This is a genomic window from Mesorhizobium sp. B2-4-7, from assembly GCF_006442685.1.
Classification (GTDB): domain Bacteria; phylum Pseudomonadota; class Alphaproteobacteria; order Rhizobiales; family Rhizobiaceae; genus Mesorhizobium.
The window spans coordinates 147,501-202,391 of sequence record NZ_VFVH01000003.1 but is presented as its reverse complement, the minus strand read 5'-3'; the positions used below and the strand labels follow the sequence as shown (position 1 = coordinate 202,391).

At 63.3% G+C, this 54,891-nt stretch carries 56 protein-coding genes, 1 tRNA gene, 2 rRNA genes and 1 pseudogene (2 of these 60 running past the window's edge); 32 read left to right on the top strand and 28 right to left on the bottom strand.

All coding sequences use genetic code 11. The annotated features are described in order from the left end of the window. The 6 genes and pseudogenes from phnL to phnE (FJ946_RS11060) all read left to right on the top strand — a co-directional run. On the top strand, positions 1-398 hold the 3' portion of the coding sequence (gene phnL / locus FJ946_RS11085) for a phosphonate C-P lyase system protein PhnL (protein WP_140566017.1). Its footprint begins 310 nt before the window's first position; the window shows 398 of its 708 coding nt (coding positions 311-708); the start codon falls outside the window, past its left edge; its stop codon occupies positions 396-398. Then, entirely contained in the window at positions 395-1,012 is a 618-nt protein-coding gene (locus FJ946_RS11080) for a DapH/DapD/GlmU-related protein (RefSeq protein WP_140500366.1), read from the top strand. Before phnL ends, FJ946_RS11080 begins: the two co-directional genes overlap by 4 nt. Positions 1,013-1,261: 249 nt before the next feature. Beyond that, positions 1,262-2,110, top strand: coding sequence for a phosphonate ABC transporter ATP-binding protein (phnC, locus tag FJ946_RS11075; RefSeq protein WP_140500368.1), 849 nt, complete (start codon positions 1,262-1,264; stop codon positions 2,108-2,110). Positions 2,111-2,201: 91 nt separating this feature from the next. Then, positions 2,202-3,110, top strand: a complete 909-nt coding sequence (gene phnD / locus FJ946_RS11070; RefSeq protein WP_140566014.1) for a phosphonate ABC transporter substrate-binding protein — start codon at positions 2,202-2,204, stop codon at positions 3,108-3,110. A 58-nt stretch (positions 3,111-3,168) separates the two neighbouring features. Then, positions 3,169-4,124: pseudogene (phnE, locus tag FJ946_RS11065) on the top strand (phosphonate ABC transporter, permease protein PhnE). A gap of 2 nt (positions 4,125-4,126) precedes the next feature. Continuing rightward, the gene (gene phnE, locus FJ946_RS11060; RefSeq protein WP_140513797.1) at positions 4,127-5,485 is read left to right on the top strand and encodes a phosphonate ABC transporter, permease protein PhnE; all 1,359 of its coding nucleotides are present in this window, start codon (positions 4,127-4,129) and stop codon (positions 5,483-5,485) included. 220 nt (positions 5,486-5,705) lie between these two features. On the opposite strand, the gene FJ946_RS11055 is transcribed toward phnE (FJ946_RS11060), so the two are convergent. Genes FJ946_RS11055 through FJ946_RS11045 form a run of 3 tightly spaced genes read right to left on the bottom strand, consistent with a single transcriptional unit; the run spans position 5,706 to position 8,897 of the window. Beyond that, positions 5,706-6,557 (bottom strand): sugar phosphate isomerase/epimerase, encoded by an 852-nt coding sequence (locus FJ946_RS11055; RefSeq protein WP_140566009.1) that lies wholly within the window; start codon positions 6,555-6,557, stop codon positions 5,706-5,708. Between the two features lie 41 nt (positions 6,558-6,598). Further along, complete coding sequence (locus FJ946_RS11050) at positions 6,599-7,786, bottom strand: Gfo/Idh/MocA family oxidoreductase (protein WP_140500376.1); 1,188 nt, start codon at positions 7,784-7,786, stop codon at positions 6,599-6,601. 55 nt (positions 7,787-7,841) lie between these two features. Further along, on the bottom strand, positions 7,842-8,897 hold the full coding sequence (locus FJ946_RS11045) for a sugar phosphate isomerase/epimerase (RefSeq protein WP_140513799.1): 1,056 nt from the start codon (positions 8,895-8,897) through the stop codon (positions 7,842-7,844). A gap of 399 nt (positions 8,898-9,296) precedes the next feature. On the opposite strand from FJ946_RS11045, the gene FJ946_RS11040 reads away from it, so the two are divergent. From FJ946_RS11040 to FJ946_RS11020, 5 genes are read left to right on the top strand one after another with little or no spacing between them, the layout of a single operon-like run. Continuing rightward, positions 9,297-10,184, top strand: coding sequence for a sugar phosphate isomerase/epimerase (locus FJ946_RS11040; RefSeq protein ID WP_140566006.1), 888 nt, complete (start codon positions 9,297-9,299; stop codon positions 10,182-10,184). A gap of 56 nt (positions 10,185-10,240) precedes the next feature. Then, on the top strand, positions 10,241-11,410 hold the full coding sequence (locus tag FJ946_RS11035) for a mandelate racemase/muconate lactonizing enzyme family protein (protein ID WP_140500381.1): 1,170 nt from the start codon (positions 10,241-10,243) through the stop codon (positions 11,408-11,410). A 2-nt stretch (positions 11,411-11,412) separates the two neighbouring features. After that, a complete protein-coding gene (locus tag FJ946_RS11030; protein ID WP_140513801.1) occupies positions 11,413-12,129 on the top strand; it encodes a FadR/GntR family transcriptional regulator in 717 nt (238 codons plus the stop codon). Between the two features lie 5 nt (positions 12,130-12,134). Beyond that, positions 12,135-13,115 (top strand): hydroxyacid dehydrogenase, encoded by a 981-nt coding sequence (locus FJ946_RS11025; RefSeq protein WP_140566004.1) that lies wholly within the window; start codon positions 12,135-12,137, stop codon positions 13,113-13,115. 41 nt (positions 13,116-13,156) lie between these two features. Continuing rightward, on the top strand, positions 13,157-13,546 hold the full coding sequence (locus FJ946_RS11020) for a hypothetical protein (protein ID WP_140500387.1): 390 nt from the start codon (positions 13,157-13,159) through the stop codon (positions 13,544-13,546). Between the two features lie 18 nt (positions 13,547-13,564). On the opposite strand, the gene FJ946_RS11015 is transcribed toward FJ946_RS11020, so the two are convergent. Further along, positions 13,565-14,860: an amidase gene (locus tag FJ946_RS11015; RefSeq protein ID WP_140558341.1), complete on the bottom strand. Its 1,296-nt coding sequence runs from the start codon at positions 14,858-14,860 to the stop codon at positions 13,565-13,567. 120 nt (positions 14,861-14,980) lie between these two features. Here FJ946_RS11015 and FJ946_RS11010 point away from each other — a divergent pair, with 120 nt between their 5' ends. Beyond that, entirely contained in the window at positions 14,981-15,328 is a 348-nt protein-coding gene (locus FJ946_RS11010) for a GFA family protein (RefSeq protein ID WP_140513804.1), read from the top strand. Positions 15,329-15,448: 120 nt separating this feature from the next. On the opposite strand, the gene FJ946_RS11005 is transcribed toward FJ946_RS11010, so the two are convergent. Continuing rightward, complete coding sequence (locus FJ946_RS11005; protein WP_140560222.1) at positions 15,449-16,663, bottom strand: MFS transporter; 1,215 nt, start codon at positions 16,661-16,663, stop codon at positions 15,449-15,451. Positions 16,664-16,754: 91 nt separating this feature from the next. Here FJ946_RS11005 and FJ946_RS11000 point away from each other — a divergent pair, with 91 nt between their 5' ends. The 3 genes from FJ946_RS11000 to FJ946_RS10990 all read left to right on the top strand — a co-directional run bounded on the left by FJ946_RS11000 (position 16,755) and on the right by FJ946_RS10990 (position 19,397). Then, the gene (locus tag FJ946_RS11000; RefSeq protein ID WP_140500395.1) at positions 16,755-17,741 is read left to right on the top strand and encodes an AraC family transcriptional regulator; all 987 of its coding nucleotides are present in this window, start codon (positions 16,755-16,757) and stop codon (positions 17,739-17,741) included. A 106-nt stretch (positions 17,742-17,847) separates the two neighbouring features. Then, the gene (locus tag FJ946_RS10995) at positions 17,848-18,819 is read left to right on the top strand and encodes an AraC family transcriptional regulator (protein WP_140566001.1); all 972 of its coding nucleotides are present in this window, start codon (positions 17,848-17,850) and stop codon (positions 18,817-18,819) included. Between the two features lie 146 nt (positions 18,820-18,965). Then, positions 18,966-19,397: a DUF4437 domain-containing protein gene (locus tag FJ946_RS10990; RefSeq protein ID WP_140500399.1), complete on the top strand. Its 432-nt coding sequence runs from the start codon at positions 18,966-18,968 to the stop codon at positions 19,395-19,397. A gap of 328 nt (positions 19,398-19,725) precedes the next feature. Here the strand turns inward: FJ946_RS10990 and FJ946_RS10985 are convergent, their stop codons facing one another. The 7 genes from FJ946_RS10985 to FJ946_RS10955 form a co-directional block, all read right to left on the bottom strand. Next, on the bottom strand, positions 19,726-20,811 hold the full coding sequence (locus FJ946_RS10985; protein WP_140513807.1) for an ABC transporter ATP-binding protein: 1,086 nt from the start codon (positions 20,809-20,811) through the stop codon (positions 19,726-19,728). Continuing rightward, positions 20,811-21,914, bottom strand: a complete 1,104-nt coding sequence (locus FJ946_RS10980; RefSeq protein WP_140500402.1) for an ABC transporter ATP-binding protein — start codon at positions 21,912-21,914, stop codon at positions 20,811-20,813. Before FJ946_RS10980 ends, FJ946_RS10985 begins: the two co-directional genes overlap by 1 nt. Further along, the gene (locus tag FJ946_RS10975) at positions 21,911-22,144 is read right to left on the bottom strand and encodes a hypothetical protein (RefSeq protein ID WP_140513808.1); all 234 of its coding nucleotides are present in this window, start codon (positions 22,142-22,144) and stop codon (positions 21,911-21,913) included. Before FJ946_RS10975 ends, FJ946_RS10980 begins: the two co-directional genes overlap by 4 nt. Beyond that, positions 22,141-23,100, bottom strand: coding sequence for a carbohydrate ABC transporter permease (locus FJ946_RS10970; RefSeq protein ID WP_140500406.1), 960 nt, complete (start codon positions 23,098-23,100; stop codon positions 22,141-22,143). Before FJ946_RS10970 ends, FJ946_RS10975 begins: the two co-directional genes overlap by 4 nt. Position 23,101: 1 nt before the next feature. Then, on the bottom strand, positions 23,102-24,007 hold the full coding sequence (locus tag FJ946_RS10965) for a sugar ABC transporter permease (RefSeq protein ID WP_140500408.1): 906 nt from the start codon (positions 24,005-24,007) through the stop codon (positions 23,102-23,104). A gap of 69 nt (positions 24,008-24,076) precedes the next feature. Next, positions 24,077-25,393, bottom strand: coding sequence for an ABC transporter substrate-binding protein (locus FJ946_RS10960; RefSeq protein ID WP_140500410.1), 1,317 nt, complete (start codon positions 25,391-25,393; stop codon positions 24,077-24,079). 357 nt (positions 25,394-25,750) lie between these two features. Continuing rightward, positions 25,751-26,434 carry a TetR/AcrR family transcriptional regulator gene (locus FJ946_RS10955; RefSeq protein ID WP_140565998.1) on the bottom strand — a complete coding sequence of 228 codons (684 nt, stop codon included), beginning with the start codon at positions 26,432-26,434 and terminating at the stop codon, positions 25,751-25,753. Between the two features lie 121 nt (positions 26,435-26,555). On the opposite strand from FJ946_RS10955, the gene FJ946_RS10950 reads away from it, so the two are divergent. Genes FJ946_RS10950 through FJ946_RS10935 form a run of 4 tightly spaced genes read left to right on the top strand, consistent with a single transcriptional unit; the run spans position 26,556 to position 29,594 of the window. Then, positions 26,556-27,752: a Tm-1-like ATP-binding domain-containing protein gene (locus FJ946_RS10950; protein ID WP_140565995.1), complete on the top strand. Its 1,197-nt coding sequence runs from the start codon at positions 26,556-26,558 to the stop codon at positions 27,750-27,752. A 10-nt stretch (positions 27,753-27,762) separates the two neighbouring features. Continuing rightward, the gene (locus FJ946_RS10945) at positions 27,763-28,632 is read left to right on the top strand and encodes a phosphoenolpyruvate hydrolase family protein (protein WP_140565992.1); all 870 of its coding nucleotides are present in this window, start codon (positions 27,763-27,765) and stop codon (positions 28,630-28,632) included. Positions 28,633-28,634: 2 nt separating this feature from the next. Next, positions 28,635-29,069 (top strand): cupin domain-containing protein, encoded by a 435-nt coding sequence (locus FJ946_RS10940; RefSeq protein WP_140513811.1) that lies wholly within the window; start codon positions 28,635-28,637, stop codon positions 29,067-29,069. Positions 29,070-29,120: 51 nt separating this feature from the next. Beyond that, a complete protein-coding gene (locus FJ946_RS10935) occupies positions 29,121-29,594 on the top strand; it encodes a hypothetical protein (RefSeq protein ID WP_140565990.1) in 474 nt (157 codons plus the stop codon). A 123-nt stretch (positions 29,595-29,717) separates the two neighbouring features. Here FJ946_RS10935 and FJ946_RS10930 read toward each other — a convergent pair whose 3' ends face one another. Continuing rightward, positions 29,718-30,905 carry a Xaa-Pro peptidase family protein gene (locus tag FJ946_RS10930; protein ID WP_140565988.1) on the bottom strand — a complete coding sequence of 396 codons (1,188 nt, stop codon included), beginning with the start codon at positions 30,903-30,905 and terminating at the stop codon, positions 29,718-29,720. A 378-nt stretch (positions 30,906-31,283) separates the two neighbouring features. Between FJ946_RS10930 and FJ946_RS10925 the strand changes: the two genes are divergently transcribed. From FJ946_RS10925 to FJ946_RS10895, 6 genes are all read left to right on the top strand, one after another. Next, positions 31,284-32,894, top strand: coding sequence for an ABC transporter substrate-binding protein (locus tag FJ946_RS10925; protein ID WP_140565985.1), 1,611 nt, complete (start codon positions 31,284-31,286; stop codon positions 32,892-32,894). Positions 32,895-33,152: 258 nt separating this feature from the next. Beyond that, positions 33,153-34,139 carry an ABC transporter permease gene (locus FJ946_RS10915; RefSeq protein WP_140565980.1) on the top strand — a complete coding sequence of 329 codons (987 nt, stop codon included), beginning with the start codon at positions 33,153-33,155 and terminating at the stop codon, positions 34,137-34,139. Next, positions 34,136-34,966 (top strand): ABC transporter permease, encoded by an 831-nt coding sequence (locus FJ946_RS10910; protein WP_140565977.1) that lies wholly within the window; start codon positions 34,136-34,138, stop codon positions 34,964-34,966. Before FJ946_RS10915 ends, FJ946_RS10910 begins: the two co-directional genes overlap by 4 nt. Then, positions 34,963-35,802, top strand: coding sequence for an ABC transporter ATP-binding protein (locus tag FJ946_RS10905; protein WP_181167737.1), 840 nt, complete (start codon positions 34,963-34,965; stop codon positions 35,800-35,802). Before FJ946_RS10910 ends, FJ946_RS10905 begins: the two co-directional genes overlap by 4 nt. Next, a complete protein-coding gene (locus tag FJ946_RS10900; RefSeq protein WP_140558316.1) occupies positions 35,799-36,590 on the top strand; it encodes an ATP-binding cassette domain-containing protein in 792 nt (263 codons plus the stop codon). Before FJ946_RS10905 ends, FJ946_RS10900 begins: the two co-directional genes overlap by 4 nt. Next, the gene (locus tag FJ946_RS10895) at positions 36,587-37,093 is read left to right on the top strand and encodes an L-2-amino-thiazoline-4-carboxylic acid hydrolase (RefSeq protein ID WP_140565974.1); all 507 of its coding nucleotides are present in this window, start codon (positions 36,587-36,589) and stop codon (positions 37,091-37,093) included. The genes FJ946_RS10900 and FJ946_RS10895 overlap by 4 nt, the downstream gene beginning before the upstream one ends. Before the next feature lie 12 nt (positions 37,094-37,105). Here FJ946_RS10895 and FJ946_RS10890 read toward each other — a convergent pair whose 3' ends face one another. From FJ946_RS10890 to FJ946_RS10875, 4 genes are all read right to left on the bottom strand, one after another. After that, on the bottom strand, positions 37,106-37,852 hold the full coding sequence (locus FJ946_RS10890) for an ATP-binding cassette domain-containing protein (protein ID WP_140500435.1): 747 nt from the start codon (positions 37,850-37,852) through the stop codon (positions 37,106-37,108). After that, the gene (locus tag FJ946_RS10885; protein WP_140565972.1) at positions 37,845-38,906 is read right to left on the bottom strand and encodes a ribose ABC transporter; all 1,062 of its coding nucleotides are present in this window, start codon (positions 38,904-38,906) and stop codon (positions 37,845-37,847) included. The genes FJ946_RS10890 and FJ946_RS10885 overlap by 8 nt, the downstream gene beginning before the upstream one ends. Positions 38,907-39,005: 99 nt before the next feature. After that, positions 39,006-39,983, bottom strand: a complete 978-nt coding sequence (locus FJ946_RS10880) for an ABC transporter substrate-binding protein (RefSeq protein WP_140500438.1) — start codon at positions 39,981-39,983, stop codon at positions 39,006-39,008. Positions 39,984-40,410: 427 nt separating this feature from the next. Then, a complete protein-coding gene (locus FJ946_RS10875) occupies positions 40,411-41,316 on the bottom strand; it encodes a sugar-binding domain-containing protein (protein WP_140500440.1) in 906 nt (301 codons plus the stop codon). Between the two features lie 285 nt (positions 41,317-41,601). On the opposite strand from FJ946_RS10875, the gene FJ946_RS10870 reads away from it, so the two are divergent. Together FJ946_RS10870 and FJ946_RS10865 are read left to right on the top strand one after the other, a co-directional pair. After that, positions 41,602-42,510, top strand: coding sequence for a tagatose-bisphosphate aldolase (locus tag FJ946_RS10870; RefSeq protein WP_140558312.1), 909 nt, complete (start codon positions 41,602-41,604; stop codon positions 42,508-42,510). Positions 42,511-42,545: 35 nt separating this feature from the next. Then, the gene (locus FJ946_RS10865; protein ID WP_140565969.1) at positions 42,546-44,000 is read left to right on the top strand and encodes an ROK family protein; all 1,455 of its coding nucleotides are present in this window, start codon (positions 42,546-42,548) and stop codon (positions 43,998-44,000) included. A gap of 40 nt (positions 44,001-44,040) precedes the next feature. On the opposite strand, the gene FJ946_RS10860 is transcribed toward FJ946_RS10865, so the two are convergent. After that, positions 44,041-44,652 carry an NAD(P)-dependent oxidoreductase gene (locus tag FJ946_RS10860; protein WP_140558309.1) on the bottom strand — a complete coding sequence of 204 codons (612 nt, stop codon included), beginning with the start codon at positions 44,650-44,652 and terminating at the stop codon, positions 44,041-44,043. A 36-nt stretch (positions 44,653-44,688) separates the two neighbouring features. After that, positions 44,689-45,327 (bottom strand): DsbA family protein, encoded by a 639-nt coding sequence (locus FJ946_RS10855; protein WP_140565966.1) that lies wholly within the window; start codon positions 45,325-45,327, stop codon positions 44,689-44,691. A gap of 134 nt (positions 45,328-45,461) precedes the next feature. Here FJ946_RS10855 and FJ946_RS10850 point away from each other — a divergent pair, with 134 nt between their 5' ends. Continuing rightward, on the top strand, positions 45,462-46,379 hold the full coding sequence (locus FJ946_RS10850) for a LysR family transcriptional regulator (protein WP_140565963.1): 918 nt from the start codon (positions 45,462-45,464) through the stop codon (positions 46,377-46,379). Between the two features lie 87 nt (positions 46,380-46,466). Here the strand turns inward: FJ946_RS10850 and FJ946_RS10845 are convergent, their stop codons facing one another. The 4 genes from FJ946_RS10845 to FJ946_RS10830 all read right to left on the bottom strand — a co-directional run bounded on the left by FJ946_RS10845 (position 46,467) and on the right by FJ946_RS10830 (position 49,489). Continuing rightward, positions 46,467-46,763 (bottom strand): DUF982 domain-containing protein, encoded by a 297-nt coding sequence (locus FJ946_RS10845; protein WP_140565961.1) that lies wholly within the window; start codon positions 46,761-46,763, stop codon positions 46,467-46,469. Positions 46,764-47,101: 338 nt separating this feature from the next. After that, positions 47,102-47,413, bottom strand: a complete 312-nt coding sequence (locus tag FJ946_RS10840; protein WP_224518917.1) for a hypothetical protein — start codon at positions 47,411-47,413, stop codon at positions 47,102-47,104. A 72-nt stretch (positions 47,414-47,485) separates the two neighbouring features. Next, complete coding sequence (groL, locus tag FJ946_RS10835) at positions 47,486-49,117, bottom strand: chaperonin GroEL (protein WP_140513825.1); 1,632 nt, start codon at positions 49,115-49,117, stop codon at positions 47,486-47,488. A 57-nt stretch (positions 49,118-49,174) separates the two neighbouring features. Next, positions 49,175-49,489 carry a co-chaperone GroES gene (locus FJ946_RS10830; protein WP_140500451.1) on the bottom strand — a complete coding sequence of 105 codons (315 nt, stop codon included), beginning with the start codon at positions 49,487-49,489 and terminating at the stop codon, positions 49,175-49,177. 336 nt (positions 49,490-49,825) lie between these two features. Here FJ946_RS10830 and FJ946_RS10825 point away from each other — a divergent pair, with 336 nt between their 5' ends. After that, positions 49,826-50,167, top strand: a complete 342-nt coding sequence (locus FJ946_RS10825) for a hypothetical protein (protein ID WP_246671042.1) — start codon at positions 49,826-49,828, stop codon at positions 50,165-50,167. Positions 50,168-50,191: 24 nt separating this feature from the next. Next, a complete protein-coding gene (locus tag FJ946_RS10820) occupies positions 50,192-50,470 on the top strand; it encodes an usg protein (RefSeq protein WP_140549407.1) in 279 nt (92 codons plus the stop codon). A gap of 123 nt (positions 50,471-50,593) precedes the next feature. On the opposite strand, the gene FJ946_RS10815 is transcribed toward FJ946_RS10820, so the two are convergent. Both FJ946_RS10815 and FJ946_RS30745 read right to left on the bottom strand, forming a co-directional pair. After that, a complete protein-coding gene (locus FJ946_RS10815) occupies positions 50,594-50,965 on the bottom strand; it encodes a DUF982 domain-containing protein (protein ID WP_224671551.1) in 372 nt (123 codons plus the stop codon). Between the two features lie 37 nt (positions 50,966-51,002). Then, positions 51,003-51,152: a hypothetical protein gene (locus FJ946_RS30745; protein ID WP_181165362.1), complete on the bottom strand. Its 150-nt coding sequence runs from the start codon at positions 51,150-51,152 to the stop codon at positions 51,003-51,005. 26 nt (positions 51,153-51,178) lie between these two features. Between FJ946_RS30745 and FJ946_RS10810 the strand changes: the two genes are divergently transcribed. Together FJ946_RS10810 and FJ946_RS10805 are read left to right on the top strand one after the other, a co-directional pair. Continuing rightward, entirely contained in the window at positions 51,179-51,661 is a 483-nt protein-coding gene (locus FJ946_RS10810) for an Hsp20 family protein (RefSeq protein ID WP_140522628.1), read from the top strand. Positions 51,662-51,739: 78 nt separating this feature from the next. Then, on the top strand, positions 51,740-52,246 hold the full coding sequence (locus tag FJ946_RS10805) for an Hsp20/alpha crystallin family protein (RefSeq protein WP_140565959.1): 507 nt from the start codon (positions 51,740-51,742) through the stop codon (positions 52,244-52,246). A 328-nt stretch (positions 52,247-52,574) separates the two neighbouring features. On the opposite strand, the gene FJ946_RS10800 is transcribed toward FJ946_RS10805, so the two are convergent. From FJ946_RS10800 to FJ946_RS10790, 3 genes are all read right to left on the bottom strand, one after another. Next, a tRNA-Met gene (locus tag FJ946_RS10800) sits at positions 52,575-52,651 on the bottom strand. Between the two features lie 233 nt (positions 52,652-52,884). Then, positions 52,885-52,999, bottom strand: a 5S ribosomal RNA gene (gene rrf, locus FJ946_RS10795). Between the two features lie 272 nt (positions 53,000-53,271). Continuing rightward, a 23S ribosomal RNA gene (locus tag FJ946_RS10790) occupies positions 53,272-54,891 on the bottom strand (it continues 1,191 nt past the right edge of the window).

The window sequence follows — 54,891 nt, the reverse complement described above, 5'->3', positions numbered from 1 at the left end:
CCGTGCCCCGCGTATCGGCGCTCGACGTCGTCGCTGAGCCGCTCGTAGAGCGCGGCGAGGATCGCGAAGCAGCAAGAAGCAAGGCGCGCGCCCTGCTGGCGCAGCTTAATCTGCCGGAAAAACTCTGGGCATTGCCGCCGGCGACCTTCTCCGGCGGCGAGCAGCAGCGCGTCAACATCGCGCGCGGCTTCATCACCGGGCACCCGATCCTGCTGCTCGACGAGCCGACAGCTTCGCTCGATGCCAGGAACCGCGAGGTGGTGATCGAACTCATCGCCGCCAAGAAGGCGGCAGGCGTCGCCCTGCTCGGCATCTTCCACGACCATGATGTGCGCGAAGCGGTGGCCGACCGCATCATCGACGTCACCGCCTTCGCCCCGGGAAAGCTCGCCGCATGAGCAGGAAATTGTCGGAGACGCCGCTGGTCCACCCGACGGCGGACGTGGAGAATTCGACGCTTGGCCGGTGGACCGAAATCGCCGACCGCTGTCGGGTTTCGGAAAGCGAACTCGGCGACTATTCCTACATGATGCAGGACTGCGCCGTCTGGTGTGCGACGATCGGCAAATTCTCCAACATCGCGGCAAGCGTGCGCATCAACGCCACCAACCACCCGACCTGGCGGCCGACGCTGCACCATTTCACCTACCGCGCATCGGACTATTGGGACGATGCCGAACACGAGAGCGAATTTTTCGCTGAGCGCCGCGCCAGGCGCGTCACAATCGGCCACGACACATGGCTTGGCCATGGCTCGACAGTCCTGCCCGGCATCACCGTCGGCGATGGCGCCGCCGTCGGCGCCGGAGCGGTGGTATCGAAGGATGTCGCTCCCTACACCATCGTCGCCGGCGTGCCGGCAAAGCCGATCCGCGAGCGCTTCGACCGCCGCACCGCCGAGCGCTACCAGGCGCTTGCCTGGTGGGATTGGGACCATGCGAGGCTGCGCGCCGCACTCGACGATTTCCGTCAGCTCGAGGCCGAAGCTTTCCTGGAAAAATACGGTGGATGACGGTGGTGAATGGAATAGGGCTGCTCACCTTACATAGAGTTCGGGCAGGGGGCTGTCTTCTCAAGCCGCCTGCCTTCCGCAGTTTCAGGGACGTGGAGCATTTCGAGGAACTGATTGGTCCTGGCCTGATCGCGCGCGACGCGGCTGTGGGTGGTAACAAAACTGACATCAATCCGACACCGCAGGTTCATGGCGCTGCGCTAGCGAGGGTCAACAGGACCTTCAACCGCGACTGGACGGGAACGCACCATGTCAGCCACGCTCGAAATCCGCGGCGTCACCCGACGATTTGGCAAGAACACCGCCGTCAACGATGTCAGCATCTCGATCCCGCAGGGTCAGATGGTCGGCGTCATCGGCCGTTCCGGCGCCGGCAAGTCGACCCTTCTGCGTATGATCAACCGCCTCATCGATCCCAGCCATGGATCGATTTTCTTCGACGGAGCCGAGGTCTCGCAATTGCGCGGTTCGCCGCTCAGGCGCTGGCAGCGCGACTGCGCCATGATCTTCCAGCAATTCAACCTTGTGCCGCGCCTCGACGTGCTGACCAATGTGCTGCTCGGCCGGCTGAACCATCGTCCGACCCTGTCGAACCTTTTCGGCATGTTCTCGCGAACCGAATGTGCGCAGGCGGTCGCGGCCCTCGAGCGGCTCGACATCGCCCGTACCGCGCTGCAGCCCGCCGGCACCTTGTCGGGCGGCCAGCAGCAGCGTGTCGCCATTGCCCGCGCCATGATGCAGCAGCCCCGGGTGATCCTGGCCGACGAACCGATCGCTTCGCTCGACCCGCTCAACGCCAAGGTGGTGATGGATTCGCTGCAGGACATCAATTTGCGCGAGGGCATCACCGTGGTCACCAACCTGCACACGCTGGACACCGCCCGCACCTATTGCAACCGCATCATCGGCATGGCCGCGGGCAAGGTCGTGTTCGACGGGCCGCCGGAGGAGCTTAACCGCGAGGCCGTCCGTCTCGTCTATGGCGCCGACAGCAATGGCGGCGAGATATCCGAGGCCATCACCTCGACCAGCGTTGCCTTCAAGCAAAAGATCGCCGCATCCGCCGGACCGCTCGAACCCGCATTCCCGGGTTACTGAGAGCGACCTGGATCGCCAGCCCGCGTCAGGGCACCCGTCAAAATCACCAACGCCGCCGGCGCGGGGCCGGAACCTACAGGAGAGAAATCAGATGTTCAGGAAAATGGTTTTCAGCGCCGTTTCGGTGCTTGCAATGGCCACCGGCGCGGCGCATGCCGCCGATATGAAGGAATTCCGCGTCGGCATCCTCGGCGGCGAGAACGAAACCGACCGGCTGCGCAACTACCAGTGCCTGGCCGATCACCTGAAGGCTGAATTCGGCTTCGAGAAGGTCTCGCTGTTCCCGGCCGCCGACTATGACGGCGTCATCCAGGGCCTGCTCGGCGGCACGCTCGACTTTGCCGAACTCGGCGCTTCCGGCTATGCCAGCGTTGTCCTCAAGGATCCCAAGGCGGTAACCCCGATCCTCACAACCCAGCAGACCGACGGCGCGACCGGCTACTATTCGATCGGCCTGGCGCTGAAGTCCTCCAGCATCACCGACATCAAGTCGGCCAAGGGCAAGAAGCTCGGTTACGCCGATCCGGATTCGACCTCCGGCTACCTGATCCCGCTGACGCAGATTCCGAAGGACACGGGCGCGTCGAACGAGACCTTCTTCGCCTCGACCCAGTTCAATGGCGGCCATGAGAACAATGTGCTCGCCGTGCGTGACGGCAAGGTCGACGTGGCGGTGGACGATTCCTCCGGCATCGGCGACTTCAAGGACGGCTACACCTCCGGCACCTTCCACAAGGAAGTCGCCAAGGGCGCCGTCGACCCCAACGACTTCGTCGAGGTCTGGCGCTCGGGCCTGATCCCGAACGGTCCGCTGGTCGTGCGCACGGCGCTCGGCGACGAGATGACGGCCAAGCTGGCGGCCTTCTTCACCGACCTGCCCAAGAAGGACAAGGCTTGCTTCGAAGGCGTCGAAGGCGGTGATTTTACCGGCTACGTTCCGGTGAAGGCGGATTTCTATAACGTCATCGTCGAAGCCCGTAAGGCAGCCATCGGCGGCTAAAGGCAGAAGTCAGGAAGGGCGGCGTCGAGAAAACGCCGCCCTTCTTGCATCTCCGACCATGACCTTTTCCCTGACAGCTCCTTCCGGCGCCACGCACCAGATGGCCGACGCCTGGCGTCGCCAGACCTCCTTGCGCCGGCTCTACACCGCCATCGGCGTCGGCCTGCTGTTGGTCGCACTCGGCGGCACCATGTGGTTCGCCGACGATGCCAATGCCGGACACTTCTTCGACCGGCTTCCGCACATACTGGATTTCCTGAGCTGGCTCGTTCCCAAGGACTGGAACGATGTCTGGCGGGCGCTGTTCGACATCGCCTCCCCGCATGACACCGGCACGCAGGAATTCAACTTTCCGCTCGGCCGCGCCTATGTCTGGGGCGGCTTCTACATCCCCGAATATTTCGAGCTGATGCTGACCACGCTTAACGTGGCGCTGGTCTCGACATCAATTGGTTTCGTCTTCGCCGTGCCGTTCTCCTTCATCGCGGCGCGCAACCTGACGCCGCATCCGCTGCTGCGGCTTGTCGTCAAGCGCTTCATGGAACTGCTGCGGGCTTTTCCCGAGATCGTCATCGCCGGCCTGTTCGCGGCCATCGTCTCGATAGGTCCGATCGCCGCCATCATCGCCATCGGTCTGCATTCGATCGCGCGTTGGGCAAGCTGTTCTATGAGATCAACGAGAACATCGACATGCGCGCCGAGGAAGGCCTGCGGGCCGTCGGCGCCAACTGGTTCGAACGGGTACGCTTTGCCGGCCTGCCGCAGGTGCTGCCCAATTTCATGTCCTATACGCTGCTCAGGATCGAGATCAACGTGCGCATCTCCACCATCATGGGCGCGGTCGGCGGCGGCGGCATCGGCGAGGAGCTGAAGCTGTCGATCTCGCGCGGCTTCGGCGCCAAGACGATAGCCTTGGTGCTGCTCCTGTTCACGACCATCTTCATCGTCGACCAGTTCTCCGCCTGGCTGCGCCGCAAGCTGGTCGGCGAACAGGCCTTTGTGATGAGCGCCTGATCATGACCGCCGCCGAAATCCAGTCGATCGAGGAACGCTTCCCGCAAGTGTTCCGCCGGCCGTTCCACAAGCGTTTCGGGCCGCTGCTGCTGCTTGGCGGCATCTTGCTCTACCTGCTCTACGCGCTGTGGTTCTTCAATCTGCCGCAAGTGCTGCGGGAATCGCATTGGGAGCGGCTGCCGCTGTTCCTGACCCAGTGGATCAGTTACGACGTGCAGCCGATCTTCCGCCTCGACGAGCCGCAGATAACGGCCAAATACCCCCGCTTTTCTGTACTCGGCCCCAATCCCCACCCGGATTGGGTCAAGACCAACGCCGACGGTTCGGTGACGGTCCTGATCGACGGCACGGCGAAGTCGGTCACCTTCGACAAGGCACGAGCAACGATCGTCGCCGCTGGGACGAGCGTGGCGGTGGCGCTGGACAGCGGCAAGCCGCTGGTCTCGGGACCTGTTCCCGACTGGGTCACCGTGCATGAGGATGAGGTCGTCGCCGACATGGGCTTCGCCGGCGAGGTCCGCGTCGCCCCCGATCGCGTCAGGATCCGCAAGCGCTTTCTCGGCTGGGCGAACTTCGTCTTCGACACACGCTCGCCCTTCTTCGGAAAATCCGCCGGCGAGGTGGTGTCACTGATCACGTCGGGCCCCGAGCTGAAAGCGGGCACCTCCAATCTGGCGCTCGCCGGCAACAACATCTGGAACAATGCGCAGTGGCAGCATGGCGATGTCTGGACAAAGCTGTTGCAGACCATCGTCATGGCCTTTCTCGGCACCGCGCTCGGCGGCATCGTCGCCTTCCCGCTCGCCTTCTTCGCCGCCCGCAACATCACCCCCAACCGGCTGGTAAACCAGCTGCTCAAGCGCTTCTTCGACTTCATGCGCTCCATCGATATGCTGATCTGGGCACTGTTCTTCACGCGCGCCTTCGGACCGGGTCCGCTGGCCGGCAGCGCCGCGATCTTCTTCACCGAGATCGGCACGCTCGGCAAAACCTATTCCGAGGCGCTGGAGAACATCGATGACAAGCCGCGCGAAGGTGTTGTGTCGACAGGCGCCAACCGTCTTCTGGTGCAGCGCTACGGCGTACTGCCGGAAGTGGTGCCGGTGTTCATCAGCCAGACGCTCTATCAGTGGGAATCCAACACCAGGGGCGCAACCATTATCGGCGCCGTCGGCGCCGGCGGCATCGGTCTGAAACTGTGGGAAGCGATGCGCACCAATTCGAACTGGGCCAACGTCTTCTACATGGTGCTGCTGACGCTGGTCGTGGTCTTCATCTTCGACAACATTTCCAATTTCCTGCGCCGCAGGCTGAGCCGGACGATTCACGACTACAACAGGTTGCAGGCCGAGCAGGGCTAACCTTGTGACGCATAAGCACGGGCATCGTATAGTGCCGCGCCAAGGATCGACCCCCACTCCGTCGAGCTGCGCTCGACACCTCTCCCCCGATCAACGGGGGAGAGGAATGGCGCCAGGCCGTCCTGGCTGACGCCTGTCGCCCTAGGCCGAGGCTTCTTTCTATCCGCCAAAGGTCGCCGACGCAGGTCTTGTTCGCGTCACTATCGCCCGACCAAGGCACCTAGGCGGCCTTCTTCCACCCGTTCTTGATATGCTTATATCCATCCCGATAAACCGCTTCCGGGCTCTCGGAAAAATCGCGCCACACCTTGGTCGCCGCCGCGAGATCCTTCAGCGAACGTCCAAACGCCTCGATCGTCAGCCAGTCGTCGTAGCCGCTCTTGCGGATGGCCGAGAATGTTTCCTTCCAGGGGATGTTGCCGCGCCCCGGCACGCCGCGATCGTTCTCCGATATATGGATATGCACGACATTCCTGCGATGCTTCGTATAGGCGCCGATCGGGTCTGCCTCCTCGATATTGGCGTGGAAGGTGTCGTACATCGCCTTGATGTGCGGCCGGTCGATGGCATCGATATGCTCCGACAGGTCGGCCATCGTGTTGAGGAGATAGCATTCGAAGCGGTTGAGCGCCTCGAGCCCGATGGTGACGTTCCTCTTGCCTGCATGATCGCCGATGGCGCGCTGCGAGGCGACGGAGCGTTTCTTCTCGGCCGCGGTCGGGCCGGACCCGGAAAAGGCGCCGAGCGTCGAATGCAAGGGGCCGCTCAGCGTTCTGGCGCCGAGGGCATCTGCGCAATCGATCGCCCATTTCATGTAGTCGACACCGGCCTTGCGCGTTGCCGCATCGGCCGAGATCAGGTTCGTCGCCGGATCGCCCATCGCTGAAACGGCGGTCCGTTCAAGCCCTATGCGATCGAGCAACTCGCCCAATTTCCTGTAGTCGTCCGGCATGCCGGCAAAGATCGGTATCTCGACGCCGTCGAAGCCGGTGGCCTTGATGTCGCGAAGCAATGGCTCGTGCTTCTTCGACACCGCCGTCGTCCACAAGAACATGCACATGCCGATTTTCATCGACGCCCCTCCCCCAAAATGATCCCCCCGCGAGATCAAATTTAAAGTTTCGTCCACGCTCCATTCTTCTTCGACGATTTCACGCAGGCCTCGATGAAGGCCATGCCCTCGACGCCGTCCTGAATGGTCGGGAACACGACGTCCTTGGCAGGCTTGCCGCCCTTGCGCCGCGCGGCGCGGATGGCGCGCGCTGCTTCTTGGTAGATGTTGGCGAAGCCTTCGAGATAGCCTTCGGGATGGCCGGAAGGAACGCGGCTGACACGGCCCGCAACCGGCAACGCGCCGGCACCGTTGCGGGTGATCAGCTGCTTGGGCTGGCCGAACGGCGTATACCAGAGATAGTTCGGATCGGCCTGCACCCATTCCAGCCCGCCCTTCGAACCATAGATGCGCAGCTTCAGCCCGTTCTCATGGCCGGGCGCCACCTGGCTTGCCCAGATCATGCCTTTTGCCGCATGCGTCTTGCCGACCGGCTTGAAGCGCAGCATGACGTTGACATTGTCGTCGAGCTGCCGTCCCGGCACGAAGGCGTCGAGATCGGCCGACAGAGTGTCGAGTTCCAGCCCGGAGACAAAGCGGGCAAGATTGTAGGCATGCGTGCCGATGTCGCCGAGCGCGCCGCCGGCACCGGCCTGCTTGGGGTCGGAACGCCACGCCGCCTGTTTTTGACCGGTGGCGGCAAGGTCCTCCGTCAGCCAGTCCTGCGGATATTCCGACTGCACGATGCGGATGTCGCCGAGCACGCCCTTGGCCACCATCTCGCGCGCCTGGCGGATCATCGGATAGGCGGTGTAATTGTGGGTCAGCACGAACACCTTGCCGGTCTTCTCGACGATCGCCGCGAGCTTCTTTGCCTCGGCCAGCGTCGTCGCCAGCGGCTTGTCGCAGATGACATGGATGCCGGCTTCAAGAAACGCCCTGGCCGCCGGCACATGCACATTGTTCGGAGTGACGATGGCCACCGCCTCGATGCCATCCGGGCGCTTTGCCTCGGCCTTGGCCATCTCGGCATAGGACGCGTAGCTGCGCGAAGGGTCGAGCCCGAGCTCGGCGGCAGAGGCCTTGGCGCGCGCCGGATCGGACGACAGCGCGCCGGCGACCAGCACGAACTCATTGTCCATGCGCGCCGCGATCCGGTGCACCGCGCCGATGAAAGCGCCTTGCCCGCCACCGACCATGCCATAGCGGATCGGGCCGCCTCCCGTTTCCGACTTCGATGCACCGACCATGTCGTCTCCCTCGTGTCTGAGATACCTCCCCCTCGAGGGAGAGGGAAAACCCGCGCTAGATTCCCATCATGGCGCGCAGCACCTTCTTATCCGTGGCACCGCCGGCGAAATCGTCGAACGCCTTCTCCGTCACCCGGATAATGTGGTGCTGGATGAAGGGCGCGCCTTCGGCCGCGCCATCTTCCGGATGCTTCAGGCAGCACTCCCACTCCAGCACCGCCCAAGAATCATAATTGTACTGCGTCAGCTTGGAGAAGATGCCGCCGAAATCCACTTGTCCGTCGCCGAGCGAGCGGAAGCGGCCGGCGCGGTTCGTCCAGCTCTGGTAGCCGGAATAAACGCCTTGCCGCCCGGTCGGATTGAACTCGGCGTCCTTGACGTGGAAGGCCTTGATGCGCTCGTGGTAGATGTCGATGAATTCGAGATAGTCGAGCTGCTGCAACAGGAAGTGCGACGGATCGTAATTGATGTTGCAGCGCTTGTGGCCGCCGACCGCGTCGAGGAACATCTCGAACGTCGCCCCGTCGAACACATCCTCGCCGGGATGGATTTCGTAGCCGACGTCGACGCCATTGTCCTCATAGACATCGAGGATCGGCTTCCAGCGCTTGCCCAGTTCTGCGAACGCCTCTTCGATCAATCCGGCCGGCCGCTGTGGCCAGGGATAGAGGTAGGGGAAAGCCAGCGCGCCGCTGAAGCTCACCGAGACGTCGAGCCCGAGATTGCGCGACGCCTTGGCCCCGAACTGCATCTGTTCGACCGCCCATTGTTGCCGCGCTTTGGGGTTGTTGTGCACCGAAGCCGGCGCAAAGCCGTCGAACTGCGCGTCATAGGCCGGATGCACCGCCACCAATTGCCCCTGCAGATGCGTCGATAGTTCGGTGATCTCAACGCCGGCGTCGGCACAGATGCCCTTCACCTCGTCGCAATAGGCCTTGGAAGACGCAGCCTTTTGGAGGTCGAACAAGCGCGCGTCCCAGGTCGGGATCTGCACGCCCTTATAGCCGAGGCCGGCCGCCCATTTTGTGATCGATGCAAGCGAATTGAACGGCGCTGCATCGCCCGCGAACTGCGCCAGGAACAGTCCAGGGCCCTTCATCGTCGTAGGCATCGGCATCCTCCCTCATTGTTGTCGCGCCCGAGCATAGCGCCGATTGAAGACAGGGCCAGCCACTTTGGTCTGTTCTCAACGGTCACTTGCATGCATTGTCATTCTGGTATTACCAAAAGTGGCGATTTGGTCAAGCCTTGCCACTCACATTCAGAGCCTTCCACTGTGCCACGGGAGGGCAGCATAGTCCAATATAATCAATGGAGTAATCCAGACATCAAGTTGCCATCGCACAGTTCTTGCCGCGCGTGGGAAATTGCTGTAGACCTCGTCTTGGGCCCAATTGGTCGAACCAGTTTGCGAAGAAATGCTGGAACGCCTTGGGGAGGAACCGTCCGTCACATCCGGTGACGGCATGTTGCAGGCGAACCATTAGGGACGATCCGGGAAGGACAGACCATGCATCTTTCGACGCACAACTGGATGCGCGCGGAACCGTTGGAGACGACGCTCAAGCGCATCAAGAAATTCGGCTATGAGTCGATCGAGATTTCCGGCGAGCCCGACCAGTACAAGACCAAGGAGACGCGCGCGCTCCTGATGGAGCACGGCATACGCTGCTGGGGCGCCGTGACCTTGATGTTGGGCGAACGCAACCTTGCCGCCCGGGACCAGGGCCAGCGCGAGCGCTCCGTGCAATACGTCAAGGACGTGTTGACCATGGTCAGCGAACTCGACGGCGAGATCATCACGCTGGTTCCGGCGACCGTCGGCAAGGTCGTGCCGGACGGCACCGAGGAAGAGGAATGGAAGTGGGTGGTCGATGCCACCAGGGAGTGCTTCACCCACGCCAAGAAGGTCGGCGTCAAGATCGCGGTCGAGCCGCTCAACCGTTTCGAGACCTACCTGTTCAATCGCGGCGCCCAGGCGTTGGCATTGGCCGACGCTGTCAGCCCGGAATGTGGCGTCTGCCTGGACGCCTACCACCTCCATATGGAGGAATTTAACGTTTACGACGCGATCCGTAAGGTCGGAAAGCGCCTGTTCGACTTCCATGTCGCCGATAATAACCGCTTCGCCGCAGGCCTTGGCCAGATCGACTGGCCGAAGATCGTGGCGACCTTGCGGGAGGTCGGCTATGACGGGGCGCTGACCAACGAGTTCGTCGCGCCTGTCGACCGCACCCCGGCCGCGCCCTACCCCGACATGGTCGAACGCCACCCGGTCGACATCTCGCCCGAGCAGCTCAAATTCATCCAGGATCACGGCTCCAGCGTGCTGACGGAAAAGTTCTACACCGACCAGATGCGGATCACTGCCGAAACGTTGCTGCCGCTGATCAAGTAGCCGATCCGATTGGGAATGAGCCCTCCCGCCATCCGGCGGCAGGGCCGGGGAAGACCATGCGCATCAAAAGCGTCCAGGCCTGGTGGATTCGCATACCGATCGAGGCGGCCAAGCAGCACCGCAGCGATTTCGGTCAGGTGACGACCTTCGACGCCGCCATCCTGCGCATCGAAACCGATGACGGGCTGGTCGGCTGGGGCGAAGGCAAGAACGCCGCCGGCAGCGCCGGCAGCTATGGTGCGCTCGTCCATATGCTGAACCGCGAGGTCGGGCCGCAGCTCGTCGGCCGCGATCCGGCCGATATCGGCATCATCTGGGAAATGCTCTACAACGGCGTGCGCCACGACAGCGCGGCGCGCGCCGGCCATGCCATGCCGCAGCTGGCGCGGCGCGGCATGAGCGTGGCCGCCATCAGCGCCGTCGACATCGCGCTCTGGGACATACTGGGCAAATCGCTCGGGCAGCCGGTCTGGCGGCTGATCGGTGGGCGCAAGCTCGATCGCATGCCGGCCTACGCCTCGGGTGGCTGGGCGTCCGCCGACGCGATCGGCGACCAGCTCAAATCCTATGTCGCCAGGGGCGGCTTCAAGGCGCTGAAGATGCGCATCGGCGCCATGGATGGCGCCGCGCATGTGTCGGCCGCTCGCGTTCGCGCCGCCCGTGAGGCGCTCGGCCCCGACGTCGAGTTGATGGTCGACGCCCATGGCACCTATACGGTGGCGGAGGCCAAGCGTTTCATCCATCTCGCCGGCGATCTCGACCTTGCCTGGTTCGAGGAGCCGGTGATCGCCGACGACAAGTCCGGCCTTGCCGAAGTCCGTGCTTCCGGCGCCATACCGATCGCCACCGGCGAAAGCGATGCGACCCGCTATGCCTTCCGCGACCTCGCCGTGCTCAAGGCCGCCGACATCTTCCAGCCCGATCCCGCCTTCTGCGGCGGCATCAGCGAGGCCATGAAGATCGGAACCATCGCCAGCGCCTTCAACCTGCGCTTTGCGCCGCATCTATGGGCCGGCGCGCCCTGCTTCTTCGCCGGGCTGCATGTCTGCGCCGCCTCGCCGTCGAGCTTCACCGTCGAATATTCGCTCGGTGCCAATCCGATGATCCACGACCTTGTCGAAGAGACTGTCGAAGCCAGGGACGGTATGATAGCGATCCCCGAAAAACCCGGATTGGGATTCACCATTTCGGAGCGATTCCTGGAGGCGCACGCGCAACGCAATTGACGATGAAAGAAAACAACCTTCTCGCGGAGCTTGCCGCCTATCTGTTCTCCCATTCCGACAAGGAGACGGGCCGAACCCCGTCGGAACGCGAACTGGCGGAGCATTTCGGCGTCAGCCGCGGCCAGATCCGCGAGGCGCTGGCCATTCTCGAGGCCATGCGCATCGTCGAGCGCAGGGCCAAGTCCGGCATCTATATCGACACCAAGCAGGCCAGCGTCGAGGCGCTGGCGCTGTTCGCGCGCGCCGGCCTGCCGCTCGATCCCTTGCAGATCTACGAGACGGTCGAATTGCGCAAGATCCATGAGATCAAGGCGGCCGAACTTGCATGCTCGCGTGCCACCGAGGAGAATTTCGAACGGCTGCGCGAGATCCTGAAGGCCTCGGAAGAACGCATCGCGGCAGGCGAAGGCCTCGCCAAGGAGGACCGCGAATTCCATCTCGAGATCGTGCGCGCCACCAAGAATGGCGTCTTCCACAACATCTGCAGCGTTTACTATTTGATGGGCGAGCAGCGCCTGCCGATCTACTTCAACGATCCGGAGCGCAGCGTGCGCTCGCATGCCGAACACATCCAGATATACGAGGCGCTGCTGCGGCGCGACGGCAATCTCGCCCAGGCGCTGATGAGCGCCCACCTGCAGGGCGCGGAAAGCTACTGGAAGGGGCTGATCGAAGGCCTCGGGGCGGCGCCGCAAAACCCGACGCTCGAACAGGCCTGACGGGGATGACGCGCATCCTGTCGACGCACAGACTGCATCCGCGCGCCGCGGCCATGCTGGCGGGGGCGGGTGAGCTTGTCGTCGCCTCGGCCATCGATCCGGGCACGCTGGCCGCCGAGGCGAGGAATGCCGACATCGTCATTGTGCGCGCGCCCCTGCCGCCACTGTTGTTCGAGGGTGCCACCAGGTTGCGGGCAGCGATCCGCCATGGCGCCGGGCTCGACATGATCCCGATGGAAGCAGCGACCGCGGCAGGTGTGCTGGTCGCCAACGTGCCGGCGGTCAACGCACGCTCGGTGGCCGAGCATGTGATGTTTGCAGCCCTCGCCCTGCTTCGGCAGTTTCGTGTCGTCGACCGCGACCTGCGCGCCAAGGGCTGGCTTGCCGGTCGCGAGCACGCGAATTCCAACATCGAGCTCGCCGGCAAGACGATCGGCATCGTCGGTCTCGGCGCCGTCGGACAGGCCGTTGGCCATATCGCCGCGCATGGGTTCGACCTGAAAGTGGTCGCAACGACCCGCAGCATGCAGCCGGCGCCGGACAAGGTCGGCTTCCTGTCGATCGACGCGCTGGTCGAGCAGAGCGACATCATCGTCCTGTGCTGTCCGCTGACGCCGGAAACGCGCGGCTTGATCAGCCGCGAACGCATATCGCGCATGAAACCCAACGCGCTGCTGATCAACGTGTCGCGCGGGCCCGTCGTCGATGACGACGCGCTGATCGAGGCCTTGCGGGAGCGCCGCATCGGCGGTGCCGCGCTCGACGTGTTCTCGACGCAGCCGCTGCCATCGGATCATCCCTATTTCAGCTTCGACAATGTCGTCATCACCCCGCACATGGCCGGCATCACCGAGGAATCGATGATGCGCATGGGCGTTGGCGCGGCCGGCGAGGCCCTGCTGGTCCTGGCAGGCAAATTGCCGGTCAATCTGCGCAACCCGGAAGTGGTCGGGCATTATCGGCGACGGTTTCCCGCCGACAGCTAGACCATCGCCGTTTCGCCCCAATTCTTCGCGACGCTGGAGCCATGTCCGTTCTCCGCCTCGCATTCCTGTGCCTTGCCACCACTTCAGCGGGCCTGCTGCCCTCGCTCGCCGCGGCCGAAAGCAGCTATGTCTATTGCGACAACGGGCTGCGCTGCTTCAAGGCTCCCTGCCCATCGAACAGCGTGCTCGACCTCGCCACCGGCAAGATCATCAAAGGCGTGTCGATCGACACCGGCGGATTGCCGACGAAGGACAAGGCGATGGTCGAGGCGTCGGATGCGCTCTCTGCCGGCAAGATTGTCGTCAGGGGATCGATCGAGCGACGCACCCAGACCATCACCGGCAAGCAATACAGCCTGCCGTGGCTGATCGCGACGGCCGTCGAGCGCGCCGCCAAGGACAGCGAACGCAAGCACTGCTCTTCACACTGACATTCGGTTCAGTCCCGATCAGCCGCCCAGCAATCTCTCCACTTCAGCGGCGATGCTCAGCAGACGGCGGTCGTGGCCGTGGCGCGCCACCAGCATCAAGCCGGCCGGCAGCGCCATGCCTGGTATCGGCAGCGAGATCGCGCAGAGATCGAACTGGTTGGCCACCTGCGTGTTGCGCAGCAGCAGGCCCTCCGTGCGATCGCGCAGACCGGCATCTTGCGCCAGGGAGACGATGGTCGGCGCTGTCACCGGCGTGGTTGGCAGGGCCAGCACATCGACCGACGTCAGCCGCTCATCCATGGCGGCGGCCAGCACGGCACGGCGACGCAGTGCCCTGATGTAAACCGGGGTCGGCAGCATTGCCGCCCGCGACAAGGGTCCGCTCACATGCGGGTCAACCGGCACCGGAGAGCCCGCCGCCAGCCAGTCTGCATGCACTTCGGCCCCTTCCATCGCGGCGATCGAACCGCGTTTTGTGACCGCGCGAAGGTCGGCGATCAGGTCGTCGATCGACAGGTCCGCGACCCGTGCGCCGGCCTGCTCGATCTTGCCGAGGCAGCGCTCGAACGCTGCTGCCACCGCGCCTTCAGTCTCTCCGAAAAGCACGCCGCGCGGGAGACCGATGCGCAGCCCCGCAAGGGCGAGTGGCGCAGGCAGCGCCAAGTCCTCGCCCGCCATCACCGCATCGGCCGCGGCGCATTGCGCCACGGTGCGGGCGAGCGGGCCGACCGAGTCCAGCGTGGCCGACAGCGGAAAGGCGCCTGTGAGCGGCACCCGCCGCGCCGTCGGCTTGAAGCCGACGACGCCGTTGAGTGCCGCCGGAATACGGATCGACCCGCCGGTGTCGGAACCAATGGAGATTTCGCTCGTCCCCTCGCCGACGGAAACGCCGGCGCCCGAGGAAGACCCGCCGGGAATGCGGTCGGCATCGGTCGCGTTGCCAGGCGTGCCATAGTGCTGGTTGTCGCCGATGGCGGTAAAGGCGAACTCGGTCATGTTGGTCTTGCCGATGATCACCGCGCCGGCTTGCCGCAGCCGGCGCACAATCATGGCGTCGCCAATTGCCGGCGCAGCATCCTTGAGCAGCAGTGATCCGGCCGTGGTCGCCTCGCCGCAGACATCGAACAGGTCCTTGATCGAAATGATCGTTCCGTCGAGCGGTCCGAGCCTCACGCCGGCCCTCCGCCGCGCGTCGGCGGCATCGGCTGCGGCTCGCGCGGCTTCGGTATAGAGTTTCGTGAACACACGTTCTTCACCGGCACGGGCGGCGAGACGCGCAAGGATAGTTTCCAGGTGATCGCGGACGGATTGCATCTTCGGTGTCGGACTCCGGACCTCTGGGACGTCTTAAGCTTAGCAGCCAGCGCGTGGCGTGCCGAGACTTAACCCGGCGCGGGCGGTTTTGCACCCCTGGCGGACGCAAGGAAGAGAACGATGCTCTACAAAGGCAGCTGTCATTGCGGCAAGGTCGCCTTCGAGTTCGAGGCGGAACTGACCGAAGCCGTGCGGTGCAATTGCTCGATCTGCTCGCGCAAGGGCGCCTTGCTGTGCGCCGTTCCGCATCAGGCGCTGCGGGTGCTGGCCTGGAGCGACGAGATCGGCACCTACACATTCGGCAACTGCGCCATCGCGCACCGCTTCTGTCGCACCTGCGGCATCCATCCTTTCGCCGAGGATGTGCGCGAGGGGAGTGAACGCAGCGCCTACATCAACGTCAACTGTGTCACCGATGTCGATCCGTCCGCCTTGTCGATCTTCGACTTCGATGGGCGTTCAGCCTGAGTTTCGCCGGCAGCCTGCCGCGTCTGCCTGTCAGCGACGCCGCCATCGCAAAGGCAACGGCCCGAGAACCATGATGGTTCTCGGGCCGTTGCGCAAGTCAGGGATGCTTGTCGGGAGAGCCTACTCGGCGCGTTTTGGGCCGAGCAGAAACACCACGACTGCCGCCAGCAAAGTCGCCACGCCGCAATAGGCGAAGGCACTGGCGACGCCGGCATGATCGACCAGCAGGCCGCCAAAGACGGCGCCGAGCGCAATCGCCACCTGGAAGGTGGAGACCATCAGGCCGCCGGCGCTCTCGGCTTGATCGGGCGCGGCCCGCACCAGCCATGTCTGCAGCCCGACCGGCACCGCGCCGAAGGCAAAGCCCCAGGCCGCCACGGCGGCGGCGGCGATCGCCGGCGAGGCGCCGAAGACCAGCATCAAGGCGGCGGCCACTGCGATCAGCAGGGGTGCCAGCGCGACGGCGGCCTTGAGATTGCGTTCGGCCAGGATGCCGCCGGCGATATTGCCGAAGAAGCCGCCTATGCCATAGGCCAGGAGCACCAGCGAGATTGTCTCGATGCCGAGCATCGGGATCTTCTCGAGGAAGGGGCGCACATAGGTGAAGCCGGCAAAGTGCCCCGAAGCGACCAGCAGCACGACCAGCAGCGCCACCCTGATCGACGGGCGCTCCAGCACCTCGAGCAAGGTGCGGAAACTTGCCACGCCCATCGGCGGCAGTTTCGGAATGGTGGCCACCTGCACCAACAACGCCAGCGCGGCGACGACCGTGGCGATCATGAAAGCCGTGCGCCAGCCCCAGATATCACCGACATAGGCGCCGACAGGGGCGGCGGTGACGGTGGCCAGCGAAACGCCGGTCAGGATGATCGACATGGCGCGTGGCATCAACCGCATCGGCACCAGCCGCAACGCCATGGCCGCCGACATAGCCCAGAAGCCGCCGAGCGCAACGCCGAGCACGACGCGGGCAAGCAGAAGCATGGGCAGCGATGAGGCAAAGGCGGCCAAAAGGTTCGAGGCGATCAGAAACGCGGTCAGCATCCACATCACCAGCCTGCGATCCATGCGCCGTGTCATGATCGCCATTGTGGGGGCGGCAATGGCGCCGACGATCGCGGTCGCGGTGACCGCTTGTCCCGCAACGCCTTCGCTGACGCCGAGATCGCTCGCCATCGGCGTCAACAGGCTGGCGGGCAGGAATTCCGCCGTAACGAGACCGAAAACACCAAGCGCCAGCGAGACGACGGCGCCCCATGCCGGCTCTGTTCGTTCCTCCTGATCGACAGTGTTCAATAGGGCGGCGTCGACGACGCCCGTCGCGGGTTCGGCCATGGTCAGTCTCCGATGAAGTTGCAGCGCAACATTTGGCTGCACTGCAACATAGGGAGTGACGGCCTGGAGTTTCCATGCTAGAAACACCATTATGTTTGACCGTTCGTCCAAAATTCCGACCACTGGCGATCCGCTGACCGACATATTGCGCGGGCTGCGTCTCGACGGCGTCGACTACGCCCGTTGCGAAATGCGGGAGCCTTGGGGCATCCAGTTTCCGGCCCAGGCAGCGGCGCGATTCCACTTCATCGGCCGCAAGGGCTGCTGGCTGATGCAGCCCTCGGGCGAGTGGGTCGAGCTCAAGGCGGGCGACGCGGCGCTGCTGCCGCGTGGCGCAGCGCATGTGCTGGCAAGCGAACCGGGCACCAAGGCTTGGCCGATCCAGGGCTACGCGGCCGAAGAAGTCTGCAAGAACGTCTATTGCATGTCCAATGAAGCCATGTGCCCCGATGGTCGCTGTCCGGGCACGCTGCTGTTTTTCGGCAGCATGTACTTCAACATCGATGGCCTGCATCCCCTGCTCGGCATGATGCCTGATGTCATGCGCGCGCATGAACTCGAAGCTTATGAGCCGGGTATTCCGCATCTCCTGGACTCGATGGCGCGTGAAGTGACGATGGAGCGCGTCGGCTCCGGCGGCATTCTGGCGCGGCTCGCCGACGTCCTTGCCGCCACCGTGATCCGCTCATGGGTCGAGCGCGGCTGCGGCGATTCAAGCGGTTGGATCGCGGCGGTCAGGGATCCCGACATCGGGCGCGTTCTGGCCGCCATCCATCTCGAACCGGACCGCGACTGGACCGTCGAGGCGCTCGCCAGGATGATGGGCGCCTCGCGATCGGGCTTTGCCGAGCGTTTTGCCACCATTGTCGGCGAGACGCCGGCCAGGTACGTCACCCAGGTGCGCATGCACCAGGCCCGACAATGGCTGGTGCGCGATCGCCAGAAGATTTCCGTCGTCGCCACACGCCTGGGTTATGAGTCGGACGCCGCCTTCAGCCGGGCCTTCAAGCGCGTCATCGGCTCGGCTCCCAGCCACCTGCGTGCCGAGGAACATGCTGAGATCCGCCAGGCCGGCTGAAGCGCCAGGCCGTGACTCCAGGCTGGAGCAATTCCGTCCGGAATTGCCCGAAGAGGTACAGCAGTTCAGCGTTTCCGTGGGACGCTGAACTGCTGTAGGAATCGGCATGGACTTGACCTCGCCCAACGACACTGTGCCGGCCCCGGGGGGTGCGTTGACCGAGATGTTGCGCGCGCTGCGCCTCGAGGGCGTCGACTATGGCCGCTGCGAACTGGGCGCGCCTTGGGCCGTGCTCTTTCCGGTGCAGAAGGCGGCGCGGTTTCACTTCATCGGCCGTGCCGGATGCTGGCTGCTTTCGCCACTAGGCGAATGGATGGAACTGAAAGCCGGCGATGCATTGCTGTTGCCGCGCGGCGCCGAGCATATCCTTGCCAGCGCACCCGGTGTACAAGCCGAACCGCTCGAAAGCTACAGCGTCGAGCCCCTGCAGGACAATGTCTACGCCGTCTCGAACGGCGGCCATGGTGCAAAAACGCTGCTGTTCTGCGGCAGCATGCACTTCAACCACGATGGCTCGCATCCACTGCTGGCCATGATGCCGGATATGCTGCGCGCGAAGGAGCTGATGGCCGGCGAGCCAGGCATCCCGCATTTGCTGGAAGCCATGGCCGACGAGGCGACGAGGAACCGGGCCGGCTCCGGCATGATGCTGGCGCGGCTGGCCGATGTATTGGCCGCAGCCATCATCCGCTCCTGGGTGGAGAACAGCGCCGGTGACATCACGGGTTGGATCGCGGCGATCAAGGATCGGGACATCGGCCGCGTGCTGGTCGCCATTCATCGGCAGCCTGACAGGAACTGGACCGTCGAAGCGCTGGCCCGCGAGATGGGCGCCTCACGGTCGGCTTTTGCCGAACGTTTCACGGCCGTCGTCGGAGAGACGCCGGCAAAATATGTCGCCGGGGTGCGCATGCATCAGGCAAGACGGTGGCTCGAGGAAGAAGGGATGCGGGTGTCGGTGATCGCCGCCAGATTGGGCTATGATTCGGAAGCGTCGTTCAGCCGGGCCTTCAAGCGCATCGTCGGCAGCGCGCCCAGCCATTTGCGCGCCGCGGGCGGCGGCTCGGGAAAAGGCTAAATCAACGCTGTTTGCAGTGGCGATTTCCGGCCTGGATGAATTGCCAAGTGTTCCGGACAGAATGCCATTCCCGGTTTGGCCATTTGCAATAGCTTGTCATCCAACAGACGAGCGCCGGCGGCAAGTCGGCCCGAAGAGGAGAAGCGATGCCAAATCACTTAAAAATCCTGACGCTGGCTGCAATGCTCACTATCCCCGGCCGTGCCTTCGCCCTTGAGGACAGCTATCTGCCGGCCAGCAAGATTCCCTATGTTTCCGAGGCGCCGGACCAGCCGCAGCGCCTCGGTCCGCTATGGGGAGAAAGGGCCAAGGGCCCCGCGGGAACCTTGCTGAAAGTCCCGGGCAACTGGCGCGCTCCTGTTCACGCGCACACCGCCGATTATCGCGCCGTGGTGATCCAGGGCCTATGGGCGCACTGGCAGATGGAAGGCGGCGAGGCGAGCAAGGTCGAACTGCCTCCCGGATCCTACTGGACCCAGAAGGCCAATGAGATGCATGACGACGCCTGCCTCTCGGACACGGAATGCGTGATCCTGCTGATCAACACCGAGCCCTATGAGACCTACCTGCCGAAGTAGAGGTGCGGGACGGCTGTCCGGCCGACATTGCTGCGGGGGCTCAGAACTCGGGTTGACAAGACCTGACCACAGCCGGTCCCGCTGTGCCAGTTTCCCATGATAGGAATTTTTTCTTGACTGGGTGAAGGCAACTATGGTAGATATTTGGTTATGGTGCTGAGTTGCGCCAGGGACCCGCCGCACAGGCGGGTTTTTCCGTTCAATGCTTCATCAACAGCGCACCGACGAAGGCTCCGGAGGGACCCGTTAACCCGGATTCCTTGCCCTGCCGCAAGGCGGGCTTTTTGTTTAGGGCGCTGTCCGGAACATCGCATTCGCGATATTCGCCTCATCCGGCGTGCCGCAAACTCACGCCGCTGCCCTTGTCGAACAGCACCACCTTGTCCGGATTCCAGGCAAAGCGCACCGGCTGCTCGATCGCGACATCGGTCCGCGCCGGCACCGTGGCGCGCAGCGTGGTCTCGCCCACGCGCAGCGTCAGGATCTTTTCCACGCCATGGTTTTCGACGTCGTGGACGCGCGCCTCGACCGGCGCACCGCTCTCGAGATAGACGTCCTCGGGGCGGATGCCGAAGACGAGCGGGCGACCGTCGGTCGCCGCACTCGCCTTGGCTCCCCCTGAAAGCGGCAATTCGAAATTCAGCGGCGCCATGACCGCACGATCGTTGACCACCCTGCCGTCGATGAGGTTCATCGGCGGCGAGCCCACGAAGCTCGCCACATAGGTGTCGCGCGGATTGTTGTAGATCTCATGCGGCGTGCCGGTCTGGACGATGCGGCCATGGTTGAGCACGCCCACCTTGTCGCCCATGGACATCGCCTCGATCTGGTCGTGGGTGACGAACAGGAAGGTGGCGCCGAGCTGCATCTGCAGGTTCTTCAGTTCCGTGCGCAGCGCCTCGCGCAGCTTGGCGTCGAGCGCCGACAGCGGCTCGTCCATCAGGAACACGCGCGGCTTGCGCACGATGGCCCGGCCGATCGAGACGCGCTGCATCTCGCCGCCCGACAGCCGGTCGGTCTTGCGGTCGAGCAGATGCTCGATCCTGAGCGTCCGCGCCGCGCGATCGACGCGGTCCTTGATTTCGGCGTCGGGCAGCCGCCGGATCTTCGGCTTCAGCGGGAATTCGAGGTTTTCGCGCACCGTATAACGCGGATAGAGCGAATATTGCTGCAGCACCAGCGCCACGTCGCGCTCCGCGGCGCCCCAGTCGGCAACGTCGATCCCGTCGATGAAGACCTGGCCCTCGCTCGGTTTTTCCAGTCCGGCGATCAGCCGCAGCGTCGTTGTCTTGCCCGCGCCCGTCTCGCCGAGCAGGACGAAGAACTCGCCATCGGCGATGTCGAGGTCGAGCCCGGTCAGGGCCGTGTGATTGCCGAACGTCTTGGAGATATTCTTGAGCTGGATATGGGCCATCAGAGTCTCACTCCGAGCGACTTGCCGCTCGCCGCGTCGAAGAAATGCGCCTGTGTCGGATCGATCCTGGCGAACACCCTCTCGCCGGGACCTGAAATGAAGCCGCTCTTGGTGCGGGCGCGCAGCATCTTGGAGCCGACTTTCAGGTCGACGATGTCGAACGAGCCGAGCGGCTCGACGATCTGCGTCTCGACCGCCATGAAGCCCTCCGCCGCCTCACGGCTGATGAGGACGCCTTCCGGCCTGATGCCGAGTGCCAGCCGGCCGCCCGCATGGCCGTTCAGCTTCGACAGGAGCGCGCGCGGGAATTCGAAACCGGTTGGCGCATCGCCCACCGTCACCGAGGCCGACGAGGCTTTTTCGGCCACCGCCGCGTCGGCCACGTTCATCACCGGACTGCCGACGAATTGCGCGACGAAGAGGTTGGCCGGGTGCGAATAGACCTCGTCGGGGGAGCCGACCTGCTGGAGAACCCCCTCATGCATGATGACGATGCGATCGGCGAGGCTCATCGCCTCGATCTGGTCATGGGTGACGTAGATGGTGGTCGAGCCTTGCTTGATGTGCAGCCGCTTGATCTCGGCCCGCATCTCCTCGCGCAGCTTGGCGTCGAGCGCGCCGATCGGCTCGTCCATCAGCATCGCTTTCGGCCGCCGCACCAGTGCCCGGCCGATCGCCACGCGCTGCATGTCGCCGCCCGACAGCGCCGACGGTTTCTTGCCGAGCAGGTCCGTGATTTGCAGCGTCTTGGCGACCGAGCGAACTTCCTGGTCGATTTCGCTCTTGCTCTTTCGCGTGGCGCGCAAGGGAAAGGCGATGTTCTCGTAGACGCTCATATGCGGGTACAGCGAGAACGACTGGAAGACCATGGCGATGTCGCGATCGGCGGCCTTCAGATGCTGGATGGGCTTGCCGTCGATGAGGATGTCGCCCTCGTCGATCGTCTCCAGCCCGGCAATGGCGCGCAGCGTCGTCGTCTTGCCGCAGCCCGACTGGCCGAGCAGCACGATGAACTCGTTGTCTTCGATCTTGAGGTTGAGGTCCTTGATGACCTGGACGGCGCCGAAGAACTTCTGGACGCCGCGAAGCTCGATCTGGGTCAATGCTGCGCTCCCGGATTTCGCTGCGGATCGCCTGACTGGCCGGTTCCGGCTTCCTCTTGCGGTGCGATCTTGGAGGTGATGTTGAAGCCGATCAGGCCGATCAGGATGATGGTCAGCCCATAGCTGTGCAGCAGCAAGTTCCAGGGCTGGCAGAGCGCAACGATGCCGAGCACCATCAGCACCTGGCTGCCTGGTTCCAGATATTTCTGGTTGATGGCGCGAAAGCTCATTTGCGGATCGCTCCGAAGGACATGCCGCGCAACAGGTGATTACGAAGCAGGAAGGTGAAGATGGCGACAGGAAGCAGGAACAGGAAAGTGCCGGCGGCGATCACCGTCCAGTCCGGCAGCCCGGAGCCGACCTGGCTCGGGATGAACGGCGGTGCGGTCTGGGCGCGGCGATTGGTCATGATCAGCGCGAAGGCATATTCGTTCCATGCCGTGATGAAGCAGAACACGGCCGTCGCGGCGATGCCGGTGGCGGCTTCGGGCAGCACGATCTTGAAGAAGGCTTCCATGCGCGTATAGCCGTCGACGAGCGCCGCTTCCTCGTACTCCTTCGGGATCTCGTCCATGAAGCCCTTCATCAGCCAAACCGAGAAGGACAGGTTGAAGGCGGTGTAGAGGATGATCAGCCCGATATGGGAATCGTTGAGGCCGACCGCCCGGTACATCAGGAACATCGGGATCGCCACCACCACGGGCGGCAGCATGCGGGTCGAGAGGATGAAGAACAAAAGGTCCGCCTCGCCTTTGACCCTGAAGCGCGAGAAGCCATAGGCGGTGAATGTACCCATGCCGACCGCCAGCACCGTCGAGGTGATCGCGACGATCAGCGAATTCATGAAACGGTTCGGATAGCCCGACCATTGCACCTGGCCCTTGCCGTCGCGCACGATCTTTTCGCCGCCGTCGAAGACGACGCGTTCCCACCAGGGCGCCGCCGCGTATTCTTCGGGCGAAGGCGGGCTGCGCAATTGCGAGCGCTTGGTGAACAGCTTCACGAAGGGCGATATCTCCGGCTGGAACACGACCGTCGGCGGGATGGTGGTGGCAAGGTTGCGCGGCTTGAACGCCGTCGAGGCGATCCAGTAGATCGGTGCCAGGAAGATCACTGTCGCCACCAGCACGGCGACGATTGCGACGCGGTTGAGGGCGATCTCGGAAGAAGTGCGGACGGCGGCCATCTCAGCGCTCCTTCACTTTGTTCAGATATTTGACGTAGATGTTGGTGATGGCCAGCACCATGATCAGCACGATGTAGGCGAGCGCGCAGGAGCGCCCGGTCTGCCATTCCTGGAACGCCATCTTGTAGAGCCGGATCGAGATCAGTTCAGCCGTCGGCTGGGTGGTCAGGATGTAGGCCAGATCGAAGGTCTTGAACGCTTCCATGGTGCGGAAGATGACGGCGATCATCAGGATCGGCGCGACCAGCGGCAAGGTGATGCGGAAGAAGGTGTAGAACGGACCGGCGCGGTCGATAGCGGCGGCTTCGTAGAGGTGCTTCGGCACCGCCGAGAGGCCGGCCAGCGACAGCAGCATGACGAAGGGCGACCACATCCAGATGTCGGTCAGCGCCACCGCGTAGAGTGCCATCTTGGGGTCGGCCAGCCACTCGAAATTGCCAAGCCCAAGCGCATAGTTGATGACGCCCCATGACGGATCGTAGAGCAGTTTCCAGAACAGGCCGACGACGGCCATCGACAGCATCATCGGCAGCAGCAGCAGGGTCGTCAGCAGCCCCTTCAGCGGAATATCGCGGTTGAGCAGCATCGCCACGCCGAAGCCGACCAGCAACTGTCCGGCGACCGAGATGATCACGTATTTGGCGGTGATGGCGAAGTTGGACCAGACATAAGGATCGCTGAGCAGGTCGCGGTAGTTCTGCAACCCGACGAAATTCGCCGGCGCGTTGGTCGAGGCGCGGAAATCGGTGAAGGAATAGCCGAGCGAATAGATCAGCGGAAAGATGTTGAAGACGATCAGGAACAGGATCGTCGGGATGATGAAAAGATTGCGGATCGAAATATCGCTAAGGCCACGCGCGGCCGCGCGTGAAGATCTGTCCAGCGTGGTGATCATCGTGGTCGCCAAGACCCTGCTCCCGCTTGAAGAAAAAGAAACGGAGGAGGCATGAGCGCCCCCTCCGTGGGACATGAACGATTATTGGCCGCGGCCGTATTTCTTGAAGGTCGCGTTCCAGTCGGCGGCCAGTGCGTCGAGCGTTTCCTTGGCGGTGCCTTCGCCGCCGATCATGTAGGGATAGACGCGCTGGTTGAGCTGCTGGAGCAGTTCGGCGTATTCCGGCACCGCCCAGAAATCCTTCACCTTGAACATGGTCTCGTAGAAGGCCTTGTTGTAGGGCGTCGCATTCTGGAACTCTTCGGACTTGAGCACGGCTGCGCTGCAGGTGTAGCCGCCGAGTGCCGCCCACTTCTTCTGGGTCTCGTCCTTGATGAACCATTCGAGGAACTTCATCGCCTCGTCCTGCTTCTGCGAGTAGGAGACGACGGAGATGCCCTGGCCACCGAGTGCGGCGAACTGGTCGCCGTTCGGCCCGGGAGGATTGGCGAAGAAGCCGGTGTTCTTGGCGTTCGGGTTCGACGCCTCGTTGATCAGCGAGGGGAAGAACGCGAAGTAGTTCATGCTCATCGCGGCCAGGTTTTCGGTGATCGCCTGGTTGTCCTCGACGAAGAACGACTTGGCCCAGCCCGGAGGCGTGAACTTGTAGAGCTCCTTATAGGCGTCGAGTGCGGCGACAGCCTTGTCGGAGTTGATGAAACCGTCGACCTTGTAGGTCGAATAGTCACCCAGTTCGCCGCCATAGGAGAACAGCGCGTTCTCGAAGCCCATCGCCATCGCGTCATAGGAATTGTCGGTGTAGATGGCGATGCCGTATCTCTTCTGGTCCGGCCGGTGGAAGAATTCGGCGATGTCGCGCAGCGCCTTGAAATCCTTCGGCACGTCGAGGTCGTAGCCGTATTTGGCCTTGAAGGCTTCCTTCTCCTTCGGATCCTCGAACCAGTCCTTGCGATAGGACCAGCCGACGGCGTCGCCTTCGAGCGGGATGGCCCAGTACTTGCCGCTGTTGCCGGGATATTCGGCGTAGTACTTCACTGTCGCCGGCGCCATCACCTCGCCGAGCTTGTGCTTGTTGAAGAAGTCGGTGAGGTCGACATAGTGGCCACCGGTCGAGCCGGCGCCGAGCCACTGCGAGTCGCCGACGACCAGGTCGTAGGCATCGCCATGAGCGTTGAACTCGGTGAAGGCCTTGGTCTGGAAGTCGGCCCAGGGCGTGGTCTCCACCGTGATCTTGACGCCGGTTTCCTTCTCGTACTCGTTGCCGAGTTCCTGGAGGTAGTTGGCAGGATCCCATTCCGCCCAGAAGATGGTGAGCGATTTGTCCTGGGCGTAGACGGATGTTCCGCAGGCAAGTGTCAAGCCGATACCAGCAAGCAAGCTGGTCACTATCTTGCGCATGATGTTTCCTCCCTTGTGCGCATTCTACCGTATCAAGCGAACCGGCAAACGGGGCCGGCCCTGGTAGTTCCTCCCTTGGTCGCGCCTTCCGGTTTGGAGCCTCCTCGCCCGTCCGGAAATGGATCGCAGCCCTCACTTTCGATCCGCTTTTCTCCTTTGATCTGGTATTACCAATTTTGAAGCTCCGTCAAGCCCTTTCTTGAGCAATGGTGACAGCTCGAAGTCTCGAATTCCAGCCTTATCTGCCTGTTTTTCCTAAATTTTCCTACTCATTGATAGACATCGGCCTTGTTCATGCTTCAGCATTGCGGTTAATATCGGCAACCAGTATGCAAATCTGGTAGAACCAGATACCTGCTATTTCGTGACCCTTGTTGGTTCGATCGCTTGTGCTTCGGAGACTGATTCCGCGATCGCCGCGCGCACCAGGGCGACCGCCGCCCACTGGGCAACGGACATCGTCCGGCGACCGTCCAGTCCCCAGATGTCCTTCAGCACGATAAGCACCTCGACGCCGAAGATCAGCGACAGCGCCTGCGCCAGCCGCTTGAGGTCGCGCGGCGGCAGCCGGCCCTTGAGCGGAGCGAGCGCGTCCTGAAGCAATTCGACGCGGTGGCCCCGCTTGAAGGCCGGTTCGCTTCCCAAAGTACCGGCCTGGCGCCGCGCCCACTGATCGAGCGACAGTTTCAATGCCGCCTTGAAGGTCGCCTCGAAAGCCTCGATGCGCGGCATGGCCGTGTCGAAGAGCTCGGCAACGCGGCGCTCGGCATCGGCAGAGGTGGATTTCCAGGTGAGGATCGGCCCGAGCCCCTCGTTAACCACTGCCTGCACCAGTGCCGCCTGGCTCGGAAAATACCGGTAGGCGGTGGCGCGGGACACCTGCGCCGCCTCGGCAACCTCGCTGACCGAAGGTGTTGCGCCTGCCTGCATCAGCCTCGTCGCCGTCTCCAGCATCAGCCGTTTCGTGCGCGCGCGGGGTCCACGCTCTGGTCCCCCGGCGGTGTCGTCGCTTGCTGCGGCTTGTTGACGTGAGACATCCATACCAATATGATACGCGCGTCTCAAAAAATTGCAATGACCTCCTCGTTTTCGGAATGGCTAGGTTGACGCTCTGTAGAGCACTGAGCCTCTGGGTGACTTGGACCGGCAGAGGGAGGCATCGATGAAGCGCATTTATGTGGTGGGCACCGCGGACACCAAGGGTGAGGAACTCGCCTTCCTGGCCGACGCGATCGCCGCCACGGGTGCCGCTGTCTGCCGGGTCGACGTCGGAACGCGCGCCGCGAGCGTGCCGGTCGACATTGCCGCTGGGGATGTGGCAGGCCACCATCCCGGCGGGCGAGACGCGGTGCTCGCCGGCGACGACCGCGGCGCTGCGGTCGCCGCCATGGGCATCGCCTTCGCTCGCTTTGCCCAATCGCGAAACGACATTGCCGCCATGATCGGCATCGGCGGCGGCGGCGGCACGTCGATCGTCACCGCAGGCATGCGCACGCTGCCGCTCGGCCTGCCCAAGATCATGGTTTCGACGCTCGCTTCCGGCGACACCGCGCCCTATGTCGACATCTCGGACATCATCATGATGCCATCGGTGACCGACATGGCCGGGCTGAACCAGCTCTCGCGTGTCGTTCTGCACAATGCGGCCCAGGCGATATCGGGCATGGCCGCCAGACCGCCGCCGCCGCCCGAGGGCAAGCCGTCGATCGGCCTCACCATGTTCGGCGTCACCACGCCGTGCGTGACGGCAATCGCGGATCAGCTCCGTTCGACCTATGACTGCATGGTCTTTCACGCCACCGGCACCGGCGGCCGCAGCATGGAGAAACTGGCCGACAGCGGCCTGCTGTCCGGCGCCATCGACATCACCACCACTGAGGTCTGCGATCTCCTGTTCGGCGGCGTGCTGCCGGCGACGGAGGACCGTTTCGGTGCCGTTGCCCGCACCGGCCTGCCTTATGTCGGCTCGGTCGGCGCGCTCGACATGGTCAATTTCTGGGCGCCTGCGACCATTCCGGACCCTTATCGCGGGCGGCTGTTCTACGAGCACAACCCGAACGTCACGCTGATGCGCACGACGGCGCAGGAATGCCGCAAGATCGGCGAGTGGATCGGCACAAGGCTCGCCCGCTGCAAGGGGCCCGTGCATTTCCTTGTCCCGGAGAAAGGCGTCTCGGCGCTCGACATCGAAGGCGGCGCCTTCTTCGACCCGCAAGCCGATGCCGCCCTGTTCGAAGCCATTGAGCGCACGATTAAGCCGAACGCGACGCGCCGGCTGACACGCCTGCCGCTGCACATCAATGATCCCCGATTCGCCAAGGCCGCGGTCGCGGCTTTCCTCGAAATCGCCAGACAGTGAGATCCAAGACATGCCGGCAATACCGCGCAAGGACATACTGAAGAAATTCAGGGGGATGATCGACAAGGGCGTGCCAATCGTCGGCGGCGGCGCTGGCACCGGCCTGTCGGCCAAGGCCGAAGAGGCCGGCGGCATCGACCTCATCATCATCTACAATTCCGGCCGCTACCGCATGGCCGGTCGCGGCTCGGCCGCCGGCCTGCTTGCCTATGGCAATGCCAATGAGATCGTCAAGGAGATGGCCTACGAGGTGCTGCCGGTGGTCAGGAAGACGCCGGTGCTGGCTGGTGTCAACGGCACCGATCCGTTCGTCATCATGCCGCTGCTGCTCTCCGAGCTGAAGACGATGGGTTTTTCCGGGGTGCAGAATTTCCCCACCATCGGCCTGTTCGACGGCAGCATGCGACAGAGCTTCGAGGAGACAGGCATGGGTTTTGGGCTCGAGGTCGACATGATCGCCGAAGCCCGCAAGCTCGATCTTCTGACCACGCCCTATGTCTTCAACCCGGACGAGGCGCGCGCCATGACCAGGGCCGGCGCCGATATCGTCGTGGCTCATATGGGCGTGACGACGGGGGGCTCGATCGGCGCCACCTCTGCCAAGTCGCTCGACGACTGCGTGGTCGTCATCGACGCGATCGCCGAAGCGGCCCGTTCGGTGCGCAAGGATGTCATCCTGCTTTGCCATGGCGGGCCGATCTCGATGCCGGACGACGCCCGCTATATCCTCGAACGCTGCAAGGGGCTGCACGGCTTCTATGGCGCGAGCTCGATGGAGCGGCTGCCGGCGGAAGCGGCGATCGCCCGGCAGACCGCCGATTTCAAGGCCGTCACGCTTGGCGGCCTGAAGACGACCACGAAGAAAAAGAAGGGATCATGAGAATGACCGACAAGAGCAAGGTGTTCGTCTACCCGAAGGATGTCGGCGCCTTCGGATTCGACTGGGGAAAATTGTCGCTGACGGTCGCTCCGGAAGTGAACGGCGCGACCCGCTTTTCCGGCGGCGTCGTCGACCTGCCCTCCGGCAAGGGCCATACCCGTCATAACCATCCGGGCGCGGAGGAAATCATCTTTGTCATTTCGGGCCATGGCGAGCAGATGGTCGAGGACGAGCAAGGCAATCCGGTGGTCGAGAAGGTCGGCCCCGGCTGCACCATTTACGTGCCGGAGAGCCGCTTCCACTCGACGCTCAACACCGGCGACGGGCCGATGCAGCTGTTCGTCGTCTATTCGCCGGCAGGGCCGGAACTGGGATTGCGCGAACTGCCGGATTTCAGGTTGCTGCCGGCCGGGAACTCCCCTCGCTCGCGACTTTGAGGCGCCCTTCCGATATGCTATCGTCCAGCATGCCTCCTTGAGAGAGAAGCGATGACGCGTTTCAGTCCCCAGGAATTCGTGGAAAAGCTCGCAACGGGCAGCCTGCCGGACGGCAACCCGGCCATGACGGTTGGCGGTATTGTCAAGGCCAACGACGCCGACCCGTCAACGCTTCTCTTTTCGACCGATTTGTCCTGCGAATCCTGGATACCCGTGCCGCTGAGCTTGATCCAGACGGTCGAGCAGGTACGGACGGTCAACTGCAAAGACCACAAGCATCCGCTGGTCAAGATCGCTTTTACACCGCCCTCGCCGGATCAACGTGACATCAATGCCCTGCTTATGATCATCGCCGGGCTTCAGAGCCAACTCTCCTGGTTCCATCGCAACGCCAAGTCCGGCAGTCCGTGGGCGTCAACGTTTGCATCCGATTGCGCCGTCGTCTCCGCATCCGAGGGGCTTACCATATGCTGCACCCAGACGATCGACGGAAGATTGGAAGTCGTCTGCACTGGAATGGTTTAGTGCCTGTCGCGCAAAAGTGACTTCTGTTTAGCGGCAACGGCAAAGCGCCGCGCATGAATTCGTTTCGACGCGACGCGCCTTAGAGACAATCGAGACCGGCACGCTCATTTGTAACGTGGCAGGTTACATGCCACCCCGGTTCCATGCCCGACCCCGATCCCCGAACATCACATAGCCGGTATCGGTAACCGCCACCGTATCCTCCAGCTTGATGAAGCCGCGCGTCGGGTGAAGCATGGTCGTCTCCACCGATAGCACCATGTTCCTCTCCAGCGGCTTGCCCGCATAGGTGCCTTCATAGGTCACCGGATGGTTGGTCATCAGGAACGGCGCCTCATGCGTGATCAGCCCCATGCCGTGAGCGAAGAAATCCGTGTAGGGCGCGACCTTGGATTTTTTCAGCACGCCTTCGGCATGGGAAATCATGTCACCACCCAGCGTACCCGCCTTTACCTTCGAGAACGCCGCCTGCTGCACCGCCTCGACCTCGGCCAGCAGGTCCTCCAGCTCGGCATCCGGGTCTCCGAGAACCCCCATGCGGCAGAGGTCGCCGATATAGCCATGATAATTGCCGCCGGAATCGATCGACAGCACTTCGCCCTTCTTCCACGCCTGCGGCGACGCCGCGCGGTTGTGGCTGGAGCCCAGCGTCAGCAGGCAATATTCGAAATGCGCGCCGCGATTGGTCTCCTCGCGGCGAAGCTGTTCGATCATCTCGCTCTTGGTCGTGCCTTCGCGCGCCCATTGGATGGTGGCCAGCATGGAATCGGTGATCAGTTCGGAGGCGATCCGCAGTTTCTCCAGCTCGGCCTCGGTCTTGATGGCGCGCATGCGCTCCAGCATGCCGGTGGCATCGACCAGCTTGGCGTCGGGGAGCGCTTTGCAGATCAGGGCATAGGCGTCCGACGGCAGGAAACCCGGCTCGATGCCGATGCGAGCGTCGCCCTTGCCGATCTTGCGCACATGCTCGACAGCGAGATTGGCGGCATCGAGCGTGCCCCAGCAGGCGGCATGCAGCGTCGGCGTCCAGAACGGGTGGTTCTGGTGTTCGCCACCCTCCATGCGGTTGCCGATATAGGCGGCGTGGTCCGGTCCGCCTTTTTCGTAGATCACGATCGGCAGGTACCGGCTGTGGCCGATCGCATCCATGGCGGCGAAGAAGATGAACTTATAGCCGCCGAGCAGATATTGGGTGTTGTGCTTGGAGGTCGCGAGCAGGACGTCGATATCAGCCTCTTGCATCAGGCCATCGACCCTGGCGTGGTCGAATGGGATGTCGCCGACGGCACTCTTCCCCGGAGCTATGTTCATTGTCTCTCTCCCTGAATGTCCGCCTGAATGTCCGCGCGGATCGGCTGGACCGCCGGCTGCCCGATCCCGATGGTCTTCCGACTTCGGGTCAAATCTGCACCATTTTCGCCCATCTGGTCCAGCCAGAAACAGGCTCCCCCAGCTGAATGGCCGTCGCCGGTGCCGATAATGTGAGGTGCATCGGATGGCCTGGTCTTACCAGGTCAGGTTTATCGACCACTCTCCCGTAACTGGTCCAGCGAACAAAAATTTCAAAGCCACGCCACGATGCGCCAATTCCGTCTCTGGCGAAAGCCTCGGCAAGGCCCATAATCAAACGTGCATGGAAACGCCCGAAAGGCCTCCGTGGAAGATATGAGATAGAGGGGGAATAGGATGATGCCGGAGTTCAGGATTTCACGCCGCACGGTGCTTGCGGGCTCTGCCATGCTTCTGGCCTCCACCGCGATGCCGCCCTTGAGCTGGGCGCAGACGCCGAAGAAGGGTGGCCGCCTGGTGCTCGCCGCCGATTCCGAGCCGCGCAACCTCAACCCGGCCATCGTCGCCTCCAACGGCGTCTTCTTCATCTCCAGCAAGATCGTCGAAACGCTGGCCGAAGCCTCCTTCGATGGCAAGGACGGGCTTGCACCACGCCTGGCGGTCGGTTGGGAAGGCGCCGCCGACGGGCTGTCGGCGACCTTCAAACTGCGCGAAGGGGTCAAATGGCATGACGGCACGCCGTTTACCTCGGCCGACGTCGCCTTCTCGGCGCTGCAGATCTGGAAGCCGCTGCAGAATCTCGGCCGCACCGTGTTCAAGGATCTGGCCGCGGTAGATACCCCTGATGAATTGACCGCCGTGTTCAAATTCGCCAAGCCGACGCCCTTCCAGCTGATCCGCAACGCTCTGCCGGCGCTGAGCAGCGTGGTGCCGAAGCACGTTTACGAAGTTGGCAAGATCGAGGACAACCCGGCCAACAACGCGCCCATCGGCACCGGCCCGTTCAAGTTCGCCGAATACAAGGCCGGCCAATACTACCGGCTGACGAAGAACACGGATTATTGGGGCAAGGGCGAGCCCTATCTCGATGAGATCATCTACCAGGTGTTGCCCGACCGCACTTCGGCGGCGAGCGCGCTGGAAGCAGGAGAGATCCAGCTCGCCGCCTTCTCCGCCGTGCCGCTGGCCGATCTTGACCGCATCTCGAAAGTGCCGGGCCTGAAGGTGATCACCAAGGGCTATGAGGGACTGACCTACCAGCTCGTCGTCGAGATCAATCATCGTCGCAAGGAGCTCGCCGACCTGAAGGTGCGCCAGGCGATCGCGCATGCCATCGACAAGGATTTCGTCGTCAAGACGGTGTTCCTCGGCTATGCCGCCACCGCCACCGGCCCGGTGCCGAAGAACGACCCGCAGTTCTATACCGCCGACGTCCCGACCTATGCCTTCGACGTCGCCAAGGCCAATGCGCTGCTCGACGAGGCGGGTTACAAGAAGGGCGCCGACGGCAAGCGCTTTTCGCTGAAACTGTTGCCGGCTCCCTATTTCAACGAAACCAAGCAGTTCGGCGACTATCTGCGCCAGGCGCTCGCCGCCATCGGCATCGACGCCGAGCTCGTCAACAACGATTCCGCCGCGCATATCAAGGCCGTCTACACCGACCACGCTTTCGACCTCGCCGTCGGCCCGCCGGTGTTCCGCGGCGACCCGGCGATCTCGACCACCATCCTGGTGCAAAGCGGCATTCCGGACGGCGTGCCGTTCTCCAACCAGGGCGGCTACAAGAACGATGCGCTGGACGCGCTCATCGCCAAGGCGTCCGAGACGCTCGATACATCGGCCCGCACCAATCTTTACAAGGAGTTCCAGAAAGAGGTGGCCGCCGACCTGCCGCTGATCAACGTCGCCGAATGGAGCTTCATCAGCGTCGCCCGCGACACTGTGGGCAACATCGCCAACAATCCGCGCTGGGCGGTATCGAACTGGGCGGACACATATCTGGAATCGTGACAGTATTTCGCGGATGAACGTTCGCGAAATCATCGTAGGCGTTGAGTTCTACGAGGCCCCCCTCTGTCCTGCCGGACATCTCCCCCTCAAGGGGGGAGATTGGCAACTTGTCTGTCCCGCGAATTTTCCGATGTTGGGGATTGGCGAAGCCAAAAATGACAGCCAATCTCCCCCCTTGCGGGGGAGATGTCCGGCAGGACAGAGGGGGGTGCCCAGGCGCGGTCCTAACCAACGTATCGCCAACCCATCGAGGGCCGCATGAACCGCGCCCTCACGCTCCTCCGCCGTCGCCTCGTCGGCAGCGTCTTCGTGCTTTTGATCGTCGTCATCGGCACGTTCCTGCTGCTCGAGGCCGCCCCGGGCGACGCGGTCGATGCCTATATCGTCTCTACCGGCGGCGATGCCGGCATGATCGAGCTGTTGCGCCATCGCTGGGGCCTCGACCAGTCGGAGCTGACGCGGCTCGCCAACTATCTCTGGGCGCTGCTGCATCTCGATCTCGGCCAGTCCGTCACCTTTTCGCGGCCGATCCGCGACGTGATCCTCGAGCGCCTGCCGACCACGCTGTGGTTGATGGGCAGCGCCACCGCGCTTTCCTTCGGCCTCGGCTCGGCGCTGGGCATCTATGCCGGCGCCAGGCCGGGCAGTTTTCGCGACCGTTTTCTCTCCATCGGTTCGCTGGCGCTCTACGCGGTGCCGGGTTTCTGGCTCGGCCTGGTGCTGATCGTCGTCTTCGCTGTCGACCTGCGCTGGCTGCCGATCGGCGGCATCGAGACCATCGCCTCCGGCAAGGCCGGCCTCGACCGCGCCGCCGACATCGCCATCCATCTCGTCCTGCCGGTCTCAGCCCTCGGCTTCATCTACCTGGCGCTCTATTTGCGGATGATGCGTGCCGGCATGACCGAGGTCTGGCGGCAGGATTTTGTGCTGGCCGCCCGCGCCAGGGGCTTGTCGCGCCCCCGCATCGTGCTTGCCCATGTCGCCCGCAATGCGCTGCTGCCATTGGTCACGATGCTCGGCCTGCAGTCGGCGCAGATGCTGGGCGGTAGCATCGTCATCGAGAGTGTCTTTGCCGTGCCCGGTCTGGGTCGGCTGGCGCAGGAGGCAGTGGCCGCGCGCGACACGCCCTTGCTGCTCGGCATCATTCTCGTCAGCGCCGTCCTGGTCATCGTCATCAATCTTCTCGTCGATGTCGCCTATGCCTTTCTCGACCCGCGCGTCGGCGCCAGCGAGGCCGGCACATGAGCACGCTCCGCCGCTTTCTGCGCACGCCGGAGGCGGTCGCCGGCGCCATACTCCTGGCGGCATTGTGCGCCATGGCCCTGTCGGCGCCGCTGCTGTTTCCGGGCGACCCGCAAGCCATCGCCGGCCCGGCGCTGCTGCCGCCCTTCCAGGACTGGTCGCTGCCGCTCGGCACGGATCGCCTCGGCCGCGACGTGCTGGCCGAGCTTTTCCACGGCGCCCGCACATCGCTTGCCGTCGGCCTTGCGGCAGCCGCCGCCGCACTGGCCATCGGCTCGATGGTGGGCACGGTGGCCGGGTTTGCCGGCGGCCTCACCGACGAGGTGCTGATGCGCGTCACCGATGCCTTCCAGACCGTGCCGGGCTTTTTGCTGGCGCTAGCCTTCGTCAGCGTCGTCGGCCCTTCGCTCGGCGTCGTCGTGGCGGCAATAGCGCTCGGCACCTGGACCGGGCCCGCGCGCGTGGCCCGCGCGGAAGTGCTGTCGATCCGCGAGCGCGACTACGTCGCCGGCGCGCGCGTCATCGGCATGCATCCGCTGGAAATCGCCTTTCGCGAGGTGCTGCCCAATGCCTTGCCGCCGGTGCTGGCGCTGTCCTCGGTGATCGTGGCAGCGGCGATCCTCACCGAGGCGGCTTTGTCCTTCCTCGGCCTTGGCGACCCCAATCGGGTCACCTGGGGCGGCATGATAGCTGAGGGCCGCGCCGTGCTGCGCACCGCGCCCTTCCTGTCGATCGCGCCCGGCATAGCACTGGTCCTGACGGTGCTCGGCGTCTATCTCGCCGGTGAAGGCATCGTTGAAACCACGGCGGTCCGAAGAGGCCTGTCGTGACCGCGCTGGTTTCGATCCGCAACCTCGCGGTGACCTACCGCCGTGACGACGGCGAGGTGGTGGCGCTGAGAGACATCAGCCTCGACATCAAGGCTGGCGAGCGGCTGGCCGTCATCGGCGAAAGCGGTTCGGGCAAAAGTACGCTGGCTTTGGCGATTGCGGGGTTGTTGCCGGCGAGCGCCAGGATTGACGGACGTATCGATTGGGTTTTGCGACCGTCGATGTTGGGTGCCAAGGCAGAACGCCTACCTTCCCGTTTTCTCGAAAAGGCACCCCTCCTCGGCCGCGATATCGGCTTCATCTTTCAAGACCCGTCCGCCAGCCTCGATCCTGTCATGACCGTGGGCAAACAGATCGCCGAAGTCTCCCGGACCCATCTCGGTCTCACATGGCCTCAGGCATACGCCAAGGCGAAGGACCTGTTCGAACGCGTCCGCCTGCCCGACCCGGACTCCGCCCTGCGCGCCTATCCGCATCAGCTGTCCGGCGGCCAGAAGCAGCGTGTGGCGATTGCAGCCGCGATCGCAGCCGGCCCAAGACTTTTGATCGCCGATGAGGCGACCAGCGCGCTCGACACCATCGTGCAGGCCGAGATCGTCGCACTGATCCGGCGGCTGGTGGAAGAAGACGGCATGACGCTGCTGTTCATCAGTCACGACATTGCGCTGGCCGCCGAGCTGGCGGACCGCATTGCGGTGTTCCGGCATGGCGAATTGATCGAACTTGGCGCCACGCAACAGATCGTCAGTGCGCCAACTGAAGCCTACACGCGCGCGCTGCTCGAGGCCCATATCGGCCTCGACGCCGAACCGCTGCACCACGGTGTGATGGCATGAGCGCCCCTGTGCTGGCGGTTTCCAACCTTACCAGGCATTACCGCCGTGGCGGCAAGACAGTTACCGCGGCCGACGACGTTTCTTTCGAAATCGGGCCCGGCGAGACGCTGGCGCTGGCCGGACCCTCCGGCAGCGGCAAGTCGACGATCGCCCGGCTGGTGTTGCGGCTGATCGAGCCGGATGCCGGCCGGATCGAGTTTGAAGGCCATGATTTCCTGGCTCTGGGCGGCGCCAGCTTGCGTGCGCGTCGCGCTCGCTTGCAGATGGTGTTCCAGGATCCGCTTGCCGCCTTCAATCCGCGCGCCACGGTGGCGCGCGTGCTTGACGACCCTTTGCGCATCCACGGCGTCGCCTCCCGTTCCGAGCGCCCGCGCCGTATCGCCGCCCTGCTGGAGCGCGTCGGGCTTACGGCGGAGCTCGCCTCTCGCGCCATCCACGAAATCTCGGGCGGCCAGCGGCAGCGGGTGGCGATTGCCCGCGCCATGGCCACGAAACCCTCGCTGATCGTGCTCGACGAAGCGGTGTCGGCACTCGATGTTTCGGTGCGCGGACAGATCCTCGATCTTTTGCTCGACCTGCAACGCCAGGAACGGATCGCTTATCTCTTCATTTCGCATGATCTCGGCGTCGTCAGGGCCGTCGCCCACCGCGTCATCCTTCTCGACGGCGGGCGGATTGCCGAGAGCGGCGATGCCCGCGCCGTCATCGATGCGCCGCGATCGGCTATCGGCAAGGCGCTCGTGGCAGCCGCACCAAAGCTCAGAAGAACCACGCAGGAAGCATCATGATCGACCCCGAAGCCAGAGCCGAGAAACTGTCGCGCGAACTCGATTCCGCATTCCGCAACCGGGCCGACCTCTATCGCCTGTTCCTGGATCAGTTGACCGGAGAGCTGGGCGCCGAAAGAGCCGAGGCGATAATGACCCGGACCATCGAGCAGCGCGGCAAGGAAGTGGCAGCAGCCGCCTTCGCCGGATTCGGTCCCAACGACGCGCGCTCAATCGGCGAAGCTTTCCTGTCGGTCAGCCCGGATGACGGCCGGATGTATCCGACCGATGTCGAACGCGGGCCCGACCGCATCGCCTTCAAGGTGAAACGCTGCCCCCTCAAGGATGCTTGGGTCGAGGCCGGCGTCGGCGAGGAAAAACTCGCGACGCTCTGCCGCATCGCCGGCGCCTTCGACCGTGGCCTGTTCGAGGCGACCGGCGTGCGTTTCGACAATGTCACCTGGACGCCCGGCCACGGCAGCGGCTGCTGCCACATCGCGCTGACCAACCGCGATGCCGGCTAGCAATCGACGGCCTTAGCCGCCGACCATCAGCCTGACGACCTCGTCATGGTTGGTCTCGGAAATCTTGCGCTCGCCGGCCTGGATCCCACGCCGCAGCACGACGATGCGATCGGAAACGGCGAAGATGTCCTGGAGATTATGCGAGATGAAGATCACGCCGCGCCCTTGCGCCTTGAGCTGATGGATGAGCGAAATCACCTTGCGCTGCTCCGGCACGCCGAGCGCGGCCGTCGGTTCATCCATGATCAGGATCTGCGCGTCCCAGTAGACGGCGCGGCCGATGGCCACGGCCTGCCGCTGGCCGCCGGAGAAATTGCTGACCGGCGCGTTCAACCGGCTGACGTGAAAGTCCAGCCGCTTCATCGTCTCCCTGGCGGCCTCGGCCATGGCCTTGCGGTCGAGCACCGGCAGGAAGCCGAACGCCTTGCGCATCGGTTCGCGGCCGAGGAAGATGTTGGCACCGATCGACAGATTGTCGGCCAGCGCGAGATCCTGGTAGATCGTCTCGATGCCCTTTTCGCGCGCCTCCTGCGGCGTGGCGAAAGCCACCGGCTGACCTCTGAGCAGGATTTCTCCGCCCGTCGGCTGGAACACGCCCGATATTGCCTTGATCAGGGTCGTCTTGCCGGCGCCATTGTCGCCGGCAAGCGCCACCACTTCGCCCGGCCGCACGGCCATGGAGAAATCGTTGAGCGCCCGTACCGCACCGAAGTGCTTGGAAAGGTTCCGGACTTCGAGGAGGGGCTCGGTGCTATTCATCCTGACGGGCTCCACTGAACCGGCGCTGCGCCTGGTCGATGAGAACGGAAATGATGATGACGACGCCGACGGCGATGAACTGCCAGAACGGCTCCACATTGACGAAGACCAGCCCGTATTGGATGACCGCGATCACCAGCGCGCCGGCGACGGTGCCGAAGATGGTGCCGGAGCCGCCGAACAGGCTGGCGCCGCCGATCACCACCGCCGCGACGCTGTCGAGCAGCAGCGGTTCGCCGGCCTGCGCTGCCCCCGCCGTGAAGCGCGCGGCATAAAGCGCGCCGCCAAGGCCGGCGCACATTGCCGACAGCACGTAGAGCCGCAGGATGTGGCCCCTGATGTCGATGCCGGCGCGGCGCGCCGCCTGCACATTGGCGCCGATGGCGTAATTGTGCTGGCCGAAACGGGTCTGGCTGAGCAGATAGTGCATCACGACGACGAAGACAGCAGCGATCATCACCAGATAGGGCACGCCATGGAACTTGCCGTTGCCGAGCAGTGCGAACCAGGAATTCTGTACCGGCACTGTCGTGCCGCCGGCAAGCAGGAAGGCGACACCGCGGGCGACGCCGAACATGCCGAGCGTGCCGATGAAGGGCGGAACCCTGAGCCGCGAGATCAGCAAGCCGTTGATGACGCCGGGCACGCCGGCCACGATCACCGCGGCAAGGATGCCGGCCGGCATGGCCAACGGCAACGGAATGGCGGCGCCCGCCATGTTGGTGGCATGCGCGGCGATGACCGCGGCAAGGCCCATGATGAAGCCGAGCGAAAGGTCGATGCCGCCTGATATGATGACGAAGGTCTGCCCGGTCGCCAAAAGCAGCGGCGCCACGGCGAAAATCGCGATGGATTGCAGATTGAACGGATTGAGCACGAAAGTGGCGCCGAAGGCGCTCCGCGACCAGATCTCGAAACAGATGATCAGGCCGGCGAGAAACAGCCAGGCGCGCCCCTCGGCGATGCGTGCGATCCAGCTCCTGGCGGGATCGCCGTGGTCAGCCTGGGGGGCGACATGCTTCTCGGCTGGCTGTGCTGGTGATGTCGAGGTCATGAGTACTCCGCGGCGCGGCTGCCTTCAAACAGGTCCCGCCCTGGCGGGACCGGCACAGGCTCCTCCCGGCGCACCGGGAAGAGCCAAGCTGGTCCGGACTTACTCGGAGTAGAGATACTTCGAGATGTTCGGATCGGCGATGTTGGACTTGTCCATGATCGTGAAGCCGGTGCCGATCGTGACCGGGATGGATTGGCCGGTCAGGTGGGCATAGGCCGAGACGACGCCGAAATAGCCGATCTCTGCGGGATGCTGGGCGATCGCCACATCCACAAGGCCGGTGTTGATGTTGTCGACGATGCTGGTCGGAGCATCGAAGGCAACCACTTTGACGGTGCCCGTCTGCCCTGCCTGCTTGACGCCATTGGCGGCGCCCAGCGCCGAGAACAGATTGGCGCCGAACACGCCGACGAGGTCGGGGTTGCGCGCGAACACCGCCTGCAGCTGCGAGGCCGCCTTGTTGGCGTCGTCGTCATTGAACTGGGTCTCGAGAACGGTGATGCCGGGATGGTTGGCCATCTCCTTCTTGAAGCCTTCCTCGCGCTGGTCGGTGGTCGAGATGCCGGGCTTGACGTTGGAGACGTAGACCTTGCCCTTGTCGCCGACGGCCTTGGCAAGCGCCCGCGCCGCGATTTCGCCGCCCAGCACATTGTCCGAAGCGATGTAGGCCAGCGGGAAATCGGCGTCACCCGCTCCGGTCTGATAGGCGCCGGTGCCGATGAACGTATCCACGGTGATGACCGGAATGCCTGCGTCATTGGCCTTGCGCAGCGGCTCGACCAGCTGGACCTTGTCGGTAGGCGCGATCAGGATCGCGTCCGGCTTCTTGGCGATGACCGCGTCGAGCACCGGCACCTGGGTGACCGGATTGAACTCAGGAGCGCCCTGGAAGACCAGGTTCACGCCAAGGGCGTCGGCCGCAGCCTGGGCGCCCTTGCGCATGGTGATGTAGAAACCGTCGGTGGTCAGGCCCGGAACGAGCGCGATGGTGTATTTCTTGTCCTGCGCCTGCGCGGGCGCGATAAGCACCGTCGCGCTGACGGCGAGAGCCGCAAGCGCGGCAACGATCTTCTTCATGACATCCTCCTCATTGTGTTGGCAGATCTGCCGTTGCAAGTGACATCGAATGGCCGTCGTCCGCTTGGGACAAGACGGCCGGGAACGCCTGTTTGCTTTTCGCGGGCAGCTCCTCCCAAGCGCCCTCCAGTCGATATGTCAGCCGGTCCAGCCGACCGGCACGATAGCCACGGTCACTTCCTCGCCTCCGCGAGGTCAGAGAACCACAGCACCCGGCATGCATTGCACGCCAAGTTCACAAACTTGTAACACTTTGCAGAAATAAATTGCAACTCGGTTTTCCGGGTCGCAACGCCGGATTTTTCACGCAACATCCGACTGCTCCACAAAGTCCCGGCGAACTATTGCCTCGACTTCTCGGCGGCACAACCGATTTCGTAAAATCGCACTCGCGAACTGGAATGCGGCGGCGGGGCGGCGGGCGGCACTATCGCGGCGGCAGGGTAGCGAGGATGGCTTGCGCCGTCTTCGTATCCGTTATCACGGCGTTGATCAGCTGAGCGCGAGCGGCGCCGATGATGGCCGTCGCCTTTTCCGGCGACGCCGCGACACCGATCACCAGCGGCACGGCGCGGAGCTGCGCCGGCGACATAGCGATCATCCGGCCCTCTCCTTCCCAGGCGATCAGCGCGCCATCGGCATCGAAATAATGCCGAAGGACATCGCCGGCCGCATGGACCAGCGCCTGCTCGCTCGGCGTGGCGGCGCTCGCCTCGGGTGCATTGATGGCATGCGGCAGGCCGATGCCGACGATCGCCACATCGGTCCTGTCCCACAGCGCGACGGCATCGCTGATGGCGGCATCACCAAGGAAGACTTCACGCAATTCACTGGAAGGCAGATAGGGCGCATGAATGAAGTGCGGTGTCCCGCCGAACTCCTCGGCGGCGAGGCGGACGAATTCGTTGACCTGAAAATGCGCCGCGTGCTGCTGCATGCCGCCGGTGGCGGCAACGGTCAGCACGCCCGGAATGCGCGGCAGGCCGGCGCGGATCACCTCGCGCACCGCGCGCCCCCAGCCGATGGCGACCACGGAGCCGGCCACCAATTGCGCCTGCTTGAGAAGGCCGCCGAGCGGGCCGGCCAGCGCCGTCAGCGCGCCTGCGGCCGGCGTCTCGACCACCGCTGCGTCACGCAGGCCTAGCCTATCGATCAGCTGTCCGGTGATCTCCTCAGGTGCCGCCAGGTCGAGAACCTCGATACGGACGATCCCTTCCGCCCGCGCCCGCTGCAAGAGGCGCGATATGGTCGCGGTGGAGACGCCAAGCTGCCGCGCGATATCGACCTGCGACATCTCCGCCTCGTAATGCAGTTTGGCGACCGTGTGCAGCATCGTGCGCGATGCGGTCGCATCCTGAATGGGAGGGACAGCCAGCTTGCAATTCCTTTCAGCAACGTGTTACACACGTATACGCCGATGGGAGTTATCGCGCAAATCCGGCGAACTCGCAACTTGAGGCCGTCCTGCCCAGGCGCCGGCAAGGTGTGCTTTTCCGGGCAATCGACGGCGCATCAAGACGGCAATTCTCCCCTGCCGGCAGGCGGGCGAAAACTGAACATTCTTGTTTCCACGGGATCCGCGCCCTCGGCCAGAGAGCGCCAACATCGGACAGAGACCATGACAAAGATGACCACCGCGGAGCTGCGCGGCTATCAGCAGATATGCGGCAAGGACGGGGCCATGCTGGCCATCGCCTGCGACCAGCGCGGCGGCATGCGCACCTTGCTGGCGTCGGATCCGGCCGAACAGGCCAGGATCACCAACGACATGCTCGGCGACACCAAGGCCGACATCACGCGCTACCTTGCAAGTGCCGCGTCCTGCGTGCTGCTCGACCCGCTCTGCGCGGTGCCGCGGGTTGTCGAGGAGGGCGTGCTGAACCGCGATACCGCGCTGCTTATCGGCCTCGACGCCTCAGGTTTCGACGTCTCGCCTGAAGGCTATCGCCTGTCGCGCCTTGTCCCCGGCATCGATGCGCGCCGCGTGCGCGAACTGGGTGGCACGGGCGGCAAGATCATGGTGTATCTGCGGGCCGACAAGCCCGAAGCGAATGAGCACAACATCGCCATCCTGCGCCAATGCATCGCCGATTTCGGGCAGGAAGATTTGTTGCTCGTCGTCGAATTCCTGACCTATCAGCTCGAAGACGAAAGCCCGGAAGATTATGCGGCGAAGACCCCCTGGCTCGTCGAGGAAGGCACAAGGATATCGCTGGAGTGCGGGGCAAAGGTGCTGAAGCTTCCGTATCCCGGAACGCCGGAAGCCTGCGCCAACATCACCAGAATGGCCGGCGAGGTGCCGTGGGCGGTGCTTTCGGCCGGCGTCAACCACGCCACCTTCCTCGGCCAGGTCGAGATTGCCATGCAGAACGGCGCCTCCGGCGTCATCGCCGGCCGCTCGCTGTGGAAGGACTGCATCTCGCTCGATCGTGACATTCAGCGCGAAAGGCTTAAGACCATCGCGGTGCCGCGATTGCGTGAGATCCAGGCGGTGATCGGGTATCACCGGCGCAAGGCCGCCGCCTGATATCTGCCTTGGATCACCGGCACCTGCAGGACATCATGCCTCTCAGCATAGGTATAGATATAGGCGGCACCAATCTGCGGGCCGCCCGCATTTCGGGCACCGGCGAAATCCTCGAACGTCTGTCCGAAAAGAGCGCGCCAGACCCGCAGGCTGTGCTCTCGCGGATCGCCGGGATGGTGCGCCGGCTCGATACATCTGAGGTTTCGGCCATCGGCATCGGTGTTCCCGGTCGCGTCGACGCGCATCGCCGCGGGGTCCTGTCCGGCGGCTACGTCAATCTGGCCTCCGTCTCGCTGGCGCAGCGCCTGGAGGACATGGCCGGCAAGCCCGTCGTCATCGACAATGACTGCAACATGGCACTGGTCGCCGAGATGGCGCTCGGCGCCGGCCGGGGCCATCACGACGTCGCCATGTTCACCATCGGCACGGGCATTGGCGGGGCCGTCGCTCAAGATCGGCGGATCATGCGTGGCCGGGCAACGGCAGGGCAGCTCGGCCACATCACCGTCGACGTCAATGGCGAGATCTGCGCCTGCGGCCGGCGCGGTTGTGTCGAGACCACCAGTTCGGGCACCGCGCTTGGCCGTCACATCGCACGGGCCGGCTTGCGTCCCGACCTTTCGGTCGACCAGCTCTTTGCCCGCGACGCCGCCGGAGACGTCCAGGCGCGCGCTATACTCGAAGCCTGGGCAATGCCTTTGCGTGCCGCCATCGATACCAGCGTCGCCATGTTCGACCCCGGTGTCGTCCTGCTCGGCGGCGGTCTTGGCTGGGCGGCACACAAGGCGCTCGGCCGCGCGCCGGCCCTGGCGCCGTGGTACCAGTGCCCGGTCGAGCCGGCGCAGCTCGGCGACGAGGCCGGCGTGATCGGGGCAGGATTGCAGGCGCTGGCCGGAACAGACATGGCGACAGCGCCGATTTTTGGCCGGCATTTTGTGCAAGCCGGCGCGGCAAGGCGCGCCGTGCTGGTCAACGGCATCCCGGCCAGCGGCAAGAGCACGGTGTCGCGCGGCATCGCCGACCGCATGGGATGGCCGTTGCTTGCGCTCGACACAATCAAGAATCCGTTTCTCGAGGTGCTCGGCGGCGGCGACCGCGCCTTCAACCGCACGCTCGGCCGCGCCAGCTATCAGGCGATCTGGTCAGTCGTCGGCGAAGCCCCAGCGGGCTCCACATTCATCGTCGACGCCTGGTTCGGTTTCCAGCCGCGCGAGCTGCTCGAGGATCATCTCAGGAATGCCGGGGTCGAACAGACCGTCGAAATCTGGTGCCATGCGCCCGGCGAAGTCCTTGCCGAGCGTTACGGCGCCCGGCTCGGCCAGCGTCTCCCCGGCCATCCAGGCGCGGCCTATATCCCCGAACTGATCGAACTCGCCAGGCGCGCCGAACCGCTGCGGCGCGGCCCGCTCTTCGACGTCGACACGACGAAACCGATCGACCTCGATGCCATCACGGCATGGCTGCGAGCGACGATGACGGGCGACGTTTAGAATGTTGGTGGACAAGAAGCAGCTGGCCTGGCCTGCCTAGTCAATAACCGACGGTGAAGCGCTGCTTTATGTGGGCGGGCTTCTCGATCTCGTCGACCATCGCGATGGCGTAATCCTCGAAGGAAATGCTGCTGCCCTTGTCCGAAGCCAGAAGCGTGTCCTTGCCGAGGCGGAACTTGCCGGTCCGCTCGCCCGGGATGAACATGGCGGATGGCGACAGGAACGTCCAATCGAGGTCATCGATGGTCTTCAGCTTGTCGAGGAAGTCGGCGCCCTTCTGCGCCTCGGCCTTGTAGATGTCGGGAAATTCGGGCGTGTCGACCAGCCGCTTGCCGGGCGCGACCTCAAGGCTGCCCGCACCGCCGACGACCAGGTAGCGCTTCACGCCGGAGGCTCGCACCGCGGCGATCAGCGTGTCGGCATCGCTGTCGAGGAAATGCACCGAACTGATCACCACATCATGGCCGCGGATCAGCTTGGCCAGGCCTTCCATGTCGAAGACATCGCCCTTCCTGGCCGTCACGCCAGGCAGCGCCGCGATTTTTTCAGGATTGCGGGCGATGCCGGTGACTGTGTGGCCACGGCCGGAGAGTTCCTTGAGCAGGCGCGAACCGACTGCGCCCGATGCGCCGATGAGAGCGACTTTTGCCATGTCTTTTTCCATTCCTTGTTGGAGGTCGGTTGGGGGTCACGCGGCCGCGATATGAGCGAGGAGATTGTCGAAACTGCCGAACAGCGCGTTCGAACCGATGAGGCGCGGCGCATCGTTGCTCATGATGGCGAGCGAAGGCACGCCGTTGGAATGCAGGCGCTGGAACAGCGCGCGGCCTCGGCCGACCAGTTCGCGGTGAGCTGTCAGCAATCCTTCGGTTGGCGCCTTCACCAGTTCGCCGGCATCGGCCATGCCGGCGTCGGCGAGCACCTCGGCGACACCGCCGACCGTGACGATATCGCGCCCATCGACATAGCGCGCGTTCTGGATCGCCTTCAGCGCGGCGAGCCGGCGCTCGGGATCTTCCAGGCCCGCCGCGGTGATCGCGAGGGTCGCGGCATGGGAATCCAGCAACGTGCCGCGAACATTCAGCACGTTGTCCCGATAGCCCTGCGTGAAAACCTGTCCGGTCAAGCGCTCGATGCGCTGGTCGTTCGCCCAGGCATGGGCGGCAAAACCGCCATCCATCGGCCGGGCGCCTGCCCCCGAAAACAGGCCGGTCGGCAAGAGCTCGATGCGCACGCCGCTGGCGGACAGTTTTTCGAGCATCGGGCTTGCGCCATAACACCAGCCGCAGAGCGGATCGAAAAGGTAGGTCACTTCTGGATTGCCCACGGTCGCCCGGTCTCCGTTGCGGTGGCATTAGCTGCCCCGTCCGCCAAATGTCTTGGCTTACATGTGGCAGGTGATGGTCTTGCAATAAATGGTGCCCAATAATACAAACTGTCTGATCTAATCAGACAAAGCATGTGACCGAACTCCTCAATCTCAATCGGCTTGTCTATTTCACCACGGTGATGGAGACAGGCTCGTTCACCACGGCGGCGGACCGGCTTGGCGTGGCCAAGGCCGTGGTCAGCCACCAGATCGGCAGGCTTGAACAGGAATTGTGCGCGACGCTCATGCGGCGCACGACGCGGCGTGTCACGCCGACCGAGGAGGGTCGCCTGTTCTACGACCGCGCGATGATCATCCTGCGCGAAGCCGAAGCGGCCTATGGCGAGATCTCGCACGGGGCGATCGAACCCAAGGGAATGCTGAGGCTGACCGCGCCGCTCGACTATGGCACGAAGATCGTTGCGCCGGTCATGGCCGCCTATCTCCGAACTTATCCGCATATGCGCGTCGAGGCGATTTTCGATGACGCCGTCAGCAATCTGGTGGACGAGCAGATCGACCTCGGCATCCGCGTCGGCTGGCTTGCGGATTCGTCCAATCAGGCGCGGCGCCTGGGCACGATACAGCAGGTCGTGGTGGCGAACCCGAGCTTCGCCGCAAGCCTGCCGCCCGATGTCACCCCGCGCCAGGCAAGATCGCTTGCCTGGGTCGGCAACGCCCAGCTGCGCGGCGTCGGCCAATGGCTGTTTTCAAGAGAGGGAGAAACGGTGTTGACCGAACTCAACCCGGTCATCATGTGCGACAAGAGCCCGGCGGCTCTTGCCTGCGTGCTCGCCGGTATCGGATTGGGCGTATTTCCCGACTACAGTGTCGGCGACGATATCGCCGAGGGACGTCTCGTGCCGGTATTTGCCGACTGGATGTTGCCTGCCGGCGGCATCCATGCCGTTTTCCCTCCGGCCCGGTTCCGGCCAGCCAAGGTCCGCGCCTTCGTCGAGTTGCTGGCGGCCGCCGAGAAGAAACGCTCGCGTCTCGTCGAAACGGCCTGAGGCGACGAGACAGCCCGCCAGCTCGAGGCTGACGGGCCGATCATTTTGGATCGCCGGGGCGCTCACCGATAGGTCGCAAATAGATACTCAATCCGCTCGCACGGCGCGGCCACCGGATGCGATACTGGCAGGCGAGATCATATTCGGCACCAGAATGTCATTGCGGCGCGCGAAGGCGATCAAGGTCGCCCGCACGGTTTCCGCATCGATCTTGCCGGCAATGCCGGCTTTGCAAGCGTTGAGGGCGACGGCATGGGCGCCGTTTCGGCTGGCAACGGGCCAGTCCTGCAACACGGCATATGCTTCCATCGCAGTCTCGATCGTTACCGGAAGCCCCATTCCGACCAAGATCGTCACGGGTTCTTCAAAGCGCATCTGTGCCATGATTTAAACCTCCATTCGATGGCAAACGAACCGAAGCATGTCGGGCAGCCTGGTGCGCGAAGACAGGTCGGCGCGGATAGGGCGGGTGCGCCGGTGTCGTCGGATTTCCGGCGGCCACGAGCCTGATCTCGGCTGGCTCGACCGGGCTTGGCTTGAGCACCGGCGAGCCTCGGCCAGGCGCCGGTAGCGCCCTATGCGCCCTGGCGAGCGCCTCGAGCCAGGCAAGGACGGAAAGCGGCGGAAGCGCCCGCCCATCGAGCCAGGCGGCGACCTGGCTTTGCGGGCAACCAAGCTCGTCGACGAGGTCTGCCGCTTTCCACCTCAACGTTTTCAGGCATTCACGCAATTGGCCCACGATCATGTCGGTCCTCTTCCCAACCGGACATCGGTCCATCGTTTGCTGTGGGGCTCCGATGATCGCGTCCTCCATCCCTGGTTGAGCCGCCGGAGCCTTCCGAGGCTGCCGACACATGCTGCGCGGCCAGGAACATCAGCGTCGACGCCGCCGTACGGCGGCTCCAGCCTGCGGACTCGGCCATGTCGAGAACGCGCATCAACAATGGCCCCAGCACGCTCCTGCATTCTGCCTCGTAGGCGAGAAATTCGTTTGCCGGATGCGTGGGCGCCGAAACGGAACCGATACCGGTCATAGTGGTCTCTCTCCAAACTTTCCCCGGGAAGCGCCCGCTCCCACTTGTGGGAGCGGGCGGCCTCCCGGCGTCCTAGAAGTCCATGCCCGCGCCGGCGGGCATGGCAGGGGTCGCGGCCTCCTTCTTTGGCTTCTCGGCCACCATCGCCTCGGTGGTGACCAGCAGGCCAGCGACGGAAGCGGCATCCTGAAGCGCGGTGCGCACGACCTTTGCCGGATCGATGACGCCTTGGCCGTAGAGATCGCCGAACTCGTTGGTCTGGGCGTTCCAGCCCCAGCCGAACTCGCTCTTCTCACGCAGCTTGCCGACGATGATCGAGCCCTCGGCGCCGGCGTTCTCCGCGATCTGGCGCACCGGGGTCTCGATCGCACGCCGCACGATCTCGACACCGGTCCTCTGGTCGGCATTGTCGATCGGCAAGGCATCGAGCGCCTTGGCGGCCCGGAGCAACGCGACGCCGCCGCCCGGGAGTACGCCTTCCTCGACCGCCGCACGGGTCGCATGCAGCGCGTCGTCGACACGGTCCTTGCGCTCCTTCACCTCGACTTCCGTCGAACCGCCGACACGGATGACGGCGACGCCACCGGCGAGCTTCGCCAGCCGCTCCTGCAGTTTCTCGCGGTCGTAGTCGGAGGTAGTCTCCTCGATCTGCGCTTTGATCTGGGCGATGCGGCCCTGGATCTCTTCCTTGCGGCCAACGCCGTCGACGATGGTGGTGTTTTCTTTTTCGATCACCACTTTCTTGGCGCGGCCCAACATCTGCAGCGTGACGTTCTCGAGCTTGATGCCGAGATCCTCGCTGATCGCCGTGCCGCCGGTGAGGATGGCAATATCCTCCAGCATCGCCTTGCGGCGATCGCCGAAGCCGGGCGCCTTGACTGCCGCGACCTTCAGGCCGCCGCGCAATTTGTTCACGACCAGCGTGGCGAGCGCCTCGCCCTCGACATCCTCGGCGATGATCAGCAGCGGCTTGCCCGACTGCACGACTGCCTCGAGGACGGGGAGCATGGCTTGCAGGTTGGACAGTTTCTTCTCGTGGATCAGCACATAGGGCTCTTCGAGCTCGACGCGCATCTTGTCCTGGTTGGTGATGAAGTACGGGCTGAGATAGCCGCGGTCGAACTGCATGCCTTCGACCACCTCCAGTTCGGTCTCGGCGGTCTTGGCCTCCTCCACCGTGATGACACCTTCATTGCCGACCTTCTCCATCGCCTCGGCGAGGAACCGGCCGATCTCGGGATCGCCATTGGCCGAAATGGTGCCGACCTGGGCGATCTCATCGTTTTTCGTCACCTTGCGGGCGTTGGCCTTCAGTTCGGCGACGACCGCTTCCACGGCCTTGTCGATGCCGCGTTTCAAATCCATCGGATTCATGCCCGAGGCGACGGCCTTGGCGCCTTCCTTGACGATGGCTTGGGCCAGAACGGTCGCGGTTGTGGTGCCGTCGCCGGCGATGTCGTTGGTCTTCGAAGCGACTTCGCGCACCATCTGCGCGCCCATGTTTTCGAACTTGTCTTCCAGTTCGATCTCCTTGGCCACCGTCACACCATCCTTGGTGATGCGCGGCGCGCCGAAGGATTTATCGATAACGACGTTGCGGCCTTTGGGACCGAGCGTCACCTTCACCGCATTGGCCAGAATGTCGACGCCGCGCAGCATCTTCTCGCGGGCTTCGGTATGGAATTTCACTTCCTTGGCAGCCATTGGATCACTCCTTCAATTTAGGCAGCTTTCGTTGACTGATAACTTGGCAAGAAGCCGTCAGGCGGCCTTCTTCACGGTCGCGGTCTGCTCGATCACGCCCATCACATCGCTTTCCTTCATGATGATCAGGTCTTGGCCGCCGAGCTTGATCTCGGTGCCGGACCATTTGCCGAACAGAATGCGGTCACCCACCCTGACGTCGAGCGGCTGTAGCTGCCCGGCTTCGTTGCGGGCGCCGGGGCCGGCGGCGATCACCTCGCCTTCCTGCGGCTTTTCCTTGGCTGTGTCGGGAATGATAATGCCGCCAGCCGTTTTCTCCTCGGCTTCGATGCGGCGGACCAGGATACGGTCGTGCAATGGGCGGAACGTCATGTCGTTCTCCTTCAAGGACAAACAGTTTTTGAGGTTCCTCCGCGCCGGACCGGCAATATCGGCCCGGCAAGAGGTGCCGCGACCCTTGTTCAGGCATCGCGCGCGCATATCGAGCTAGTTTTGGAATTTTCCGGTTTCAAGAGGTCCGCGCAAAAATTTTGGCACTCGTCGCATGAGAGTGCCAACGCGTTGTTATCATGCAGGGATTCTCGCCAGGTCGACGATTTCACCGCTTGAATTTTGGTGAAGAGCCAACAAGATTATCCTGGCCGGCGCTGCCGAAGCACAGCCGGAAACTGGACGCTATCGAGGAGTTTTTGCAGACGGAGGACAGCGATGGACCGACATAAATTTCCGCCGATCATGCCTTCCCTGACTGACACGCCCGACACCTCGCTTGACCGGCTGCTTTCGCCGGCGAGGCACTTCAAACATCCTGACGAGGTATTGGAAGACGACGCGCTCGACCTCTGGGAAAAGCGGGCGATCCTGTCGTCTTGGGCCTCGGATGCCTGCGCGGTGGAGTCGATGCCGGAACTGCGCCTGCCGCCGGGAGTCGAGCGGCCGGTTTCCTTCGACCACATCATGGAGGCCTTGTGCAAGCTCGACATCGACGTGCCGGCGCCGCGGTCCACGCCGGATGAATTCCGGCACGACTTCGCCAGGATGAATGCATAAGGTCGTAAGCGAAAGGAGAAACATATGGTGACTGCGGTCAGCAGAGAATTCCGCCTGCAGATGGATGGCTACGGCCTGACCACGGCCGAGATTCACTATCATATGCCTGACTACCCCAACCTGCTGCAGCTCTATGTCTGGCAGGAATACGACCTCGCTCCCGATTTCCCGGAGCTGAAGGGCTTCCTTGGCTATTGGGAAAGCGAACTGGACGGCGCGCTGCATTCCGTGCGCGTCGCACATCATCGTCTAATCACACCGTCGGAATGGCGCGCCGTTGACGGCATCGTTGCCATCCATTGAGCGGATCACATTGAGCGGATCAAAAAACCTGAAGCGCGTCGCCTGCAACGCGGCGCGCTCAAAGGCTCGATTGAGCATACCTAAAATCAGAGTTCCCGAGCAGGATGAGTGATGGGATTCGTGTCATCCTGCTCTGACAGCCATCGGCTGGGCCGTCCTTGACATCGCCGCGGAACGGAATTGCTGGGGCGAAGCGGAGCGGCCCCTCGTCAGGCCGGCTCGCTTGGCCGCCTTCAAGAAGGCCTTGTAGGCGGCACGCCCGCTGCGCCAGCCATCCAGCGCATCACGGCATGCACGGCCGGCGGCGCGCCAGCTTGGTCCGCGCGCCCATTTCGGCCATTGTTGATCCAGGCATTCCAGAGCCTCGAAGCTGCTGGCGACCTTGCGTGGGGCGTCCGACAATTCGAGGGTAATCGGCTGGGGAAACCGAATATCGTTCATCACTTCCTCCGTTTTTTGACGTCTTTTTGCGAGTAAGCAATCGGATGGCGTCACCGGCGACCGTCCATCCGTGATCGAGATGGTCAGCCGTTCAGGCCGCGTCAAGGGCCGCCGGAATCTCGACGAGACGTTCGATCAGGCCTCTTGACGCCACGCCCGTCAGTTCCCAGATCGATTCCGCCGGCGCCGGAAGGGCCGGCAGGTCAAGGAGTGCCGCATCCTTGGCACTCCTCGTACCCATGTTGCTCAGCGAAGGAGGATATGGCTATGAGAACCGCTTTCGACTTTTCACCACTCTATCGGTCGAGCATAGGCTTCGACCGTATTTTCGACCTGCTGGAGAATGCCAGCCGCACGGCGAACGTCGACAACTGGCCGCCCTACGATATCTCCAGGACCGGTGACGACGCCTACCGCATCACCATGGCGGTAGCCGGCTTCAGTCAAGACGAATTGAGCATCGTGCATGAACCCAACATGCTCGTCATCGCCGGCGAGCGTGCCGGAGAGGACAATGGCGAATACCTGCATCGCGGCATCGCCGGACGGCCGTTTGAGCGACGCTTCGAACTTGCCGACCATGTGAAGGTGACCGGCGCCGGCCTCGTCAACGGTCTCCTGACCGTCGATCTTCAGCGTGAGATTCCCGAAGAGATGAAACCGCGCAAGATCGAGATCGGCACCAGCATGGCCAAAGCCAAGGAAAAATCCGCGGCAAAGCCCGTGCAAGTGGAAAAACAGGCCGCGTGAGGCAATTCGGGTCAGGGCTTCCACCAACCGGACGCCGGTCGCCCGGTGGTGGAGACGCAAGCAAAGAGGAGAAAGACAATGAGCGTACGTGATCTCATTCCTTTTGGCCGGGAACGCGGACAGGTGCCCAGCCTTTTGCGCGATGGCGAACGTGATCCGTTCATGTCGTTGCACCGCGAGGTCAACCGTCTTTTCGACGATGTTTTCCGTGGTTTCGGTTCGGGGCTGCCATCCTTGTCTGCCGTTGCCGCCGAGGGCGCACGCTGGCCAAGCGTCGAGATCTCCGACACTGGAAAGGAGGTCCGTGTCACGGCCGAAGTGCCCGGCATGGAGGAAAAGGACATCGAGGTCCTGCTCGATGACGACGTGCTGACCCTGAAGGGCGAAAAGCGGTCCGAGACCGAGGACAAGGAGCGCCAGTTCTCCGAGCGCTATTACGGCCGTTTCGAGCGCCGCATTCCGCTCGGCGTCGAGGTAGAGCAAGACAATGTCGAAGCGCGCTTCAGGAACGGCGTCCTGACGGTTACATTGCCGAAGACCGCGAAAGCGCAAGCGCAGGCAAAGCGGATCGAAATCAAGAGTTGAACCACCTATGCCGGCGGTTGGACAAACCCACCCGCCGGTTCAGGTCGAGATGTTGACGGCTTACACTGCGGACGCCATTGCTTTGCCGGCTGGATTATTTTCGGCGACAGGTCTGTCTTTTGTGCGGTGGCCCGGCTTGCCCGCCCCCCTGGTCGCTTTGGCTTGGCTGGGCTTTGGCGGGCGGATTGTGTTTGGTTTTGCGGGCTTTGTTTTTGACCTTGGGCGTCGGCTTTGGGTGTTTGCTGGGCTGTGATGAGGGTTCTCAAATCAGCGGGGGGCCATCAGCCGGATACAAGAACAGCCCGGGGTGAGCCGGGCTGTTTTGATTTGGTTGCGGGGACAGGATTTGAACCTGTGACCTTCAGGTTATGAGCCTGACGAGCTACCGGGCTGCTCCACCCCGCGCCACCTATGAGCAAGCGTGAGCTTGCTTCGACCTCTGGAAGCAGGTGTTTTCTGCTTCGATCTCTGGAAGCAGGTGTCTCTGCTTCGATGTTTGGAAGCGGGCGATTGCCTGCTTCGCGCCGCCAAATTGAAAGGGCCGCTTACGCGGCCCGTTGTCCCGTTGGCGGGCCTGTTCGTGAAGAGAAGATTTCACATCCATCCGATTGGATGTGAGTTTAACGTGCGTTTGGCAGACCTGGCAGCGACCTACTCTCCCGCGTCTTGAGACGAAGTACCATCAGCGCTGGAGCGTTTCACGGCCGAGTTCGGAATGGGATCGGGTGCAGCCGCTCCGCCATAACCACCAGGTCGGCAAAACGCACGTTATTCGAGAAGCTGGGTTAGGGATTGGGCAGAAGGCAATAGTGAATAGGGGATGCCTATTCACTATTGGCTCGTTGCTCTTCACCTGTCTTTTTGTGCCTGAGCGACATCCACAGTTTGCTTTCGGGCAAAGCCCGCAAGCGCGACTGCGCGTCGCCGGTCGTCCGGCGCCCTCGCGGAGCATAGGCCCGTAAGGGCCGCTCATGCGTGAGCGCTGGCCAGACCATCGTGTTTCACGATGGGCATAAGGAATGAGAACGATCAAGCCGATCGAACTATTAGTACCGGTAAGCTTCAAGCGTTGCCGCTCTTCCACACCCGGCCTATCAACGTGGTCGTCTTCCACGGTTCTCAGGGAATACTCGTTTTAAGGTGGGTTTCCCGCTTAGATGCCTTCAGCGGTTATCCCGTCCGGATATAGCTACCCTGCTATGCGGCTGGCGCCACAACAGGTCCACCAGAGATCCGTCCATCCCGGTCCTCTCGTACTAGGGACAGATCCTTTCAATATTCCTACACCCACGGCAGATAGGGACCGAACTGTCTCACGACGTTCTGAACCCAACTCACGTACCGCTTTAAATGGCGAACAGCCATACCCTTGGGACCTGCTCCAGCCCCAGGATGCGATGAGTCGACATCGAGGTGCCAAACAACCCCGTCGATATGGACTCTTGGGGGTCATCAGCCTGTTATCCCCGGCGTACCTTTTATCCGTTGAGCGATGGCCCTTCCACGCGGGACCACCGGATCACTATGACCGACTTTCGTCTCTGCTCGACTTGTCAGTCTCGCAGTCAGGCAGGCTTATGCCATTGCACTCAGCGAACGATTTCCGACCGTTCTGAGCCCACCATCGCGCGCCTCCGTTACTCTTTAGGAGGCGACCGCCCCAGTCAAACTACCCACCATACATTGTCCCGGACCCGGATAACGGGCCGCGGTTAGACATCCATAGTGATAAGGGTGGTATTTCAAGGGTGGCTCCACCTGAGCTGGCGCCCAGGCTTCAAAGCCTACCACCTATCCTACACATGCCACTACGAATGCCAATGTAAAGCTATAGTAAAGGTGCACGGGGTCTTTCCGTCTAACCGCAGGAACCCCGCATCTTCACGGGGAATTCAATTTCACTGAGTCTATGCTGGAGACAGCGGGGAAGTCGTTACGCCATTCGTGCAGGTCGGAACTTACCCGACAAGGAATTTCGCTACCTTAGGACCGTTATAGTTACGGCCGCCGTTTACTGGGGCTTCGATTCAGAGCTTGCACCCCTCCTCTTAACCTTCCAGCACCGGGCAGGCGTCAGACCCTATACGTCGCCTTGCGGCTTCGCAGAGCCCTGTGTTTTTGATAAACAGTCGCTACCCCCTGGTCTGTGCCACCCTCCTCTGCTTGCGCAGAAAAGGGTCACGCTTCTTCCGAAGTTACGCGTGCAATTTGCCGAGTTCCTTCAGCATAGTTCTCTCAAGCGCCTTGGTATACTCTACCAGACCACCAGTGTCGGTTTCGGGTACGGTCTATAAGGAGGAGCTATTTCCTGGAACCACTCCGCTGCCCGTTCAATCCGATAAGATTGGACAACTTGTGTGATCCGTCACTACCTCCAGGCCCACGAATATTAACGTGGTTCCCATCGACTACGCGTTTCCGCCTCGTCTTAGGGGCCGGCTAACCCTGCTCAGATTAGCTTTAAGCAGGAACCCTTGGTCTTTCGGCGGGGGAGTCTCTCACTCCCCTTACGTTACTCATGTCAGCATTCGCACTTCTGATACCTCCACCACCCCTCACGGGTATGGCTTCATCAGCTTACAGAACGCTCCGCTACCGCTCGTGATTGCTCACGAACCCTAAGCTTCGGTGTATGGCTTTAGCCC

Excerpts from the sequence above, each read along its gene's own strand:
- FJ946_RS11055 (WP_140566009.1), bottom strand. The coding sequence starts at position 6,557 with ATGAAAATCGGCATGTGCATGTTCTTGTGGACGACGGCGGTGTCGAAG.
- groL (WP_140513825.1), bottom strand. The coding sequence starts at position 49,117 with ATGGCTGCCAAGGAAGTGAAATTCCATACCGAAGCCCGCGAGAAGATG.
- FJ946_RS10955 (WP_140565998.1), bottom strand. The coding sequence starts at position 26,434 with ATGGATGTCTCACGTCAACAAGCCGCAGCAAGCGACGACACCGCCGGG.
- FJ946_RS10865 (WP_140565969.1), top strand. The coding sequence starts at position 42,546 with ATGCCTCTCAGCATAGGTATAGATATAGGCGGCACCAATCTGCGGGCC.
- FJ946_RS10945 (WP_140565992.1), top strand. The coding sequence starts at position 27,763 with ATGCCGGCAATACCGCGCAAGGACATACTGAAGAAATTCAGGGGGATG.
- phnC (WP_140500368.1), top strand. The coding sequence starts at position 1,262 with ATGTCAGCCACGCTCGAAATCCGCGGCGTCACCCGACGATTTGGCAAG.
- FJ946_RS10845 (WP_140565961.1), bottom strand. The coding sequence starts at position 46,763 with ATGGCACAGATGCGCTTTGAAGAACCCGTGACGATCTTGGTCGGAATG.
- FJ946_RS10970 (WP_140500406.1), bottom strand. The coding sequence starts at position 23,100 with ATGGCCGCCGTCCGCACTTCTTCCGAGATCGCCCTCAACCGCGTCGCA.
- FJ946_RS10860 (WP_140558309.1), bottom strand. The coding sequence starts at position 44,652 with ATGGCAAAAGTCGCTCTCATCGGCGCATCGGGCGCAGTCGGTTCGCGC.
- FJ946_RS30745 (WP_181165362.1), bottom strand. The coding sequence starts at position 51,152 with ATGGGTACGAGGAGTGCCAAGGATGCGGCACTCCTTGACCTGCCGGCC.
- FJ946_RS10875 (WP_140500440.1), bottom strand. The coding sequence starts at position 41,316 with ATGCTGCACACGGTCGCCAAACTGCATTACGAGGCGGAGATGTCGCAG.
- FJ946_RS11010 (WP_140513804.1), top strand. The coding sequence starts at position 14,981 with ATGCTCTACAAAGGCAGCTGTCATTGCGGCAAGGTCGCCTTCGAGTTC.
- FJ946_RS11050 (WP_140500376.1), bottom strand. The coding sequence starts at position 7,786 with ATGGTCGGTGCATCGAAGTCGGAAACGGGAGGCGGCCCGATCCGCTAT.
- phnD (WP_140566014.1), top strand. The coding sequence starts at position 2,202 with ATGTTCAGGAAAATGGTTTTCAGCGCCGTTTCGGTGCTTGCAATGGCC.
- FJ946_RS11025 (WP_140566004.1), top strand. The coding sequence starts at position 12,135 with ATGACGCGCATCCTGTCGACGCACAGACTGCATCCGCGCGCCGCGGCC.
- FJ946_RS10870 (WP_140558312.1), top strand. The coding sequence starts at position 41,602 with ATGACAAAGATGACCACCGCGGAGCTGCGCGGCTATCAGCAGATATGC.
- FJ946_RS10985 (WP_140513807.1), bottom strand. The coding sequence starts at position 20,811 with ATGGCCCATATCCAGCTCAAGAATATCTCCAAGACGTTCGGCAATCAC.
- FJ946_RS11015 (WP_140558341.1), bottom strand. The coding sequence starts at position 14,860 with ATGCAATCCGTCCGCGATCACCTGGAAACTATCCTTGCGCGTCTCGCC.
- FJ946_RS11080 (WP_140500366.1), top strand. The coding sequence starts at position 395 with ATGAGCAGGAAATTGTCGGAGACGCCGCTGGTCCACCCGACGGCGGAC.
- FJ946_RS11040 (WP_140566006.1), top strand. The coding sequence starts at position 9,297 with ATGCATCTTTCGACGCACAACTGGATGCGCGCGGAACCGTTGGAGACG.
- FJ946_RS10930 (WP_140565988.1), bottom strand. The coding sequence starts at position 30,905 with ATGAACATAGCTCCGGGGAAGAGTGCCGTCGGCGACATCCCATTCGAC.
- FJ946_RS10880 (WP_140500438.1), bottom strand. The coding sequence starts at position 39,983 with ATGAAGAAGATCGTTGCCGCGCTTGCGGCTCTCGCCGTCAGCGCGACG.
- FJ946_RS11020 (WP_140500387.1), top strand. The coding sequence starts at position 13,157 with ATGTCCGTTCTCCGCCTCGCATTCCTGTGCCTTGCCACCACTTCAGCG.
- FJ946_RS11045 (WP_140513799.1), bottom strand. The coding sequence starts at position 8,897 with ATGCCTACGACGATGAAGGGCCCTGGACTGTTCCTGGCGCAGTTCGCG.
- FJ946_RS10895 (WP_140565974.1), top strand. The coding sequence starts at position 36,587 with ATGATCGACCCCGAAGCCAGAGCCGAGAAACTGTCGCGCGAACTCGAT.
- FJ946_RS10950 (WP_140565995.1), top strand. The coding sequence starts at position 26,556 with ATGAAGCGCATTTATGTGGTGGGCACCGCGGACACCAAGGGTGAGGAA.
- FJ946_RS10940 (WP_140513811.1), top strand. The coding sequence starts at position 28,635 with ATGACCGACAAGAGCAAGGTGTTCGTCTACCCGAAGGATGTCGGCGCC.
- FJ946_RS10990 (WP_140500399.1), top strand. The coding sequence starts at position 18,966 with ATGCCAAATCACTTAAAAATCCTGACGCTGGCTGCAATGCTCACTATC.
- FJ946_RS10890 (WP_140500435.1), bottom strand. The coding sequence starts at position 37,852 with ATGAATAGCACCGAGCCCCTCCTCGAAGTCCGGAACCTTTCCAAGCAC.
- FJ946_RS11000 (WP_140500395.1), top strand. The coding sequence starts at position 16,755 with ATGTTTGACCGTTCGTCCAAAATTCCGACCACTGGCGATCCGCTGACC.
- FJ946_RS10820 (WP_140549407.1), top strand. The coding sequence starts at position 50,192 with ATGGTGACTGCGGTCAGCAGAGAATTCCGCCTGCAGATGGATGGCTAC.
- FJ946_RS10995 (WP_140566001.1), top strand. The coding sequence starts at position 17,848 with ATGGACTTGACCTCGCCCAACGACACTGTGCCGGCCCCGGGGGGTGCG.
- FJ946_RS10960 (WP_140500410.1), bottom strand. The coding sequence starts at position 25,393 with ATGCGCAAGATAGTGACCAGCTTGCTTGCTGGTATCGGCTTGACACTT.
- FJ946_RS10810 (WP_140522628.1), top strand. The coding sequence starts at position 51,179 with ATGAGAACCGCTTTCGACTTTTCACCACTCTATCGGTCGAGCATAGGC.
- FJ946_RS10825 (WP_246671042.1), top strand. The coding sequence starts at position 49,826 with ATGGACCGACATAAATTTCCGCCGATCATGCCTTCCCTGACTGACACG.
- FJ946_RS10910 (WP_140565977.1), top strand. The coding sequence starts at position 34,136 with ATGAGCACGCTCCGCCGCTTTCTGCGCACGCCGGAGGCGGTCGCCGGC.
- FJ946_RS10975 (WP_140513808.1), bottom strand. The coding sequence starts at position 22,144 with ATGAGCTTTCGCGCCATCAACCAGAAATATCTGGAACCAGGCAGCCAG.
- FJ946_RS10805 (WP_140565959.1), top strand. The coding sequence starts at position 51,740 with ATGAGCGTACGTGATCTCATTCCTTTTGGCCGGGAACGCGGACAGGTG.
- FJ946_RS10900 (WP_140558316.1), top strand. The coding sequence starts at position 35,799 with ATGAGCGCCCCTGTGCTGGCGGTTTCCAACCTTACCAGGCATTACCGC.
- FJ946_RS10885 (WP_140565972.1), bottom strand. The coding sequence starts at position 38,906 with ATGACCTCGACATCACCAGCACAGCCAGCCGAGAAGCATGTCGCCCCC.
- FJ946_RS10830 (WP_140500451.1), bottom strand. The coding sequence starts at position 49,489 with ATGACGTTCCGCCCATTGCACGACCGTATCCTGGTCCGCCGCATCGAA.
- FJ946_RS10925 (WP_140565985.1), top strand. The coding sequence starts at position 31,284 with ATGCCGGAGTTCAGGATTTCACGCCGCACGGTGCTTGCGGGCTCTGCC.
- FJ946_RS10840 (WP_224518917.1), bottom strand. The coding sequence starts at position 47,413 with ATGACCGGTATCGGTTCCGTTTCGGCGCCCACGCATCCGGCAAACGAA.
- FJ946_RS10935 (WP_140565990.1), top strand. The coding sequence starts at position 29,121 with ATGACGCGTTTCAGTCCCCAGGAATTCGTGGAAAAGCTCGCAACGGGC.
- FJ946_RS11030 (WP_140513801.1), top strand. The coding sequence starts at position 11,413 with ATGAAAGAAAACAACCTTCTCGCGGAGCTTGCCGCCTATCTGTTCTCC.
- FJ946_RS11005 (WP_140560222.1), bottom strand. The coding sequence starts at position 16,663 with ATGGCCGAACCCGCGACGGGCGTCGTCGACGCCGCCCTATTGAACACT.
- FJ946_RS11035 (WP_140500381.1), top strand. The coding sequence starts at position 10,241 with ATGCGCATCAAAAGCGTCCAGGCCTGGTGGATTCGCATACCGATCGAG.
- FJ946_RS10915 (WP_140565980.1), top strand. The coding sequence starts at position 33,153 with ATGAACCGCGCCCTCACGCTCCTCCGCCGTCGCCTCGTCGGCAGCGTC.
- phnE (WP_140513797.1), top strand. The coding sequence starts at position 4,127 with ATGACCGCCGCCGAAATCCAGTCGATCGAGGAACGCTTCCCGCAAGTG.